We start from the raw sequence: 57671 nt of genomic DNA, 5'->3' as shown, positions 1-57671 counted from the left end.
CTAGTAGTTCAATCTTTTTCATTTCTTGTACCTCCTCTTTTGTTGTACACATATTCCCGTACAATAGAGGAATAGTCAAGCAATATACGGCAGTAAGAAAGATTAAATTTCAAATTTTTTCAATAATATCTTCCTTAAAAATTACATTTAACATCGAACCATTATCCCATTTTACAAGGATTGATCCAATGGCATCCACCCCATAAACTGTGCCTAAGGTTCCAACTGGAGGTGCCCCATCATCTTCCATTTGGATTAATTTTACTCTCGAACCTACTGGGTACGTCTTTTTTAAATTTTCTATAATTTCCCTTGAAATCATCTAATCACCTCACATACATATATCACTCAATTCAAGATTTATATCAAGTTAGATTATTACATCTTTATACTTATACTCTTTCCCATCTCTTAAAAGGCTTACATCTTTATCACTGCCAACCAATTCAATAAATCTGTTTACAATTACATCTACAAATTTTTCATCAAGTTCTATCATCCTACAAATTCTATCAGTCTGTTCACAAGCTATTAGTGTACTTCCACTTCCACCAAATGGATCAAGTACAATAGAGTTTGTCATTGATGAGTTTTTAATCGGATAAGATAAAAGAGGAATTGGTTTCATAGTAGGATGGTCGCCATTTTTTCTTGGTTTATCAAATTCCCAAATGGTAGATTCTTTCCTTCCTGTATACCAATTGTGTTTTCCTTTTTTCTTCCAACCATAAAGGATTGGTTCATGTTGCCATTGATATGGACTTCTTCCAAGTACAAGGGACTGTTTCTTCCATATACAAGTACCAGATAAATAAAATCCAGCATCTTGAAATGCCTTTCTGAAATTAAGTCCTTCTGTATCAGCATGGAAAACATATATCGAACCATCATCTGCGAGGAACTTTTCCATATTTAAAAAAGAGCTTAGTAAAAATTCATAGAATTTACCTTGCTCCATATTATCGTTTTTAATTTTTCCAGCTGATCCTTCATAGTTTACATTGTATGGAGGGTCTGTGATGATAAGATTTGCTTTTGATTCTCCCATCAATTTTCCGTAAGTAAAGTCATCTGTAGAATCTCCACAAACAAGTTTGTGCTTACCTAATGTCCAAATATCTCCAGACTTTGAAAAAGTAGGCTTTTCTAATTCTTTGTCTACATCAAAGTCATCATCTTCTGTATCATTTCCTAAGTCAAAAATATTAGATAGTTCATCTGGTGAAAACCCAGTAAGTTCTACATTAAAACCATAATCTTTTAGGGATTCAATTTCTACCCTTAATAGTTCTTCATCCCATCCAGCATCAAGAGCCATTCTGTTATCAGCTAAGATATAGGCTTTCTTCTGTGCCTCATTTAGATGGTCTGCAAAGACACAAGGTACTTCTTTTATACCTTCTTCCTTTGCTGCCATAATTCTTCCATGGCCTGCAATAACTCCATAGTCTTTATCAATAATTACAGGATTGATGAAACCAAACTCTCGAATTGATGAGCGTAGTTTATTAATCTGGTCTTGTGAGTGAGTTCTTGCATTATTTACATAGGGAACAAGTTTTTCGATATCAACTAATTTCATTTCTTTTGTTGTAATCATATTAGCCCCCACTTAGCAAATTCCTCAAAACCACCAATAGAGTTAATGTAGTTTCTAGCAATTTCTACAATTTCTGAATATGGTCTACCATCAACAGTTTCATCCCCGATTGCACAGGATAATTCAATCTCTCTTTTTTCTTCTTGTGCCTTCAGGTGGGCATAAATATTGACAGATACATCAGCCTTGGATAGGTCTTTACCATGAAGACCTCCACCCGTTACTGCTCGTCCCATATCAGAGCCGAGTTTTCTATTATTCGCTCCAGTATCAACATCAAATCCTCCAGTCCAATATCCTAATGGATTTACAATTGCTCTTGGATAAATCGATTTTAAAATTTTTGTAGATACATTTGACTGGCAGATGATAAGTTTATCTCCATCAAGAATATATTTTCCATCGTAGGGATAATTAGAATAGATTTCACGAGCAATTAAAGATAGTTTCTTTTCTTCATCTGATGTGGGTACTCCCTTAAAAATTCCATTGTCTCCACATCTTATCTTTTCTCTTTGATTATTTGATAGGTGGATATCCTGTTCTACAATTTTAATATCTACTATGACATCTCCTGCTATCCTCTTAATTGCTGATCCAATTTCTTTTTTATTTAACTTGCAGTCTGTCTCAATGATTACATGACAGTCTCCATGCCATAGCAATACTTCAACTGCTATTTTAGGATTATCTTTTTCTTTATATGCTAAATCTACAATTGCACCAGCGATGCAATCTGCTATTTTATCTGGATGCTTTGGATTTACTTTTTCAAACATTTTCTTCCTCTCTTTCTTTAAATAATGAAAATGTACTCGTGCCCAACGATAGAAACAAAGAAATCTATGATTTCGTCTTGTTTCATCGGAAGGGTGCAAATTTATTACCTCCTCTGTCTTAGTAATTTTTCCATCATATCTTCTCCATAATCTTCATAAACTTCAGTACAGTTTTCTTTCACTATGTCATAAATTTCATACCATAAAAGGTTGGCTGTCTTTTGAAACTGACTAGACATCTGTACAAATGGAGATGCAATAACTCCTCCCGTAGTAGGATGCTTTCCTAAAAGTCCAAATTGACTTATTGCCTCTTCACATTGAATGTATCTTGCAAAAGCCTGGGAGTAGGATTCTAATAATCTTGGATTTACTAAGTTTTCACAGTTTCTCTGTTTTAACCAACTCCAAGTCTCTTTATATATTTCATCTGCACCTAATGGTATGCCATTCTTTTGTTTTGCAGATAGATAGTCACTAGGTGTTGGCATATCTGCTCCATCAAGGACTGCTCCGTCTGGTAAGTCAACAGCATCTATTTCTTCTGGCGTGAATGTTGGAATATCATTCATTAGTATTTCTACTTTTTTACCTTTTTCTATTTTTTCAGCAGCAGGCTGTGGTTTCCCTCCTGCTTTTACTCTTCTTCCACCTCTGTATGTTCCGTCTTTAGCGATAGTATCACCTCCTAGTTTATTATCTTCTTTAATAGGGCCTTTGAACCCGTTTTTTTTTTGTGTGAGAGGGCGGCACCGTTGGTAGGGGATTCACTCGTAGAGATTAAGACTCCCCCTACCCACGGAAAACTATCCTCCAAACCTATCTCCACTCTTTGCATGAATCTTTGAGTGGCAAGATTTACAAAGACACATAAGATTGTCTTCGTCATTAGTTCCACCACGAGAAAGAGGAAGTATGTGATGTACTTCCTCTACCTTTGTCATTCTATTTTCTTTTAAACACATCTCACAAAGTGGATGCTCTGCTACATATCTTTTTCTTATAACCCTCCATGCTTTTCCATAACGCTTATGGGTTTTAGGATCTCGTTTATATTTTTCATAGTTTTTGTTGTATTCTTTTTCATGTTTCTTACAGAATCGTCCATCAACTAATTCAGGACAACCTGGATGTGAACATGGTCTCTTAGGTTTTCTTGGCACTTTATCACTCCATAAAGAAAGCCCTGAAGATTAAATCTCCAAGGCTCTTTTAATTATTCTTTTGCTATTTTAATAATACTACAACTCCATAGTGACATTCTATGACATTTCATGACAGGATTTGATTAGCTTTGAAGTTTCTTTTAACCCCAGATTGTGAAGTCTATGAATATGTCTAATATCATAATTCATATCAACTGCTATCTTCTCCCAAGTCTCAAAGCAAAGATATCTTTTTTCAAGGATAACTTGAAGTTCTTTATCTTGAATTTGTTTAATTGTTCCAACCATCTCTGCTTTCAAATCTACAAGTTTATCTATATCCCTATTGATTTCTTCTTGAAGATCTATAATCTTAACAATAGTATCTTCAAGTTTTGATGTTCCTCTACTAGGACTCTTGGGCATATCTGATAAGGTCGATGTAGCTTTTGTAGCTAAGGCATTTAAACTTTCAACTTGCTCTAGCTTACTATTAATTCTCTTGTCTAAATAAAAAGCTTGCTTTAAATATTCTTTTGCGTTCATTTCTTACCTCCATAAGTATTGAGGTAAGTTCTCTATAGAACCTCTACTCATTTTAGATTTGCTTTTACTGCATCAATGAGTGCAGCTTGTGTCTTATTCTTATTTTCTAATGATTTCATTACATCTTCATCAATAGTTCCTTTAGATAAGATATGATGAATTACAACTGTTTCTTTCTGACCCTGCCTATATAGTCTGGCATTGGTTTGTTCATAAAGTTCTAATGACCAAGTAAGAGAAAACCAAATAAGTGTTGAGCCACCTGCTTGTAGGTTTAATCCATGACCAGCAGATGCTGGATGGATAATGGCTACAGGAATCTTACCTTGATTCCATTCTTTAAAGTCCTCACTTGTCTTAAGTTCTCTTACATCAAACCTATCTTTTATTCTTTTCAAATCTGACTTATACCAATAAGCTATTAGAACAGGTTTTCCATTTGCACCTTCTATTAAATCTTCCAAGGCATCAAGCTTTCTATCATGAATATGAATCATATTTTTATCTTCATCATAAACAGAACCCGATGCCATTTGAAGTAACTTATTAGAAAGGGCTGCAGCATTAACAGCATCTATGTCTTTATCCTTAATACTAACGACCAGGTCTTTTTTTAAGGTCTCATAGATATCTCTTTCTTTATCTGATAGATTTACAAAGACTTCATTGTTTATCTTCTTTGGCATTTTTAGGTAATCTTCAGCTTTCATAGAAACTGTTATATCTGATATCTTTTCATAGATTGCATCTTCAGCAAAAGGCAGTGGTTTATAGGAATAAATGATTGGTCCGTTTCTCTTATCTGGTTTGAAGTAGATTTCCCTGTACTGTCCAATAAATCTTCCAAGTCTTTGACCCATATCCAGCAGTTTAAACTCAGCCCATAAATCCATTAGTCCATTAGATGATGGTGTTCCAGTAAGACCAACTATTCTTTTTACCTTTGGTCTAACTTTCATCAAAGCTTTAAACCTCTTTGACCTATGAGATTTAAAAGACGATAGTTCATCAATTACGATCATATCGTAGTTGAATGGCTTTTCGCTCTTATTTATTAGCCAGTCTACATTTTCCCTATTAATTAAATAAATATCTGCTTGTTTATTTAGTGCTTTTATTCTTTCTTTTTCACTTCCTACAACTACTGAATATTTTAAGATATCAAGATGGGACCATTTTTCTATTTCTTCTTTCCAAGTATCTCTGGCAACCCTTAATGGTGCTACAATTAAAACTTTAGAAATTTCAAAAGAATCAAAGAGTAAGTCTTTTATAGCTGTTAGACTTATAACCGTCTTGCCGAGACCCATGTCCAGTAGAAGTGCTGATTCTTTGTTTTCTTTTATAAATTCAGTAGCATAGTTTTGATATTTATGTGGAGTATATTCCAATTAGTCACCTCCAATCCTTTTTATTATTTCATCAATGTTTTCTTTGGAATCAAGAACATAAACTTTAAAACCTAAGTTTTTAAATTGTCTTATTCTTTTTTTCTGAATTGGTCTTGGTTCTCCTCCAGGTCTTTTTGTTTCCACAAATCCTATCTTTCCTTTAGGTAGAAGTATTATCCTGTCTGGTATTCCCGTCATTGATGGAGATGTAAATTTGAGACAAAGACCTTCATGGAGTTTCACTTTATCTACCAATGCTTTTTCTATTTCATTTTCTAACATATAAACCTCTATTTTTAGCCATTGTGCAAGTCGTGAAACTCTATTATATAACCTTTATATATAACTAAAATTTAAATTACCTACTATATAATAGTTATATATATGACATTCACGACCTGCACTTCTTGTATTTTTACACAAAGTCTGACTTTAATTTAAGTCCACTTATCACAATCCCTTGATTAGTTTTTCTCCTCATAAATCCATTGGATGAAAGAGCAGAATAAAAATCTGTTGTTGACCTTACATAATCACCAGTTCTTAAACAATAGGTCCTATATTCTTGATAGACTTCTCCAGATTTTTCTTCAAAGGAAGAATCAATCTCACAACACTCATTTAAGAAATGCTTGAACCAGTTATTTGATTCCTTATATTCATTGATGGCATCAGCCACTTTTTTAGGTAAGCTGAATTTAAAATCTTCATAAATAGCTTTTTTAGCACCCTCAATTAACCACTTGAGAACTGCTCCTCCAGCCTTATCTACTAAATAATCAGTGTAATTTTTAATATCACTACTTCCCTCTATCTTTGCCTCAAAAGGAATGACAATAAGTCTCCTCCAAGTTCCTTCATCTAAGGCGCCCACCTTTGGTAGGTGGTTAGTATATAGGACAAGGGTATGAGAAGGTATGAACTTAAATGGATCTCGATATTTTTTCTCTGCTACAATCTCATCTGTAGAACAAAGCTGTTTTACATTTGAAGTATTAAGTCTTAATCCCTCTTGAAGTTCAGCTGCAATTAAAAGTCTTTTACCTCTTGTTTCTGCAAGTTCTGGTTTGGCATTTCTCTTAGAATTAACAGTAAGAATATCTGCTGAGATTGACCCACTATATAGATTTAGAACTCTAGAGATAGTATTCCAAAAAGTGGACTTCCCATTTCTTCCATCACCATAAGCTATAATTAGAGCCTCAATATAGACCTTTCCGATTAGAGAAATACCAGCCACTTTCTGCACATATTCTATAAGTTCTTTATCTTTTACAAAAAAGGTATCCAGGGCATCAAGCCATATATCCATATTTTCATCACTAGGATCTACAGAGGTTTCTTTGGTTATATAGTCATCTGCCTTATGCTCTCTACACTCTCCAGTTTTCAAATTTACTGTAAATGAGGGAGTGTTTAACAAGAACTCATCCACATCAAGTTTTCTTTGGTCTATTTCGAGCATGGGTTTTGATTCTTTTAATGTTGCATGGATGGCTCTGGTGTCCCCTCGTTTTACAGTATATTTCTTATATGCTTCTAAGAACATGAGCTTATAATATAGAGATTTCTGATTGTCATTAAAAGATGCCAAGGCTTTCTTCTCACTCATAGAAGAGATTGTTTCTCTAACACCAGATTTCTTTATATCTTCTTCCATTTTTAGAAACTCGTTGTCTATTTCTTCTAGTTGCTTCAGAACCAATTCTTGAGAGTATCCTTGTGCTTTTAGTTCAGATTCCTCCCAGTAAGAGTCGTTGTAAACAAGAAAACCTGTAGAAGGAGAAAAACGAATTCTATCTTGGTATTCTCTTACAAAAACTTCTGCTTGACCTATGTCTGAAAATTCAGAAGGCCTTAAATTTATGCCTTCAGTGTATTCTTCAGGTGGAACATAATCTTCACTTGCAGCTACCTTTTTATAAAATTTACAAGCTGACCTCCATATTTGTTCCAGTTCATCATCTGGGAGTGGTGGTGAACAAAGGCTGGCTTTTTTATCAAATAGTTCTCTTGCCTCATCTGTATTTCCATATCGAATGAGAACCCTACCTGCAAAATGGTTCATGGTTGAATTTCTAGAACCTTGATGAATCAAGTCTTGAGAGTTATCAAAGTCTTCAAAGTTATCTTTTAGAATTTCTGTCACATATTTACTTCCCCTAACTATTTCAACGGCAGGATTCTTAACTCCAAAGAAAAATCTCGCTCCATCTAGTGCATTACCATCAAAGAAAGTATAAGTCTCTGCCAACCTTTCTTTGATGCCTACATATTCAGCTAAATTTGTGATCTTAGGAATTGGAAAATATATGTGCATTCTTGGTCTTGCAGCTTTTCCATTTTTTTCTTTTCTATGGTTTCTGCTGTAAACTATGGCAAATTTAACTCCATCAAATATTCTCTTTAAATCATTCATTGAAATCCAATCATCTGGATTTTCTGAATGGTCGTTGTCTATATCCATTGGAATGCATTCTGACTCTATAAAATTATCATTGGACCTGTAGGAATTTTTATACTTAGCCATTACATGGTCAAAACTCGCAGCTTTCTCAAATGACCTAACATCTACTGCATTGACCTCATTAGGATAAACACAGTTTGACTCCACTCCTATTAAATTTGAGGTGTATATTTTCAATTAGGCTACCCCCTTTATATGGCGAATCTTCATTTTTCTCTTCTCAGCAACTCTTATTTCTTCTGCCATTCCAGGACTTATGTTGTCACCAAAGACCCATACTTCTTCACATTTTCCTAAAAGGACATAATTAAAATGCATGGCAAGTCTTCTTTCACTTTTATCACTCATAAACTGAGGAAATAAAAGATGCGATGCTATTGGTATATTTCCTCTATCCAAGGCATAGCGAGAATAAGTTCTTGCCTTGATTACATTATTTTCTACATCTCCAGAAAATGGACTGCAGATATATACCAAGGGATAGTATTTCTTCTCTGCATTTTTAATTGCTTGATAAGGAGTGGGATCCTTGCACCCACTCCCGTTGTATAGTTCCTTATTCATAAGTATCCCTCATTGTTTCACTACAAGTATTACAGCAAACTTGGGTAGAAACTAAATCTCCCTCTTCCAATACTTCAACTAAATCTACTCGAACTTCTTTTCCACACTTTGGACAGGTGCAAAAAACATTCTCATCATTTATTTCAATGCTTACTTCCATAGAATCATTTATCTTTTCTTTAACATAAAACATGAATAAACCTCCATTAGTCTTTCTTATAAAATTCACTTTCAAATCCATCTGCATCTAAGATAAGTCCAGGTGCCCAGCTAGGAACTATGGAAATGATTTCATTTATCTCTTCGATACTAGATGAATCACTTTCTATTACAACTTCGTCATGGATATGCATGACGATATTAAATTCTTTCTTCTCAAGTCTCATCATAGCCTCAGCTAAAATATCTCTTGCGATGGCTTGAACTATGTTTTCTACAAATTTACCGCCGTAGGATTCTATCTTGTCCCACTTATTTCCTACTACGATTCCCTCATAGACTATTGACTCTCCACCAAATCGATTCATCCCTATTTTTGCTTTTGGATAAGCAAGTCTTCTTTTTGAGGGTAGTTGTATAAAAAGAATGCCTTTTTCATAGCTAATAACTAGGCTCTTATATTCTTCTTTAGTTCTAGTCTTTACAACTCTTTTTACGACTGCATCTATGTCCCACCAAAGACTCACTATATTTGGATTAGCCTCTCGCCAGGAATCAACTATTGATTGAAGTTCATCTTCAGACAAACCCATCTCAATACCACCCATTGCTTTAAGAGCACCTAAGGCCCCTTGATAACCACAAGCTAAAGTCGCTATCTTTCCTTTTTGTCTAAGATGACCATTTACTCCATGCTTTTCAACTGGCACTCCAAACATCCTCGATGCTGTTCTGCAATAGATATCTTCTCCATTTTCAAAAGCATCCAATACCCATTGTTCTCCTGCGATCCATGCAAGGACACGGGCCTCTATTGCTGAAAAGTCTGAAATAATAAACCTGGTGCCTTCTTTTGCTATAAAGGCCGTCCTTATTAATTGGGATAAAATATCAGACGGGGATTCATATAGAATTTCCATAGTTTCGTAATCTCTATTTTTTACAAGACTTCTAGCTAGGTCTAAATCTTTTAGATTGTTTCTCCTTAAGTTTTGAACTTGAATAAGCCTTCCTGAATATCTTCCAGTTCTATTTGCACCATAAAATTGGATCAGCCCTCTTGCTCGATTGTCTTTTCCTTTTACATTTTTCATAGCATCATATTTTCTAACTGAAGATTTAGATAATTCCTGTCTAAGTTCCAATACTTCTTTAATATCTCCTTCAGCATTTTTAAGAGCAGACTCTACATCTTTCTTAGCTAAGGAATCTATCTCTAAGCCTTTTTTATTTAGCCATTCTTTTAGCTGTAAGGGAGAATTTGGATTTTCAAGACCAGTTAATTCTATGGCTCTGTCCATATTTTCTTCTCGTAATATTTCATCAAATTTAATAGCTGAATCAACTAAAGATTCATCAATTAAAATTCCTCTATCATTGATGTTTTGGTCTATCCAGTAGTTTTCCCATTCTGATTGAGGCATAGGAAAGGCTGATATTTTTTTCTTTATCTGCATTTCTGTTTCCACATCTCTTTGGTTATATTCCTTAAAGGTAGACCACTTTTCTAAGTCGTGATGTGGTAGATTTCTTGTCCTCATACCATTTGTCTTAGTTGGTTTACAAGGAATAGAAAAATATCTTATAAGAGCCTTGCCTTCATTCATCTTTTGCTTATCTAGTTTTAAAACCTCTCCTACTTTTTCAAGCGATAGAGGTAACCCTAAATAGGCTGACCAAATCATTGTGCAATACCAACCTTGAGGTTTTAGTCTCTTACCTAAAAACCTAGATAGACACACCCTTTCAAAGTTTGCATTAAAGGCCCACTTTTCTACGCTTTCATCACTAAGTGCTAATAGTATTTCTTCAGGAATAATCTCTCCACTTGCTAAATCTACTACCTTAACTTCTCCATCATCAATAGAATAGGCAAAGAGGAGGATTTCAAAATCCTCACTCTCAGCATATTTGTATACACCACTTTTGCCTAAGTCAACTGAAGAATAGGTCTCAAGATCTATGGACAATTTCTTCATAGCTATCACTAAGCTTTGTTAATTCTGCTAAATTATTTTTTCTATCTTCTTTTATTTGTTTTTCTATTTTTCTGATATCTCTATCTAGTTCTTTTAGCTGAGCTTGTAAAAATCCAAGCTTATACCATAAAAAGGACCAAATAGCTAAAACTATCGCTGTAATTAAATAGTCCATTTCTACCTCCTATGCTAAGAAATCTTCGTCATCATCGTCCATAGCATCGAAGTCATCTGCTGCATTAGACCTATTTCCTAGAGGTTGACCATCTCTTAGTTTTTGAATATTTCCGAGGCCAACGGCCACTCCTTTATTCCCATTTACATTGTAGGCGTAGAAGTTAAGGGATACCCTTGCATAAACTCCTGAGTAGACTTCACTTCTATCAAGAATTGGCTCTACGTTTCTATCTACAATTTGAGGTGCTGTCATAGAGTTGGCATTTAAGAAGTATGCATCTGCATATGCCTCATCATCTTTTTCTGTGTCACCATCCCTTAATGGAAGTTTGATAGCTTTTTTATTTGGTTTCTTGCCATTAAATTTAGAAAGCCCTTCATCAATAGCAGCATCTACTGCTTTTTCAATTTTCTCAATTGTCTTTTGGTCGCTCTTTGGGATAATGACAGATACTGAGTATCTTTCTTTACCGCCATTGATTGACTTTGGTTCCCATCCGTTAAAATATGATAATCTAACTTCACCTGTAATTACTTTTGTTTTATTTTGCATTATTAAATCCTCCAAATTCTTCTTTCACATTTTCAATTACAACTTCTTCTCTTTTATCATTAATGTTCACTAAGGTAAGTTTGCCTTTTGGTTTTTCTAATAAGTCGCTGATATTTTCATCAAAGACTTTCTTACCTAGTAACTTAGTCATAGCTGTAATGCCAAGTAACTTCTCTTCAAAGGGATTAAATCCCAGTTCTTTTACTTTTTTTACAACTTCATCTTCATCTCGGTATTTTCTATTAGACCTACCTTCGACAAGTTTTAGATCCTTCCATCTATGACCCTTCATTGCTCTTTCTAAAGCGTAAGCCTTGATATCTTTGACCCATTGTTCCAGTTCGTCTAGTCTTGGTAAAATCTCTTCAATTTCATCGTCAGATAGTTCTGGTGGTAGAGTAAATTCATCTTGTGCTAGTTTCAGATTCTCTTCTGCTCTTTTCCTGCATCTGTTCTTTGCTTTGCAAAAGATGCACCATTCTCCACATGAGAATTCTCCTTCTCCTTTGTAAGCTTTCTCTGCAATCTCTCGTACAGATTCTCCCCACTTATAAAGTTCTATCTTATTGATTTCATAAGTTGATATGTTACATCTTCTTGGTTGATATATGTGAAGAACTACTTTCTCGATATCATAAATTCCATCAAAGAGAGTCAATGCACCAAGTCCGTATAACATGAGTTGTGAATTATCTTTAGCATCTACTAAAACTCCCTGACCATACTTTAGATCTATTACATGAAGTTCTTTTCCTCCAACAACTACACAGTCAGCTGTACCAAATGACTCTTTAACATAGTCTGATAGGTCAAGTCTTTCTTCCACGAATACGGCTGTGCTTTCATACCTACTTATAACTTCCGTTACATATGAGGCATATCCTTCGGTTAGGTCATCCATTTCCTCATCATAAAAATCCAAATCATCAGAAGGATCTTTTACATTAAAGCCTAATATCTTTTTTAGCTTGTATTCTGCTAAGGCATGAGCCGATGTGCCTTCAAGTGCATAGGGACTAACTTCATCTTCATATTTTTGAGAGAGCCTAACGCTTGGTGGACAGTGAATCCAGCGTGAACTACTTGATGCAGATAATATTGCGTGATCGCCCATCAGAGTTTCTCCACATCTGCTACCAAGTCTTTATATTTACTTGGATCAATTTCAGATAACTTTTTAGCCCCATACTTTTCTAAAAGTTCTCTTATTTTTGCTGTATGGCCTAATCTTGATTTGTCAGCTAGTATCTTTCTAACATCTTCAATCTCATAGATCTTTTCTTCTTGCTTCACCTTTTCTTCTTTAGGTAGTTCCTCATCACTTTCTAGTGCTGTTAGAAGGACACCTATACTAGATGCAAGATTCTCTGCATCTTCTTTGATTTCCATTAGTAGCTTTATTCTTGACACTTTTTTCTCCTTTCTCGATTTCTCTAACATCCACTGAATCAACTGTCATCCCAGGGTCTAATAGATAAATTTGTCTGTAGCCTCCAAACAAAAATTTTATTAATCTGTTTGGAATTTTTCCGACTGCACCTTTAAGGACATTTGTCTTTTGTCCTTTCTCATTTGTTACATTGATGATTATTTTGTGCCTCATGTTTGCCTCCTTTCTGAAAGGGTCATCTCCCTTACAAATCACAGGCAAAGAAAAAGGACGAGTTTTTAACCTCGTCCTAAAATATTTAAAAATTATTTTTAATTGTCTCTTTTGCCTTGTCCAAATGTTTCTTAACCGCAGCTGAAGATATGTTCATTAAATCTGCAATTTCTGACTGCTTGTATCCATCCACAAACATCAACTTGATTACTAATCGCTGTTTATCCGTTAATAAAGAAAGTATATTTTCCATATGCTCCGACCATTCAAATTCTTCATTCATGTCTTTGGATTTAATAGTTGCTATTAATCTTTTATCTGGATCAATATCCCCATCGTTATCGAAATCAAGAGATAAGTTATAGTTTCTTGGGAATCTTTCCTCTACTTCTCCTTTTAACAAATCCTCATTAGGTTCATATCCATGACTCTTTTTAAAGTCGCTTATAAATTCTTGTTTCCACGCATCTATTTCAGCTTTCTCTTCTTTAGTTCGTTCAGGTCTTAGATTCTTGTTGTTATAGTAAACTTCACTATCATCTAAAGCATGTAGTTTTTTGATATCCACTTCTGTTATCCCATCTTTTCCTGGTTCTAATTCCACTTTTGTTTCATCTGCAAACCTATAAACATACATGGTTCTTTCGTCAGATCTAGTCTTTCTAATTTTCAAAATATTCCTCGCTTTCTTGCCTGATAGCAAGGAGCGAGAAATACAAATTTTACCTACAGTTTATGGAGCATAGTTGTCTTTCACCTAAAAAGGCCATAAGAAACTAGAGGTACTCCATATACTTCTTTCAAAATTGATTGAAATTAGTTTATATGTGTATCTCACGCCCTTATAGCTAATCAGGCTTGATATAATTTGTAATAAAAAAAGCCTAATTCATCCGTTAAGATAAATTAGGCCGTCTTGCAGCTCTTAAAAATTTATGCTGATTTTTTGTAACTCTTTATGTCGTACTCTGTTTTATCTATTCTTTTAACTAAGGTGATACATCCACCTCTAGCTAGTTGAATACTTTGCCCGACTTCAAGTCTAACTTTAATTTCTTGTTTTTTATAGATATTTTGTAATATCCCAGTTTCTGCTTCAATTTTACAAATAAGTTTATTATTTGCATCTTTTACTTCTTGAATTTCTTTAATAGGCATCTTCCTTTCTTTTATATTTTAGCTTGCGGTAAAATAACTTCTATATTAGTGTTGATTGGATGGAACGTGTGGCTTAAAAAAAATAGAAGTTATCTCGTTCCATCTATTCAACATAAATTATACCACATGTGTTGATTGCATGCAACACTTGTGCTATAATATTATTATAAGGAGGAAGTTTATGAAAGACACTTTGGGAAAGGTTATATCCAATAGACGTGAAGAGCTAGGCATCTCTCAGCGTGAATTGGCAAAAAAAGTAAAAATTAGTAATTCTACTGTTTCGAGAATTGAAAACGACGATAAAATAACTCCAGATAATAACACTCTTAAGGCTATATCTGAAGTTCTACAAATCGACTATAACTATCTGCTTGCCTTAAATAAGCAAATAGATGATGAACCAGAAATTCGTATTATTCAGAGAGCAGCAAGAAGCATGGATCAAGGAAAAAAAGAAGAGATGTTAAAGGTATTAAAGAAGCATTTTGAAGAAGAATTTGGCAGTGCAGATGGAGATATGCAATAGTGAGGTATACTCCAGATTATAAGATTTCCCTAGAGAAATCATATGAATTATTGGAAGATGCCGATATCTCTGAAATTCCTGTTGATTTAAATAAAATTATTGATTGCTTTAGCAATGAAATCAGTGTAAAAACTTACTCTGAATATATGAATGATGCTAACTGTTCTTTACAAGATGTGATTGATTTTTTCGATAGTAATTTAGGCGCCTGTAGTTATAGACCCGATACAAATAAGTATATTATTTATTATAATGACGTGGATAAAACTGAAAACTGGATTAGATTTACCATAGCTCATGAACTAGGACATATTTTTATTGGCCATCACCAAATGTATGGTGTTGATGTTCTGTCCAGAAAAGGTGTTAGTAAGAATAAATACGAAGAACTTGAAAAAGAAGCAAATAATTTTGCTAGAAATCTATTATCACCAGCACCTCTTGCTGAACAAGTTGTTGTGTTTGAAAAAAAGAAAAATCCTAGCACACTATCGGATTTATTTAGCATAACAGTCCGAGCTGCTGAAGTTAGATTACAATATATTTCAAGAGACTTAAGAGATTTTTCTAATTCTATGCTTTCTTTTTTTAAAAACACATTTAATCCTCTCAGTATATATTGCCCTGAATGCGGAATGGAACATGAAAAAGAAGCAGACTATTGTGTTAATTGTGGTTCCAAGTCTTTGGCCTTTGGTTTTAAATATCAACCTTTAACTGATGGTATAGATTCTACTAAATATGATACGTGTATTATTTGTGGTTATAGAAACTCTAATCGCAATGCAAAATTCTGTCCAATTTGTGGAGTTCCCATATCTAACACTTGTTCAAATAATAAGGATCACAATGTTAAATTAACCGATTATTACTGCTCAACGTGTGGAAGCACTACTACAATGAAAGACCATATACAAGAAAATAACCAGGAAAGAGGTGAGATAGATATGATTTATGATGATGGTGTAGAATTTGATGAATCAACAATGAAAGTAAAAATTTGTCCTAAATGCGGAAATGAAGAATTTAGTGATAATGCATTGTTTTGCAAAATATGTGGAACGAACTTATATAATGATTGTGAAGGAATTCATACTCAGAATTTTAATGGTTTTGATGATATTGTTGAAATACATCATAACCCAAGTAATGCCAGATACTGCGAAACTTGTGGGGCTAAAACAATATTTTTTATAGATGGAATCTTATGCGACCACAGTGAATACAATAAAAATTTTACTGATGATTCTAATTCAGGATTTGATTTTCCAAGTGATGACCAGCTTCCTTTCTAACTAAAAGAACTAGCCTATTTATTTTTGGCTAGCTCTTTTTTTATATTTTATATGTCTATTCTGTCCACTCTCCTATAAATATCTATTCTGTCTACACACCCCTAAGATTTTTACTATTAATATATTCCCACAAGGTGTTTTTCTAATAGAGAAATGGCTTTTAGGATTTCTTCTAAAACCCCAAAAGCCATTGATTTCAACAGTCTTATATCCTGTTATCTTATTTTCTTGACATCAATACTACAGTCTCAACATGCTCATCATTGTCCAAACCTATGTTGAGGTTTTCTTCTATAATTGGGAGCTTGAAAGTAATTGATTTTAGCCATTGTCCGTTAGGTTGTTTTTCTTCATAAACTTGAATTTCAGAGATCAAAGCTGTAATTAACTGCCTACGCTCTACATCATTCATGACTTTATAGAGTTTATCAAAATAGATCAGAACCTTATATATGTTATCTCCTGTAAGCTTTTCAGCTTCAATAGTTTGTTTCTTTGCTTTTGCATCAATTAACAATGATTCTAATTCTTCAATCTTATCGTACATGCGATAAAGTCTATCATCTAAATCCTGTTTCCTTCTCTTATAATGCTTGTCATCAACATCTAAATTATCTATTTCCTCAATTAGCTTAAACTTTGTGGAATGACTCTTCCTCAATTCTTTCTGGTAATTATCTATCTCTTTTTCTATTTCAGAGGTATCTACCTTCATGTTGATTTTTTCTTGCATCATAGAAGCAAATTTTGGATTGCTTACTATCTTTATAATTACCTCAGCAACTGCATCATCTAACAATTCTTCTCTGATTTGTTTATTGTAAGTGCATTTATGACCTCGTATCATCTGCCTATGCTTACATCCATAGTAATAAAAATCTTTATACTTTGTGCCATCTTTCTTTTTCTTGATACACTTGTTCCCAAACATTCCCACTCCACATATCGGGCATTTTACAATTCCAGAAAGCATGTGTGTGCGTGTATCTTTTCCTTTATTAACATGCTCATATTTCTTTGCTTGAGATTTTAGCTTAACCTGAGCAGCTTGCCAAACTTCATCGGAAACTATAGCTTCATGTATCCCTTCAGATATTAGATATTCATCTTGTTCAACCTGCTTATATTCATTTCTTGTACCATGAACTTTTTCTAAAGTTCTTCTTCCAAATGCTATTTTCCCATTATATACAGGATTCTTTAATATCTTTCTTATAAGACCTGCATCAAACAAAGGATTCTTACCGTTCTGTCTTGGGATTTTTCTAATTCCATGATTCTCTAAGTATTTAGATATCCCATTGGCTCCTATCGTAGTATTTACATACTGGTCGAAAATCGTTCTTATGGCAACTGCCTCTTCCTCATTTATAAACAGCTTGCCATCTTCAAGTTTATATCCATACGGAGCAAAGCCACCATTCCATTTTCCTTCCCTTGCTTTTTGAATGCGACCTTCCATTGTTTGAATACGGATGTTTTCTCTTTCTATTTCAGCCACAGCTGATAAAACAGAAATCATTAGTTTCCCAGCATCTTTAGATGAATCAATGCCATCTTCAACGCAGATAAGATTAACTCCATAATCCTGCATTATCTGAAGTGTAGAAAGAACATCAGCGGCATTTCTTGCAAATCTTGATAACTTAAACACAAGAACAAAAGACACTCCATCTTTTCCAGATTTTATATCTTCCATCATTCGATTGAACTGTATTCTGCCTTCAATAGATTTGCCAGACTTTCCGGCATCTTCATACTCTCCGACAATTTCGTAATCGTTGTAAATAGCAAAGGCTTTCATTCGTGATTTTTGTGCCTCTAACGAATACCCCTCTATCTGTATTGACGTAGATACTCGTGTATAGAGGTATACTTTTATTTTTTCTTTTGACATAGCATTAACCTCAATATAACTTGTCTATATCATATATAGTTTAGGATTTTTGAATTTGAGTTTGGACCATCATTTCAAGTATATTATAACACTTTTATTAGTCCGTCTCAATTTGTGTTTTTGCCATGTCAAAACTATTTTTCATCTCTTGATTTTTTACTGGCGTTGGATTGGGCAGATTATCTAAATCTAAAACACCAGCATATTTTGTAATCAGATTTGCAATTAAATCAGCCAGTCCATTCCAGTCACTATCCACAGACACCCCTCCTTCCTTTACAAACTTTCTATAATCAAAATATGTTTTCTTCAATATTTTAAGTTTAACGACTTTGGTAGGTGCTTGGCAGCAACATAGGAATCTCACCTCCGCCTCTTATTCCAGACGAGCCGGCTTAAACTATTGAAGTATCATTATCACTACTTGATTCATCGAACAGGTCGCCACATCTGTTTTTATGTATTCTTATTTATCGCTCGCTTTCTTGTTTCCTTGATTTCTCAGTATTCATAAAACCAAAATTTCTTTCAGCAGAAAGGTCATGGCGTAAGTCATAATCCTCCACAAGTAGATAAAGTCCTACCTTTGGTCTATTCAGTTGTCAAGGAACAATTGCCTATTGGCTTTCAGAGAGATTTTCTTTTAAGTTATTCTTGAAAATAATTCTTCAATTAAATTAAGAGGACAGATCTCCCTTCACTTTATAAAAGGAAAATCTGCCCTCATGCACAAGGCGATTACTTCATAAATTCTTCCAATAGCACCCTTAGTTTTTTAAGAATGCTATTTTTTCGCCATTGTATAGCTTGATAGCTCACTTTCTTACTTCTTGCTACACTCGATAATGTTTCGTCATTAAAATACAAACGCTCTATGATGTCCCTTTCTTCATCATTCAGCCCTGACATAGCCTTTCTGACTGTTTCAATTAAGATCTGTGTTTCAATTATCTTTTCTACATCCACACTTTCATCAGCAAGGTTATCTACAAAATTCCCGTCATGATCCAATGATGAAAAAAAGAGCAAGTGGTTTTTCTTGTCCACCTGCTCTAAATACTTTTCGTGTTCTTTTTCTCGCCAGTAGACTTTATATATCTGCTCGCTGACTTTAACCCTTTGTCCGTTGACATAAAGGTAATATTCTTTTGGCATTTAATTTCCTCCATTTCTTTTTTGTCTATTTGTTTTTCAGACAAAAAAGGAGGACTCCTGCATCTCGGCATAAGAAGTCCTCTAAAATGAACGAAATCTGTATTTTCTCTTAGCTTGTTTAATGGGTTAGCAAAGTATTTATAAAAGCATAAAGATATTAGGGTTACGGAGAAAAAGGAGAATTTTTATTATCCTGATTTTTCTTTAATAAATAACATATTTTCATCCTTTATCCTCCATATTATATTTAAAGGTTTTACATAATTGTTCCTTCCTAAAAAGTTTTGTTCTATCACCTAAACGAGCAAAACCAAATTATCAATTACGAAAAATATATAACCTCATCGCATACCTCTTCTAAAAATTCATAGTCATGAGATATTATTAAAATCAAATCTTTCTCTTCTTTGAAATTCTTTATATTTTCAGCAACTACTTTCATGCTTGCATAATCTAATCCGCTTGTAGGCTCATCAAAAAACAACAGACTTTTATTTGAAAGTAAAGCCGATAGAATAAGTACCCTCTGTTTCTGCCCTCCCGATAAAGTGTGAGGGTTCTTTTTCTTTAACTCGGCAATTTGCATATCTGCCATGCAAATATTTATTTTTTCATCGTCTGTATCCGATGTTAAATTTATTTCGTCATAAACTGTATCCGTAAACAGCTGATTATTTACTTCTTGCATAACTAATAAACTGTTTTTGATTCTGTTTTTGGAGCTTAATTGCCTACCACACTTGTAAATCCTTCCCGAAGACTGTTTCTCAAGTCCGCAAACAATTCTTGCAAAAGTAGACTTTCCTATTCCATTTTTTCCAATTATTCCTATAATCTTTCCCCTTTTAAAGTTTAGGATATCTATCTTCAAAATAGTTTTCTTTTTTCTTTTATATAACAAGTCATATATTTCCAACTCAGTTACATTTTTTAAGGTATTCGTTTTTCTTTTAAAGTTTCCATCTTGAAATTCAGTATGTCTAAGCCCTGCTTTTAACCTTTCTTCTTCAGTTAAATTTTGAATTTCTTCCATACTGTATTCTTTGATTATTTCCCCACTCTCCAAATATATTGCTCTATCAACAACATTTTTCAGATACCATAGTCTGTGTTCAGCGATTATAATTGTTTTACCTGCCGCTTTCAGTTTTTCTATTATTTTTGATAGTTCTCTCATAGAGTCAATATCCAAACTGGAAGAAGGTTCATCAAAAACAAATACTTTCGGGTCTAAAGCGAACACACTTGCAATTGCAATTTTTTGCTTTTCTCCACCTGAAAGTTCAAATATATTTCTGTTCATTAACGCTTCAAGGTTGAATATGTTTTTAACTTCCTCAATCTTTTTGTTTATCTCTGCCCTATCCAATCCATAATTTTCTAAACCAAATGCAATTTCGTCAGTTGTATTGGTTGTATAGAATTGTGTTTTGGGATTTTGAAAAACCGAGCCTACATTCTTAGATAATTTATAAATTGGTGTAGTAAATGTATTCATACCATTGACCATAACACTGCCGGAAATGTCCCCATCATAAAACTCAGGTATTATGCCGTTCATAAGCTTTAATAGAGTCGACTTTCCGCAACCGCTCCTGCCACATAGAAGAATGCATTCCCCTTTTTTGATTTTCAAGTTTATATCTTTTAATGAGTAATCAGATCCTCCCTTGTACTTAAAACTTAATTCTCTAATTTCAATCATAAATCCCACCCTGACACTTTCATAAATATTACTATTGATAAAATTAAAATCATAAGAATTAAAACGCCAATGTCATTTTTTCTAATCTTAATTAGGTGTCTACTTGTTTTTTGAACAGGAGCATCAAGCCCCCTTATAATGGCTGATTGGGATAGCTCATCCCCAATTTCTATTACACTTACGAATAAGGGTACAAAAAAGTATTCCATTGTCGCAGCAGTTCTATGAAATAAATTATAAATACTAATGCTAATCCCTCTTGTTTTCATCGCCATATTTATATGACTCCATTCGTCTTTAATAGTAGGCAAACATCTAAATATTACAGAAATCATTATGAGCGAGTCTTTTGAAAGTTTTAATTTTTGTAAAGTTGACACTGCACTGGAAACAGATGTTGAATTTAAAATCCATTTACCCACGATAATACATGGCAGAAATTTTCTTCCAATTGCTAAGATAAATAAAATTAAATTCAAAAGAAAATTCATGCTAAAATAGGCTAAAGATTTTTCCAATACTACACTTATTACAAAAAATAAAATATACCTTATAGCGGATTTTTTATAACCATCGCTAATAATAATGACAAGGAAAAATAATGTAATAAGGCTTTGATAGATCCAATCAAACCCTAAAAAAATTAAAATATTCGCACCTATAAGCAAGATAAGTTTTGTTCTGAGGTCATATTTTGACCCCAGAACAAACTTTGAATTTTCCATTATAAAACTCCTGCGGATTCCAACTTTTTATTTAGTATTTTCTTTGTAAAATATGAACCAATCAAAGAGAATATAAATGTGCCTATAATCATAACTGGTAACATCCATATTGGTGTCCATGCTCTTACTGTGTTACAAAAGCTTTGATCTAAGCCACCTTTTATTACACTTTCAAAAAATGCTTCTCTCATAACCCAAATTGGTAAAAATCCTCCAAATAAGTTTAGAGAAAAAAACATATGACTAATTGTATTTTTCTTAAAGTCTGTATAATTCCCACCTTTTGCTATGAACATAGCAATTATTCCGGCAGGCACTGCCACTAATGGTGCAATTGGAATATGTCCAGTTGCAACTAATAAAATACTTGGTAAGATAGCTGCGATTACAATAGCAGTGGCTGACTTTGTTTTTGCAAGAAGCATATGATAGGTTGGTGCAGCAAGTAGTGCTACAAGCATAGGCATTAGTAAAAACAAAACAGGGACAGGCATAGATATTGCCCCAATAACTGCATATGTTACAAAGTAAAGTGCAATTAAAACACCAGCTGTAACTGCATTTTTTGATGATTTCTTTTGTGTTTTCATAAGTTCCCTCCTTTAAAATTGATTGTTACTGTACAATCTTCCATTCTTTAGACTTTTCTTGATAATTCCATAAGTCTTTATATAGTCCTTCATTTTTAATAAGTTCTTCATGCTTCCCAAATTCCTCTACCTTTCCTTTGTTTAAAACAACAATTTTATCAGCTCCCATTACGCTTCTTAATTTATGGGCTACAACCACAACTGTTTTATTTTTAATTAAATTTGATATGGCTTCTTGTATAATAAGTTCATTTTCAGGATCAAGCGAAGATGTTGCTTCATCAAGTAGTATTATTGGGGCATTTTTTAATATTGCTCTCGCTATTGATATTCTTTGTTTCTCACCTCCAGACAGAGTCGCTCCTCCTTGTCCAATCATAGTTTCAAATCCATCATCTTTTTTGACTATAAAGTCATAAGCTCCTGCCATTTTTGCAGCATTCATGATTTCATCTTTACTTGCATTTTCATTACCAAATTTTATGTTGTTATAAATTGTGTCTTTAAAAAGATACACATCTTGAAAAACAACAGAAAATTTATCCATTAATTTATCAGGGTCGGCTGTTAGCAAATCTACCCCACCAATTTTAATTGTCCCTTCATTAGGATCAAAAAATCTGGAAATTAATTTAATTAGTGTAGATTTTCCAGAGCCAGAGTAACCAACAAAAGCAGTTAATTCATTTTCATTAATGTCTAATGAAACATTATCGATAACCTTAGATTCCTTGTAAGAAAATGAAACATCGTGGATTTCAATTTTGTTACTTTCGTTTACATCGGAATTTCCTGACATAGGTTTAGCGTTAAGTAAGTTAATGATTCTCTCTCCTGAAACTGATGCCATTTGTAGACCTGTATAATTTACAAGTGCAAGCTCCAAGGGATCAAAAATCCTTGTGCCTACAAATAAGAACATTAAAAATGTATCAATTTCCAAAGATCCATTTATAAATAAATAGGAACCAACTAAACTCATCAAAGGAAGTCCTATTCTTAAAATCATACTTGCTATAGTAGTTAATGAACCAACCCCTTTCTCACTCTTAATATTTGCATTTCTTGAGTTATCTATATCTTCTTCAAGTTTTGTTAATGTATCATTTAAGCTGTTATAAGCTTTTAGAGTCTTAATGGCATCCAAATATTCATTTATATCTTCTTCCTCTTTTATCCTCATTTTCTTTGTTTTTAAATAAATTTGTTTCTGAAAGTTTTGCATGAGCATAAGAAGTAGAACAGAAATAGGTAGTCCTATAAGAGTTGCTATTCCCATTTTTACATTAATTATCAAAAATAATATCGAGCAAAGAATCGCTACACATATACCACTGAAAAATTGAGGCAATTGATGCGTTACTGCCGTTTCAACTTTGAAAAAATCATTCATTAATGTATCTAAGATCTCTGCCGAGCTTTTCCCTGAAATATAACCTATTGGCAGCTTTCTTATGTGGTCTGCAAGCTCTATTCTTCCATCTGCACTTGTCTTGTATCCAAGTTCATAGGTATATTTTGTGGCTAAATTTTCCAATAAGAATGTTATTAAGAAAAATACTGCCATTATCCCAAAATACTTCCATAAAAGGCTCGTATCTATACTATCTGCACCTCTATTTAAAAATAGTGTTTCTACAATTTTCGCCAAAGCAATAAATGGTATAAGGTTGGAAATAGATGCCAAAACATTTAAAATAATTGATTTTCTTATATTATTCATCTTTCCTAATGTAATATTTCTTATCATTCATTCTCACTCCCTTCTATATCCATTTGCCAAATATTTGTCTTCTTATAAATATCAAAGAGTCGCTTATATATTCCATCTGCAAGGATTAAATCTTCATGCTTACCTCTTTCTGCAATTTTTCCATCAGATATTACTAAAATTTGATTTGCATTCTCTATGGTATTTAACCTATGAGCAATCATGACAACTGTCTTATCTTTAACCAATTCAGACAAAGCTTCCTGCATAAGATATTCATTTTCAGAATCAGCAAAACTTGTTGCCTCGTCTAATACTAATATTGGTGCGTCCTTTAAAATCGCTCTTGCTACAGCAATACGTTGTTTCTCTCCTCCAGATAAATAAGTCCCTTTACCCAAAACAGTGTCATACCCATCAGGAAGTTTTACAATAAAATCATGACATCTTGCTTTTTTACATGCTTTTATGACATCCTCTTTTGTAGAACCTGTCTTTGCCATAGCAACATTATTGAAGACTGTATCTGTGATAAGATCACTGTCTTGAAAAACGAATGCTATCCTCTCCATTAAGGCGTTCATCGGAATATTTTTTATATTAACTCCACCAATTTTAATAGAGCCTTCTGAAGGATCGTAAAATCTGGGTATTAGCGTTCCAATGGTAGATTTGCCTGCTCCCGAATAGCCAACTAATGCTGTAACTTCTCCTTGTTTAGCACAGAAGCTTATATTCTTTAAAACCTCTTCATCTCCATAAGAAAAGCTTACATTCTCGAATTCAAGATCATGACCTTTTATCTCTTCCTCGATATTTTCAATTGCCAATTCTTTTTGATCTATAATTTCGTAGATTCTCAAAACAACTTCATTTAGTAAATTCATTCCTTCTGCAAAATCTCTAAGTTTTAATGCAGGTACGCTAATGGCAGGTGCAAGAATCAAATAGAAAATAAAAACTGTAGCAAAATCCAAGTTATTATTTCGTGACATTAAAAGTATTCCTACTGGAACTATGAATGTAGCAACAGATAAAATAAACATTCTAAATGAAACAAATCCCGGTCTTATCATTGATGTCATCGAACTTGTAAAGTCTCTATATTCTCCTACTGACTTTGAAAAAGTTTTAAATGATTTTGCTCCTGTTCCAAATATTTTCACTTCCGGCATACCTTTAACGTATTCAGTAGTTGCTGAATTAATTTGATCCAAAATCGCAAAGTTCTTCTCAAGTCCACCCGACTTTATAATCTTTGCCATGATTGCAATCTGAATTCCTAAACCAACAAATATAATTAACAAAGTCGTAAGACCTAATATTAAATTTATCTTCAACATAACAATTATCATTGCTAAAATTAGTGCTAAAGTTGAAATTAAATTTGGTAATTGATGAGAAAAATATCCCTCAATTTGATTCATGTCCGATCCTAATACTTGCCTTATTTTTGACTTGTTGTCTCCGGTAAAAAAACCTAAAGGAAGATTCCCAATATGAAATAATATCTTCTTTTTTAAGTTAGCTATTAAAACATATGAAAACTTATGGCATAAAATACCGCCAATGTAAGTTAAGCAATATGCCAATACCACTGTTGCAAGTCCATAGGTGCAGAACTGTATTGTACTTTGTTCTAATTTTCCATATAAAAATAGAGATTTTATGACTTTGTATATCACCAAAATTGGACAAATACTTAATAGCATACCAAGACTAACAAATAATATCCCTCCTACAAGTTGTCCTTTTTTTATTTCACTGTAGGAAATAATATCTTTGATTGATTTCTTCTTTTTCATCTAAAACATACCTCCTTACCGAACGAGTTCGTTCATTTGCCTTAAAACTAATACAAGGAAAACACCATTGATGTTTCCCTTGTAAAATACTTATATTTTATTTTTCTCTAATGAGGTCTTTGAAATAGTTCGCTTATTATTCCAAAGGCTTCACTTGAATTTGTTTTGTTTTCTCCCTTAATAATATAGTCATTATATATTGTTCCAACAGCTCCGTATAAAATAAAAGCTGCAAAACTTCTCACATTTTCCCTGTTTATTCCCATATTATTTTCTATTTTTTTATTTTCAATTCCTTCAATTATAAACTCTGAATAGACATCTATAAATTTTCCAATGTAATGAATCAATTCCCATAGCCTGTACGAGTTATCTGTAATTGAATTCTCTTTTGAAAAATTATATCTTGTTGTAAATTGACTGATATCTTTTACTATGAGATCTCTTAGAATTTTTATTCTTTCTTCGTAATCTATTTCCTTGTTTTGAAGGATACCTAACTTATTTTTTAATTTTTCATCAAAGTATGTTTCCATACACGCCAAGAAAATATCTTCTTTTGATTTGAAATAATAATAAAACATTCCCGGCGCTCCATTAACTTCTGCGAGAATATCTCTAACAGAAACTTTCTCATACCCATACTTTTCAAAAAGTCTGGATGCTATGTTTATAAGCTCCTGTTTTCTTTCTTCTGGATCTTTTACATTTCTCTTTACCATAACCTCACCACCTATTGACCGACACTCGTTCTGTATAGTTATATGTTAGTCTAATCTAACCGTTTTGTCAAGAGTATAGTAGAAAATCATACTTAAGTATGATATAATTACCAATGATTTTAATATATGCTTAATGCTTGAATTCTTTTGTAGCAAGCACAGTAAGTGTACGGACACTTACGAAAAATTGACGAAGCAGCCCTTGGGGATCTGCTTCTTTTTTTATCAATTTTTAGCTTGTTAGGGAGAACCCTAAGACCCCGAAATACACTCAAAGGAGGAATTAACTATGGCAAATAGAATAAGAAACGAAAGACTTGAAATTAAACTAACTGAAGAAGAAAAGGCTATTTTTGAAGAGAAAAGAAAAATTTCAAAGTGTAGAAACATGAGCCATTTCATCCGCAAATGCGTTTTAGAAAAGGAAATTTATCAAGTGGATTTAGAGCCTTTCAGAGATTTACAGGGCTTACTTTCTAATGCAACAAACAACATCAATCAGATTGCAAAGCGAGTAAATTCAACAGGTGTAATCTACAAAGAGGACGTCAGTGATATAAAAAAAGAGATTGAACATTTCTCAAAAGAGCTGTGGCTAATTCATTCACTACTTCTGAAAAGAACATCTGAAACGGAAGGTGAATAATGGCTATTACAAAAATACACCCAATAAAATCGACTCTTAATCTTGCTATCGACTACATTGTAAATGGAGATAAAACAGATAAACAGCTTTTAGTCAGCACTCATAAATGCCACGAATCAACTGCTCACACTCAGTTTTTAAGGACACGAAATGACGCAGGAACAAAAGGAACCGTTCTTGCAAGACATCTCATTCAATCATTTTTACCGGGAGAAACAAGTCCTGAAATGGCTCATCAAATCGGTATGGAGCTGTGTAAAAAGATACTCAAAGATGAGTACGAATTTGTCTTATCTACTCACGTAGATAAGGGGCATATCCACAATCACATCATCTTCAATAATGTAAATATGGTAACAGGTAGGTGCTACCAGTCTAACAAGAAAAGCTACCACCAAATCCGTTATCATAGCGATAAGTTATGCAAAGAAAATAACCTATCTGTCATTGACGAGTTTTACGAAAGCTATAAGAAAAAATATAAGATTAGCGGTAAATCTTGGTATGAAAATGAACAGGCAAAACATGGCACTTCTTGGAAAAGTAAGCTTCAATTTGACATTGATAGGATGATAAAACAATCCAAAAACTGGGATGAATTCTTAAAGAAGATGGATGATCTTGGCTATGAAATCAAATACGGTAAGCACATTGCTTTTAAGCCAAAAGGTAAGGCGAGATTTACAAGGGCTAAAACAATCGGAGAAGATTATACCGAAGAAAGATTAAAAGAACGAATTGCAGAAAGAGAGTATATCAAGACTCCTGCTGTCAAAAAACGTATCGGCAATGTTATTGACATGAACACCAATGCAAAGGTAAAGGAAAGCAAAGGCTACGAATATTGGGCAACCAAACATAACCTTAACACAATGGCTGAGTCTGTTATTTATATCAGAGAACATGGCATTAAATCCGTTAAACAGCTTGACGAGTATATTCAAAAAGCAGCCGATGAAAGGCAAAATATACAAGAGAAAATCAAGGCTATTGATAAGGAAATGCAGAAGTTTTCTACCACTATGGAACAAGTTCATACCGTTAAAAAATACAGAGCGTGCTACAAGGAATATACTGCTAATCCATCTGACAAGGCATTTTTTGAAGAGTACAAAGCTCAGATTACCCTATATGAAAATACCCTTTCAGAACTCAAAAAATCCTATTCCAAGCTCCCAAATTCAAAGGATATTTTAGCTGAGCTTGATAAATTACAAGAAAAAAAGAATACCCTTATGCAAGAGTATTCTTCCTCAAAATCCACTATGGACGAGCTTTATAAGATACGAAAAAATTACGGAATTTATATGGGTAAGGAGATGGAGAGATAATCTTTATCTCCTTTTTTCGCAAATAAAAAAAGAGTCGGTGCAGTCCCAAGGCCACACCGACCATAAGTTTATCTCTCAGCTTCTTTTGATGTTTCTTTCTTCTCTTTATGCTTTTCCTTATCTTCAGCCTGATATTTTTTGATAGCTCCAAGCACAGACTCTTTCTTTTCATCTCGGCCTTTCATCTGTTCCTTTGCCTTTAAGAGCTTTGAAGAAAGTATCCTGATGTTAGTATGTTCCTTGCCGTTATCGTCAACGGAAGTTCTAATCTGTCCAAAGAGTTTTACAAAATCTCCCTGCTTAAAATCTTTTGGAATATCACCCTTTTCTCCGTATGCGGAGCAATTATGATATACCTTATTGCCCTCATCATCTTTAGATACAACAGAGAAATTTGCCACCTTAAAGGCTTCTCCATTTTTATTTTCTCTTTCAACTGCATCGATCTTTCCTACAATATTTCCAACGATATTGACAAGATTATCTTTCTCCTCTTGAACATAAGGAAGATCTTTAATCTGCCCCTGTTCTCTTAAATCTTCAATCATGTAATCAAATTCCTCATGCAGTAAATTAAGGCTGTCATTGTCCATATAAGCCTCATAGAGCTTATCCAAAGCACTTTCATCGTTGATACCTTTTTCCATGCTGATAACCGCCTTAACAAAGTCCTTGTGGTTATCACTTACAATATCTTCTATCTGATTTCTCATTGTTTTGTAATCCATGTTTTTATCTCCTTTCATGGTAAAAGGGAGGTTTCCCTCCCTTATCGTACATATTCCTGTTCTTTTGCAGTTTGTTTTTCTTCTGTTTTACTTTCTTCCTGATAGGCTCTTATCTGTCCTAAGATAGATGGTTTATCACCCGTTTTCTGTGTGGCTTCCTCTTTGGTATGCAAATTATCTTCAACATCATAGGTTGACTCAAAATAATCGCTGTCCTTAAAGTCATTGTCATATCTGTCAGCAATTCCATCATTATCAAGGTCTTTAGAAAGTGGATCATAGAAGTTACATTCATCATCAATTTCAAGTCCCATTGCTTGCTTTAATTCTTCTTCATCTACCGAAACAAAGGTATTAAACTCTCCATTTTCCATTTCAAATTTTATGACATCAAGAGCCTTTTCAACACTTCCATTTTCCTTTACATAATCATAATGACTTACTACAACATCATTTACATATTGAGTTGCTGTATAATTCTCAAGGTCTAACTCAAACTGTATGCCATGTCTTTCATCCGGTGTATCAGTATAAGCAATTCCTATGTGCTTTAAATCAGGATATAGAGCGTCAAACTCATCATAACTATGATTTTCTTCATACTCTCTGTTGCAGAAGTCAATGATGGCTCGTTTTACATCCTCTACAAGGGGATTATTATTTCTCTTTTCTTCCACTTCTCCCATATCAAGGAGCTTATTCAGTTCAGCCAAGCGAAGCACCTTATTCTTTAGTTCATCAGCTTTTTCAAAAGGCTTTTGTAATTCTTCTTTGGCATTTTCAAGCTGTTCTTTTGTCCCGATGAGCTTTTCTTCAAGCCTCTTTAATTTCTCAGGCATTTTCTCAAGAGCATTATCCAGTCTTGTAATATTACCGTCCGCACTCGTTCCAAGCTCTCCTGAATGCTTTGCAGCACCGTTTAAGCTAAAGTTATGGGAATTGGTAAAGAAGTTATAGCTTACCTCCAAATCCATGTTTCTGTACTTTCCTATGACCTTGCTTTCATTGATTTTTACTTTAGAAATAGCTTCAAGCAGCTTTTCTCCGGCTAATTTCTTATCAGTAATTTCCTCACCTAAAATGGTAATGGAAGTAAACTTTTCCTCTCCTTCAGCTTTTGCTTCTACATCTTTAATATCTTTCTTTACAGCCTCAATGAGTTTTTCCGTTCTTGCTATTTCTTCCGGGTAGTTTTTAGCAACCTTATCCTCTAATCTGTAACGATTGGACTTATAGTTCGCTTCAAGCATTTTAAGTTTTGTAACCTCATTATCCAGATCCATTTTTTCCTTGATTTTCGGGTCACCTGTAGCAAGGGCTTTTATCTCTGCATAGTTTAAGCTGCTTTCGTCCACATCTTCTGCAACTCTTACAGGTGTCTTACTTGTCATAATCTGAGAAATGAACTTCTGTTTATTCTCTATGGTCTGCCACAAATACGCATCAAAGGTATTCTCTGTAACATAACGATAGATATTCACTTCTTTGTTTTCATTGCCTTGTCTGACAATTCTGCCCGCTCTTTGCTCTAAGTCGGCAGGACGCCATGGAACATCTAAATCATGAAGTGCAATCAGCTTGTTTTGCACATTCGTTCCGGCTCCCATTTTCTGTGTAGAACCCATTAAAATACGAATCTCGCCTTTTCTTACCTTTGCAAAGAGTTCATCCTTTTGCTTATCTGAATTTGCTTCATGGATAAAGGCGATTTCTTCTTTCGGTATTCCCATTGCCACCAGTTTTTCTCTAATATCATCGTAAATATTAAACTCTCCATCTCCTTTTGGAGTTGACATATCAGAGAAAAGAAGTTGTGTGGACTTATTTTCTTTTGTTTTATCCCAAATGGCAAAGACATTTTTCACACAAACATTGACCTTGCTGTCAGGATTGTCAGGAAGCAGTGGATTGATTAAACGCTGATCTAAGGCGAGTTTCTTACCGTCATTGGTAATTTTAAGCATATTATCTTCGTCAGGCTCTACTGCCCTGTTTCTCACATCATCAGCTCTTTTCGATAAGCTCTTTAGGATTTCCTTTTGCTCCTCACTTGGCAAAGTTTTAATAACTTCATAGTGTGCTTCAGGTGTCGGAAGATTTAGCATATCTGCTGTCTGAATATCCGCAACTTCTTTAAACATCGACATTAGCTCAGGCAAGTTATAGAACTTGGAAAATCTTGTCTTTACTCTATACCCTGTACCTTCAGGAGATAATTCAAAAGCTGACTGCGTTTCACCAAAGGTAGAAGCCCAGCTATCAAAATGCTCCAAATTATTCTTTTTAAGGCTTTCATACTGAAGATAACGCTGCATAGTATAAAGCTCTGTCATCGAGTTACTGACAGGCGTTCCTGTGGCAAAGACAATACCTTTTCCACCTGTCATTTCATCCATGTATCTGCACTTCATAAACATATCGGAGGACTTAAAAGCTTCAGACTGCCCAATACCTGCTACATTTCTCATTTTTGTATAAAGGTAGAGATTTTTGTAATTATGTGCCTCGTCAATAAAGAGCTTATCTACACCTAATTCCTCAAAGGTTATGACATCATCTTTTTTAAAATCATCGTTTAACTTTTCAAGCCTTGTTTCCAGCTTCTTTTTTGTTTTTTCAAGCTGCTTTACCGTAAAGTTCTGATTTCTGTCATGCTTATATTCCTCCACATAGTTTATTATTTCATCAATCTGATCCTGAATATGCTTTTCCTGATATTCCTTACTCATCGGGATTTTTTCAAACTGCGTATGCCCGATTACAACGGCATCATACTCTCCTGTGGCAATTCTTCCGATAAATCTTTTTCTGTTTTTCGGCTCAAAGTCTTTCTTATCTGCAACCATAATGTTAGCTGACGGATATAGCTGCATAAACTCACGACCGATTTGCCCTGTTAAATGATTGGGGACAACAAACAAGGACTTACTGCACATTCCAAGCCTTTTACTTTCCATCGCAGACGCCACCATTTCAAAGGTCTTACCACTTCCTACTACATGAGCAAGAAGGGTATTTCCTCCATAAAGGCTTCTTGCTATGGCATTTCTTTGATGAGATCTTAAATCAATTTCTGTGGTCATTCCCTCAAAGGAGAGCTTGCTACCGTCATATTCTCTGTTACGGATAGAGTTAAAACGCTCGTTATATAACTTTACAAGCCTGTTTCTACGTTCTTGGTCGCTAAATATCCAGTTCTTAAATTCTTCTTTTAGAAGCTCCTGCTTTTGTCCTGCAAGAAGCGTTTCCTTTTTATTTAGTACAGAAGTTTTTGAACCGTCCGGATTTACAATCTGGTCAAATACCTTTGTTTCTTTTAAATTTAGAGCATCTTCAATCAGCTTATAGGCATTTACCCTTGAGGTGCCGTAGGTCATCTCTGCAAGGTCATTTCCTCTGTCCCTGCTCTTTCCTTCAACATTCCATTCACTTGTCAGATTTGAAAATTTAACCTTAATATCCCATTTGGCATATCCCGGAGTTTTCAGCGTTTCAAAGATGAATTTTTCAATATCCTTATTCGGTATCCAAGTAGCTCCGAGTCTTACATTGATTTCACTTGCTTCAAGCTCCTTTGGAAGAACTTTTGTAAGCTCTGCCTTTTGATATTCCAAACGGTTCATCTCATAGCTTATCAGCTCTTTTTCTTTGCCATCTTCCGCATAGCCAAGATGAGGTAACTCTCTTTCGGTTTGTCTTAACTTTGCAAGGTAACTGTCTACTATGGCAATTTTGTCCCTGATATTTCCGCTTAGATACTCATCCTTTGTTACATAGCCGTACTTATATGAATTACTGCCGTTTGCACAAGCAAAAGGTAGATCTCCATCTTCAAGGTTAAAAGATAATGGTCTATAAAAGTTTTGTTCTTCTCTGATGTTTAGATAGATTTCTCCTCTAAGTTCTTCTATCAAAATCGGTCTGTCTTTATCTGTAAGGCTTCCCATATACTCAAAATCCACATATCCTTTTTCAGATACCGATAAAACAAGAGCTTCAAGGGAAGTGTCTACATGGTCGATAACCTTCGCCTTTGTGATTGTTCGCTTGGAGAAAATATCTCCCTTTGCTTTGAAGTTTTCTTCTTCGTCAAGGATTTCAATGGAAGAAACAAGCGGGAAGTTGCTATCCTCTTTTAAGGCTCTGGTATTAGAAAGGTTATTGACATATCCATGCTTCTTAGAAAAGCTGTCATAAATTTCATTTAGTTTTTCCTGAGCTTTCTTTACTTCATCATCTGAAAAATCTTCTTTCTGTTTGGAAATAACATCCTTTAAGGCTGCATTTAACTCAAGATAGTCCTTAATCTTTTCCTTGTTTTTATCCGTTACTTCTTTCTTTATAAACAGGGAATTTTCTCTGTAATAAACTTCATCATCAATAATGGTATATGAAAAGTTTTTAACATCATCTGTGGCAGGAATTGAGGTAATTTCATCATCAAGTAGCTCTATTTTTTCATAATTAGCATTTTTGGAGATTTCTTCGCTTGCTTTTGTCAGTAGCTCCTTTAAGTCTGTATTTTCTTTTGGCAGGCAAGCTATTGTATTCCCAAATCTTCCGGATATTTCTTCCATAGAACCAAGCACCTGTTCAGGATGATCAACAAAGTATTTGTTATATAAAAGCCCGTTTTCATCTTCAGCAAGGTGAATCCAGCCCTCATCCCTTTCTCTGATACTGTCCCTTTTCTTTAGGAAGATAATATCTGAGGTTACTTCTGTTCCGGCTACGCCCTTAAAGGTATCGTTTGGAAGTCTTATCGCTCCTAAAAACTCTGCTCTTGCTGCAAGGTAGCGTCTTACACTTTCGTCCTTTTTATCCATCGTTCCACTTGATGTAATAAAGGCGATAATACCGCCGTTTCTTACTTTATCAATGGACTTGGCAAAGAAATAATCATGGATAAAGAAGTTATTTTTGTTATACTCCCTGTCATTTACCTTATATTCTCCAAAGGGTACATTGCCGATAATCGCATCAAAGAAGTTATTTGAGAAGGAAGTTTCTTCAAGCCCCTTAATCTGTATATCACTTTCAGGGTATAAGAGTTTTCCAATTCGACCGCTTACTGAGTCAAGCTCTACACCATAAAACTTAGACTTGTTCATTTCATCAGGGATATTGCCTATAAAGTTTCCTATTCCCATACTTGGCTCTAAAATGTTTCCCTGTTTAAATCCCATATCCGAAAGCGTCTTATACACTCCGTCAATCACTGTTTTCGGTGTGTAAAAGCTCGTTAAAGTAGATTCTCTTGCAGCTTCATACTCTGCCTGCGATAAGTTCTCTTTTAGAAAGCTTCTCGCTTCTTTCCACTGTCCGCCTTTTTCTTCATCGAATACATCAGCAAGTCCTCCCCAGCCTACATACCTTGCTAAAACTTCCTGAGCTGTACTGTCAAGCTCTCTTTGTCCGCTTTCAATGCGACTCAGCATAGAGATTGCTTCAAGGTTATTATTTAACCTTTCACTTGGAGATAACTTGTCCGGGAGTGTTTCTTCCGTAATTTTGAAGTTATGAGCTTCTGCTTTCTTTATTCCTACTTCTTCAGTAGTCTGCTCTGGATGTTTATATGTTTGATTTTGAAATACCCTCTCAAGGTCGCCTTCCAGACGATAAGGAATGACATCGGAACCTGTTATCATGCCGCCAAGATATTCTGTATTATCTTTAACTGTTACCGTCTTTAGGTTATTTCCCATATCATCAAAGCGTGTGACGGTATAGTCTTTATCCTTGTATTTAACTTCATCTCCAACAATAAAGTTCGGCCTTTCAAGGCTTATCTGCTTCAGAAGATCCTCATTATCTGTAAAGGCTACAATCGGAATTTGATGATTGCCTTGTCTTACAGGATCAAGCCACAAGTCATTTCTTCCTGTGATTTCATTTTTAGAAATTTCTCTGACTTTGTATTCTTCATGATGAAAATAGACTGTATCACCTGCTTTAACTGCCAAATCATCTAAAGGGCTTTCCTCTTTTTCATTGAGCTCTACTTCTTCTCTATCCTTTAGGTAATCAAATAGTGTAGCCTGAACTGTGTCAACCCGTTTAACTTCTTCTGTTTCTTCAGGTGCTTCAAGCTCTGCTTTATTTTCAAAGCTAAGCTCTCCATTAAAGACAGACTGAAGCTCCTGCTCATCCATCTGCTTTTTAAGTTCACTGTCTTTAAGCTCTCTAAAAGTCTTTGGGAAATCCTCTAAAATAAACCTTTGTGCGTTTAGTTCTTTCAGCTCCTCAAGATTAAAATATCCCCATTCAGGCTCAATCCCAAGAACAAGTCCAAAGGCATCACCGCTTTCCCTGTCATATTCCGTCATATACCAAGTCCAATTTGAACGGAAAGGAATGATATATGCAGCATGAACCTCTTTATCCGCTAATGCTACATCCTCCTGTGCGTAAAGCTCCGGCACTCTTTCAAGCATTTCATCTGTCATTAAGTTTTCAGGATCATCTTTGGAATAATATTGTGGTTCTTCAATCTCTGACTTGTTTTCTGTTTCCTTTTCTTCAAGATAAAGATTTTTAGAAAACAGCTCGTCGATATGCTTTGCAACACTTGTCCAAGTAAGAAACACATCATTACAATCATTTTTCTGTAATCTAAGTCCTTTAGCATCGTGCCATTCATCACTTCCCATTGCTCCGGAAACAGCATGGGAGTGTCCTCCAATTCCATATTCGTCTTTTAAGAAATTCGCTTTTTCCTGAAGCGTATGATTTTCTTTAAAAAACTTGGTGATTCGTTCTTTTCCTCTATCAACGCCACTTCCTCTTGAAAGACTTTCAAGGACTTCATCTTCTGTAATAAAAGATTTAACTTTCGGAAGTTCTGTCAAATTGGTGCTATATTCCTTTCGTGGCAGCTCAAGTTCCTGTAATTTCTGATAAAGGCTATCTACCTTGTGATAGTGAAACCTTAGTACATTTCTATTTTCTTTGTATCCTTCTAAAAATCTGTCATATTCTCTGATTGTTTCTTTCAGATACTCAGGATTTTTTAATACTTCGGATAATCTTTTTGTTTCTTCCGGAAAGCCACCGCCTCTTTCAAAAAGTTCAAAATATCCTTGCTCTTTTCCTTCTTCACTTAAATCATGAGATAGATACCATAGAGATTCTGAAATCCGATCTCTTTCATAATCAAGAGCTTCTAAAAGCTCTACATTTGTAGCAAATTCCCCACTATTAAGAAGTTCATTTATCCTCTTTGCAGCATCATTCCAGTTTAAGACCTGCGTATCATCTTCTCTTGCAGAAGTTCCATAGGCTAAATGAATGCCTTTATCCGAATACCATGAAGATACTTCTCTTTCATCAATGTAAAACCCGTTTCCGCCTTTAAAGATATCTTTGAGGTATTCTCCCAATTCTTCTACTGTTTTTTCTTTGGAAAACTCAGCAATAACAGGAAGTCTACCGCCATCGTGATTTCCTCCGTTAACAAGGACAGTATCTATATCCTTCTCATTTAGTGGGATAGTAAGGCTTATCTGTCCATAAGAATTTTCAGGTAAAGAAAAAGAAGCTTTATCAGCTTCTCTTTCTTCTATCTCAGTATTTTCTTTTAAATTTCCACTACTTCCTTGATTGTCATTTCTTTCAGTGCTGAAATCATTGCCCCATACTGAGGATTGTTCTCGTCCTCTATCTTCCAAGCTGCCATCAGTTTCGGTTTCTCTGTTCTCATAAACTCTATCGCCTGTTTCTGAATGTCCATCAGGTGTCCTGTCAACTTCTTCTCCTTGTATAGATCTACTAACATCTCGAAGTGGCTCTGCTCCTCGCTCTGTGAAAGAAACTCCAGCCTCATCACTGCGTAGGTCGGATTTGGATACTTCCTTATGAAGTCCGTCTCTTCCTCCAAGCTGTTTAGCGTATTCTCCCTGATTTTCTCTATTATCTCGTCTGTACTCTCCATTTCGGAGAACTCGCTCGTTTTCATTTCTTCCCTGATCATCTCGTCGAAGTACATATTCTTCTACCTCCTCTAATTCTTCTTTAATCTTATTATATCCCGCTTCTTTTCCTCTTAAAACTTCTTTTTGAAGCTCAAGTTCTTTGCTTTTTTGAATGGTCGCATCAATAATCTTTCCGCTAATATCCGATACGGTTTCACCAAGACTCATTAGAGATATGCTGTCAAGTCTTTGAAAATTCTCTCTTAAAAGCTCGTAATCTATCGAATAATCTAATTTAAATCTTGACGCTACCGCATAGCTTACCGAGTCCCTTACAAACTTGGTAAAGGATATTCTATCCTCATCCGCTACTCTAAGTTCATTCATTAAGGTATCTATTTTTTCATCACCATAGAGTCTGCTTAAAGAAAAGATGTTTTCAAGTGTGCTTTCACTTTCCTCATAGCCCTCGCTTTTTATCATTTTCTTTAACACATCTTGATGATTTTCTTTGTCAAACTTCCAAAGATTTACTTCGTTGACATCTCTGTTTCTTGAAACTGTCTGACCTATATCAAAGATATAGTCCACTTTTTTGAATGTGCCATAGTTCTCTAAAATGGGGATACCTTTCTGTCCTCGCATTACTGTTCGATTAAAACGTTCCCTCCAGTAGTCAAACTTGGCGCAAGCTATTGCTTCAGGATTTTTATCATAGATACTTAATTGACTTCTAAAGTCATATCTTTGATTGTTTCCGACAACCTTTAAGAGCTTCAGATACTCTGCTTCACTATGAAGCACATCTTGTTTTATAAGCTCCAAAATGTTATGAAAATCATTGATTCGCATTTTTACCTCCTTCGTTTTTCCAAACAAAAAAGGCGGTTAGATTTTACTCTAATCACCTTTTAATTCTGTGTATTGCAACTTACCACTACTTCATAATTACCCACTGACCTAATTTCGTTGAGCCTTCATATCGAATAAGTCCTGCTTTCCTCATTTTATTTAAATGATAACGTACACCATCAACAGTCAGGTTTAGTTTTTCTGCCATTTCTTTCGCACTTATGTGAGGATTTTCAGCTATTATCTTAATAATCTCTTCCTGTTTCATAGTAGTTTTAGTAGTAGTTTTCATGGTAGTTTTTTCATCATTACTACCATTAAACTCTTTCAAAAATTCTTTATTCACACCCATAACTGCGTTGGTATAGTTATCTTCTGCATTATCCGGATAAAACTTAAGCTCAGGAGAACCATTTTCTAATAGTGCATCCTTTGCACGCCTTATACCCGAACCGTAAGACTCTATCAAATTAAGTGAAAAGAACATATCTTTAAGTTCTTTGTTAATATACTGCCTTCGATCAAAAGTTCTATCCCTGTTAAGAGCCTCAATGGTTACAGGAGGGAGCGGTCTATTATGATTCACAAAAGAAATTCTGTCCTTGTAAATGTATATCCCAACATATTCAGGCGTATCGTATTCCTTATGCAAAATGGCATTTGTAGCAAGTTCCTCAAATGCTGTAAGAGGATAGTTATAGACAATCTTATGCTCAATTTTATCAGCTTCCCTTATGGTATATGAAGCCATAATATTATCTTCAAAATATTTGCTGACTTGCTTTGCCTGTATCCAAACCGGACCATCAAATTTCTTTGATTCCATTTTATCAGTTCCATCAATTTCTCTTATGATTTCAACATGGGCATTTGGAATAAATTTATTTGGTGTATCTGCAAACATCAGCACAGCAAAATTTTTAGCTCTATAACCGCCATACTCACTTTCACTGACAAGCCCCATACTCTTTGCCATATCCAGCTTAGACATTTCTCTAATATCTTTTTTTGCTCCTGTTTGAAGCAAATATTCTTTCATATATTCATAGCTTAAATCATCTATGGTAGCTGTATCGTTCAAGTTTGAGCTAAAAGAAAAGTTTGCAAACTTCTTCAAAAGTTCAAATTCTTCGGTTGGATTTGGAAGCCTTGAATCTCTACCGACTCTAATATATCTTCCTGCCTTTAATCTAATATCTTTATCTTTTTCTGCCCTTTCACTTGTTTGAAACGGACCGTTACTACCACTTTCTACCGCAACTACGATATAGTATTCATCATCAATTTGATCCGTAATAATGTGATAGTTGATTTTAGGATGAATATTGGCAAGGAGCGATTTAAGTTCATTTTCTATTCCCTCTAATTTTGCTTCCTTTATCCCTTCAATCGGTCTTTTAGGAATTGCTTTTTCTCCCGTTTCTTTATCATCGACTTCTTCAATACCAACAAACAACAAGCCTATCTCATTGTTCATATAGTTATTGGCAAAGGCACAAGCAGTTTTTAGAATTTTATCTTTAAAATTTGCCGACTTTTTATATTCGATAAAACTGCTTTCTATGTTTTGATTTTCAAGAATGTTATGAGCCATTCTTTTTATATCTAAAAGCTGCATAATACCTCCTCTTTTCAAAATTTTTATTTGTATATTATACCATTTCCAGAGGATTTTCTCCACTCTGAAATCAGCAGGCACTTACTTGCGATATTTTAAAACCGCCTCCTGTATCTCGCTTTCAATATCTTTCAAGAATTTTTCTTTGGAAGATTTCCCTTTGGCAATATCCGCTAATTCCATTTCCCACTTTGCAGTTGTTTCCGCTGACTTAAAGGTATCGGATACTATTGTTACAAGGCTGATCCCCTTATGCGTAGCAATCAAATTCTTCTTATCTCTTGCGACAAAACCCTTATAGATTAAGTTTTCAATAATTCCTGCCCTTGTTGCAGGTGTTCCAAGTCCCTTTCTTTCCACTTCTACACCTTTTTCTAAGGCTTCATTTCCTGCAATCTCCATAGACTTTAGAAGCGTATCTTCAGTAAAGTGTTTCGGTGGTTGAGTAAATTTTTCTTTAATCTCTTTATTTTCAATATTTAAAACATCACCAATACTTACATCAGGAAGCTCTATGAACTCATTCTTCTTGGACTTGTATTCTTTAAGGTATTTGCTAAAGCCCTCGTCTCTAATTACCCTTCCTGAACTTGTAAATTCAAATCCGTCAAATTCAGCTACAATCTTCGTTGTGTTTTCCACTAATGGATAACCTACACTTGCGTGAAGCTTATTAGAAATAAGCCTATATACCCTCGCTTCACTATCAGGGATACTCGATAAATCTTCACTTAACGAGCTTACTGTCGGAATAATAGCGTGATGATCCGTAACTTTTTTTGAGTTAAATACTGTCTTGATACGCTCTGTATCAAAATCATTTTTTCCTAAAATGTTATTGACCGTACTTACAATCATATCTTCCGTTAAGCATCTGCTGTCTGTTCTTGGATAGGTAATAAGTTTCTTTTCATATAGGCTTTGAGCATAATCAAGCGTCTGCTTTGCTGAATATCCAAAATATTTATTACACTCTCTTTGAAGTGTTGTTAGATCAAAGGGTAAATCCGGCTTTGTAATCTTTTCTTTTTGAATGACATCAGTTATTTCAATATTATCGCCTATTAAATTAATAAGCTGCTCTGCGGTTATTTCATCACCAATTTTGTCTGTCGATAATGTAAAGCCGTTCATAGAAAGCTCTACGGTGTAGTATTTTTCTTTCTTAAAATTACTTATTTCTTCATCTCTTTTTACAATCATGTAAAGTGTTGGGGTTTGCACTCTCCCGACACTGTAATTTTGCTTATACAGGCAAGAATAGAGCCTACTGATATTCATTCCGACAAGCCAGTCTGCAATAGCTCTTGCCTGTGCCGATTCAAAGAGCTTATCGTAATCTTCACCATTCTTTAGATTGAAAAATCCCTCTTTGATAGCACTATCTTCCATTGACGAAATCCAAAGACGCTGCATTTTCTTTTTGCATTTAGCTTCGTTATATACCAGTCTAAAAATACTTTCTCCTTCTCTTCCCGCATCGCACGCATTGATAACTGTATCAATCTCCTTATCATTCATCAGCTTTTTAAGGATATTGAACTGCTTTTTTGTAGCCTTTGCCACTTCAAATTTGTACTGCTTCGGAATAATCGGTAAATCCGATATATTCCACTTAGCGTATTTTTCATCATAAGCGTCCGGATTTGCCATCTGAATTAGATGACCTACGCACCAAGATACCTTATATCCATTTCCCTCATAGTATCCATCTTTCTTTTTTGTTGCTCCAATAACCTTTGCGATAGAGATAGCTACACTCGGTTTTTCTGCAATGACTAACTTCATATATATTTTCCTCCTGTTTTTAATATAAGAGGGCGAAAGATTTTACTCTTCCGCCCTGCGTTTGCACCAAATATTATATAGTTTTAGGTGCAAATTTACTCTAACTCATCATCCTCTTTATCTTCTGCTTCGTCTGTTTCTTCCTCACTTTCTGCTTCAGAAAAGAAATCATCATCTTCTTCCTCTAATGCTTCAAGCTCTTTATCCTCTTTCTTTTTTACGACCTTAAAGTAATAACCTGCTCCTAATGCTCCGCCTATAACAAGAAGCAGAATAATGTATGTTCCTAAATTACTCTTTTCTTCTTTTTTCTCAGGCTTTGCTTCTTCCTTAGTTGGCTCCTCTTTGCTAATCTCCTGCTTCGGAGCCTCTTTCTTTTCAACCATATTTAGAAGATCATCTTCAGATACTTCCGTTAAAAGCATTACATTTTCTTGTGTCTCATCGTGGTTGATGATGAGATGGAAGGTCTTACCGTTTTTCGTTTGAAAGGTAATAAACTGCCTTGCATCAGCAGAATACAGTTCTGTTTCTTTGTTATCACCGCTATCCCCATGATGAATTGGATAGTCCTTATTCGCATTGTCCTTATTTTCCGTAACGGTTCCTCTTGCCTTTGACGGAGCGGAAGCTACTCCCTTATTCGTATTTACGCTCTTACTTGCAGTGTCCATAGATGAATCCTGATTGCTGTTATTAGCAGGAGCCTTCGGTGTCAGCTTATTAGGATAGCGAATATCTTTCTCTTTCGTTTCAGAATTACTTGTATCTTTTACAGTATTTTCTGAACTCGCCTGTGTAGTTGTTCTTTTTCCTGTGTTGTTTACAGGTGTTTGATTTGAAATGCCTGAGTTTGTCTTAATTCCGGAAATAGGGCTGTTCGGTGCAGACGGATTAGATATTACGGGAGCCTTGTTTGCTTCATTTGCCTTTTCCTCAAGCTCTTTAATCTTTTTATTCAGCTTATCCATTTCCTTCTTCATGTCTTCTGATAAGCCCTTATTTTCCTTATCTTTTTTCATTTTTTCTTTCAAGCTTTCAATCTGGGCTTCAAGTTCTTTAATTTTTTCTTTCTGCTTATCGCTTAATTTGTCTTTATCCTTCATTTCGCTATTTAACTTATCAAGTTTTTCCTGAAGCCCCTTAGTATCTTTTTCCATTTTGGAAATGTCATTCTTAGAAAGCTCTGTCTGCGTTGATTTATCTTCCGTCTTTGGAGTTTTCGTCTGCGAGCTTTCATCCTGTTTCGGCTTTTCGTCTTCTGTCTGAGTTTCTTTATCTTTAGCCTCAATCTTTGCTACCTTTCGGATAATTTCATCATTTCCATCGCCTTTTACTTCATAAAATAGAAACTCATCAATAAATTTCATATTATCAGGGAGCATCGGCAGATCACCGCTGTCAAGAAGCTGTCCTTTCTCAGCCTTTATCTTTTCTTCCCTATAAATTTTTTCATCTTCAAAGATATACTTTACATTTACTTCCACTTGTGTTTGGACAGCTTTATCGCTTGTAGGTGCTTCCGTTAAGCTTTGCTCATGAGCATAAACAACTGTCCAAAGACCCAAAAGGCAGCTTATACTTACAACGACTGCAAGTGCTGCTGTCCAAAACTTCTTATTCTTTTTCCAACTGGTTTTCATTTGACTTCTCCTTTTTCATTCCTACTCTTTGTCTGTTTACCTTTGCCATCAAATCACTGATTGTAATGTTGTTCTTTTTGCAAATGGCAATGATTTCTTCGTTTTCAAGTTCTTCTTCACGAATAAATAAAGGCTCCAATTCTTCATCAATCAGAGCCTTTTTATCCTTCAACTTCTTTATTTTGTTTTTCACTACCGTCAATTCTCGTTTCACATTGTTACCTCCTATTTCTTTACGTTTGGTGGGAATCCAAATCCTACGGGATGATGCTTGCAGAAAGACGCAATCCAATTGTCTAAAGTGGTTACTCTTATTCGTCCAATATTATCCATAACTTTACCATCTCCAATATAAATTCCTACATGACCATAGGTAAGTCCTGCTGTGCTTCCACTACTACTGCTTTCCACCGCTACAAGCATTCCCACTTTGAGTTTTGACCTGTCCGATGTAAAAGTATAGTTTCTGTACATATCGCAGGCATTTCCGCCAATATATCCAAGCCCTGCATTTTGATAGACCTGTGATACCCACATGGCACACCAGCCTGCACCTGGAGATGGCGTGATGTATGCAGCATTAACAATCTTCTTTTGAACTTCACTTGATGCTTCATACTCAACTCCACCACCTACGCCACCATTTGCACTGATAAGGTCAGAATTTCCAAAGGCTTCTCCCATATTTCCTTGTGCAAGGAATAAGGCTTCATAGTGCTTTAAGTTATCGGGATAATCAGCAAATACCTTTCGGATAATGCTGTCCATCTCTTTTTTATGAAGCGTTACAATGAGCTTTTTATACTCATAAGGTTCTTCATGACTTTCGGTATATTCGTTGCCATCTTCATCGGTATAGGTTTCTGTAACTGTCCTGTATCTGATTTCAACCTCTTCCCTATATTCAAGGTCATACATGGACTCAAACAATTCCTTTAATATGGATTCTACTTCCGATACACTCTTTACCTCTCCACATCTTGATGTAATGTAGGATAAAAGCTCATGGACATTATGACCAATATACTCTGTATTATTTAAGATGTACTCGTCATAGCCGGGATAGTTGTTTTTGACATGATTAACCTCATTTTGAAGCTCACTTTCCATAGCGGAAAAGTTCTGATTGATTTCATTTAGGACATTTGGCTTTGACAAATAGCTTGTTGTAAGAATAGAACTTGTGGAGTTCATAAAGCCTGTCATTCCCGTTCCTGCAAAGTTGATAAAGAAAGTTCCCAAAATAATAAGACCTATGAAAATAATCATAAGTCCCTTTGCTTTTCTTACTATAAATTTCTTTGAGCCTTTCAACGAGCCGATGAGGTTTTCTTTAATCCGATCTCTGAGTCTTGACTTATTCTCACGACGAATGGCTGCCTTTACCTGATTTTTCTTTTGAAATCTTTTATAGGCATTTGCTCTTTTATATTCATTCGTCTTTTTCAGGTTCTCTTTGGCATCACGAAGTTCAAGCTTCGATTTTCGTTTCCTGATTTTATAGTCCTTATTTGTAAGATCGTATCCTTTCTTCGCCTTTTTCTTATCAGAATATTTCTTTATGCCATGAATGAGTTTCGAGCTTGCGTCCGCTGTCTTTTCTCCTGCTTCCACCCCTTTGTTTTCATCGCTTCCATGGGATAAATAATCTCTTACGGTTTCACTTCCTTTTGCAAGTCCTGAAAGGGCAGATACTTTTACCATATCTTTCTTTAGCTTTTTCTTCTGCTCTTTAGAAAGGCTGCCATGAACTTTTTCGCTGACAGGATCTGTTCCCGCCTTTTTACCTTCAGATTTATTTTCCTTTAGTGCATCGTCCTTTTTCCTTGTATAAAGGCTTTCGGTGTAGTTTTTCCTCTTATACTTTCTCTTTTTAGCCTCATAACTTTTAGAGGAACTTCCAATAAACTCATCTTTTTTATGGAGATTATCATCCACATCATAAGTTGACTCAAAATAGTCGCTGTCCCTAAAGTCATTATCGTATCTGTCTATAATCCCGTCATTATCAAGGTCTTTTCCTAAAGGATCATAGATTTTTCCATCCTTTACCTCCGTAATATAATCCGATCTTCCTGTTTCACTTACAGCAGCTACACTATCCTTATCAGAAGATCTATATCTTGCGTTTCTCTTGGATGTTCCATAAGCCTTTTCATTATCAAAACTTACCTTGTTTATTTTCTTATGAACCTTATCCTGAAATCTGTTTTTGTCATGGACGATTTTTCCTCTGTAATCATCGTTATGCTTTAGCTTACTTTCTTCAGATGTAGTGAATGTTTCACTATGGATCATTTCTCTTTCAAGACTTGCCTTATGCCTTTCCCTAAAATCCTTTTTCAGCTTTTTCCCCATAGGCTACCTCACTTCTTCAGGCTTGGTAGTCATCTTCTGATAGAGAATTGTATCTTTCGGGAACTTATCAAGGAAAGGAACAATGGTATTTCCAAAGAACAGTAGTCCCTCTCCCTCGTTGGAATTGGTAACATATCTGAGCTGAGGAAGTGAGATTTTAAGTTTTCTTGCAAGTATCTCTCTATCTCCTGAGGCCTGATTAAGCATTAAGACAAAGTCCGTATTGTCAAAGATGTTTTCTATCTCCTTACTCATAAGTAGGTCTTTGACATTTTGCGTAATACCTGTTGGAATACCTCCCCATTTTCTAAAACGCTTCCATATTTCCACAGAATACGATGCTGTCTGTTCATCTTTTAGCAGCAAGTGGAACTCGTCGATATAATATCTTGTCGCTTTGTTTCCTCTGTTTTGCGATACCTTGTTCCACACCTGATCCTGAATGACAAGCATACCGATTTTCTTTAGCTGACTTCCAAGCTCTTTAATATCAAAACAAAGGAGTTTCTTATTTAAGTCCACATTTGACCTGTGATTAAAGACATTAAGAGAGCCTGATACATAGATTTCCATCTCCGTTGCCAGCTTTTTACCGACCTTTTCTTCCTGTCCTTTTAACATATCGTATAGGTCTTGAAGTATAGGCATATTACAAGGTTCTGGATTTTCAAAATACCTTTCGTAAATCTTAGGTAAGCACCTGTCTATAACGGACTTTTCTTCTGCTGTAAGTCCACTGCCACCAACTACAAGCTCAAGCATACTCATAATGAAGTTCGCCTTATCCTTTAAAGGTGCATCTCCATCACCATAGTTCATGTTTATATCAAGGGGATTCAGGTAATCCTTGGACTTACTGCTGACCTTAATGACTTCTCCGTTAAACTGTCTCACAAGGTTTCCATACTCTCCTTCTGGATCGCAGATAATCACATCATCATCTGTTACCAAAATTGCATTTGCCATTTCTCTTTTGGCACTAAAGGATTTACCACTTCCGGGAGTTCCGAGGATTAGACCGTTTGGAGTTTTGAGTTTTTTCCTATCTGCCATAATCAGGTTATGGCTTAAGGCATTTAGTCCGTAATAAAGACTGTTACTTGAATTGATAAAAAGCTCCTCTGTGGTAAAGGGCATAAAAACTGCCGTAGATGATGAGGTTAGTCCTCTATCTATCTCAATCTTGTTTACGCCAAGAGGTAGCACGCTGATAAGTCCTTGTTCTTGCGTATGGTCAAGTCTTTTCAGCTTGCAGTTATGCTTATTTGCAATGGAACTTATCTGAGAGATTGTGTTATCAAGCTTTTGCACCGTTTTTGCAAAGTTCATAAAGACGATACTTACCACAAACATTCGTTCATCTCTTGTCTGCAAGTCCTTTAAGAGACTCTTTACATCTTCTCCATAGGTGATTAAGTCCGATGGAAGAATGTCCATATCATAACCGCTTCTTACCGCTTTCTTATTTTCCTCAATTTTCATCTTGTCAATATCGGTATTTTTTCTCTTTACCATTTTAATAGCTTCCGATTGGTCGATTGCCTTAATATGAAAGGAAATATTGATGTTATCATCAATATCCAAAAACTCGGCAAGCATACGGTCTGAAAGCTCGCTTGCAAGAATTTGAAAATGACTTACTGCCCCGATAAATTTTCCAAACTTAAAGTACCTTGAAGGCGTGAAGTTAAATTCATCAGGTACAATGTATGTTTTAGTGCTTTCCCTTTTCCTCAGATTTTTGTATGAAAACTCAAAGGTCTTATTGGGATTTAATATATCGTGAAGTATCTTTAATCTTTCTTCTCCTGTAAGACTTTCAGCACGAACCCCCATACTTTTGAGATTAGATAATATATCTATCTCCAGTCTTTCAAGTTTTGATGTTGCCTGCTCTAAATTATCCGCTTCTACTGTAAAGGTTACATACTTTGATTTTTTCAGTCCATTATTTCCCTTTACAATCTGACTTTTAAGCATCTCTCTAAACTCAAGACGTATATCGTCAAAACCGTCCTTTTTATCCGGTATCTGAATTGCCGACTTCATTTCTTCGTTTCGTCCAAGTTGATTGATATATGAAAACTCAATACTAATACTTGGATCAAAGGAGTTTAGAAAATTTGCAAACTGATTAAAAATCAAGTCTCGATCTTCATCTAAGGCAAGTTGGTAGTTAATATCCTGAAAGGCTATGCTTTTACTAAAGTGCTTTTCGTCAAGCTGACATATACCGCTTTTTAAGAGTCTAAGATAGGGAATGGTATCTTCGACAGTATATCTTTTTGGTTCTTTTCTAAAAATAAGGTCAAGTAGCCCGCCTTTATCTTTTTTAGATTTTCCCTTATTTTGCTTTAAGTCCTGTCTTTGACTTCTTAACATTTTTTTGTTTTGTTCTAACTTTACCTGCTGAATCTTTCTTTTGTCTTTCAAGGTAAACCTCCTTTCTCACTCTTTTTTGTGGCTGATAAAACTTATGAAGGTAAATATATTTAAAATATTTCTCAAATGTCAGTCCGTCCTTTTCAAAAAGAGTGATGAAAAAGATAGGGAGCGTGGACACAATGAGAAATATGACGGCTATATCATTTGGAACGACCTTTCGCATAAATAAATAGACTGGTAGTCCTACCAGTCCTGTGAGTGTGAACCCTATCATCTGCCTTTTGGTTAAGTTAAAAGCTACCTTTGTTTTTACCTTCTTTAGGTCTTTTGGGATTGGTACATACGCCATAACTTACCTCCCATCTTCTTTTTCCTTTGAAAGCTCTGCCATGTGTTCATAAACAGAGCCGATTTCTTCCTGAATGCTTTCTATCTGTTTATCTATATTTTTGTTATATCTTTCCTGCAAAATACAAAAGTCATTATGGCAGCGACCGATGTCTTTTGTTCTTTCTTCCAAGTCATTAATCTTGCTAAAAAGTTTGATTCTATCAATCACCGCTATAACACCTGCTCCGATTACTACTGCTGTAAATACTGTTTTTCTTTTGATCATCCTATCCTTCCTTTCTGTTAGTGTGCATTTAATACGCTTTTGGCCAGAGTTCCGCTCTTTAGCATCATTAGTCCCAGCAAAACCGCATATCCAAGTATCGTCATGGTACTTGTGTGTATATCTGTTATCTGTATTGTCTTAACTAATACTGCGTATATTCCAAGACAAACCATTAAAAAGAGTCCTTGTAGCCCAAGTGCAAATAGTCCTTTGATATAGTTTGTGCCAATTTGTCCCCACTCTTTGTTTCCCATTGTGGCAAATGGAATGGCTGAAACCGATGAGTAAACATAAATCTCAAACATTCTTCCGTAAACCACAAGCATGATTACAATGGAAATTACCTCTATGGCAACCTTTATGAGTGAGGTTTCAAAAAGAATCATGACAAGCTCTCCAAGCCCCTTTTCTTTTAAGGTATCCATCATTGCCACTATCTGATCTCCGGAAACGGTGGCAGAGGTATTTATCACCCCTGCCGCCTTATTTACCATATGTTGTGCCACATCAAAGACCGCCATTGAAAACTCAAAAGCATGAGATACTAACCATACAGCAATCCACATCTTAATGATGTACTTAAAAAATTCAAAGGTGTCCGTATCATGCATATTGTTCTTTTGCATTACCATATTGATAAGCTCAATACAAAGGACTGCTGTGATGATTAGTCCCGCTATGGGAATAATGACGGAATCGTTAATGCTTTTGATAAAGGCAAATACATCTCCGTTCCACCCCATGGGAGTTTTTCCTACATCTGTTGCAACTGCACCAACTTTATCGTTGATGTCAAGAAACATGGACTCTAAGTTTGCTTGGATACCGCCCAGTAGAAGTTCCTTAAAAAATTCTTCTATCTTGTCGAATATTCCAAACATCTAAGCTCTCCTTTTCTTCTTACTTGAGTACATTGGCAAGAAGTGGAATAAGCTTAAGTCCGATAAGGACAATACCGCCTCCTGCCATCAGCTGCTTAATACCTTGAGATTTTGCACCCGGATTGTCATTGCCATATCCTTCCATCAGGTTGATAACACCCCATGCTCCAAGTCCTGCACCTACTGCCATTACCAAAATCTTTAATACATTAACTGCCTGTGTAAAAAATTCCATAATTTATTTCTCCTCGCTTTCTTCTTTCTTTTCAATCTTGTTATATGACTTCACTACAAAGTTTTTGTAAGTCTTTCCCTCTTTTTCACGCTTCTTAAAGTAACCAAAGATATGAATCAAATCGCCTTTTTCAAAGTCCTTTGCTTTCTCCGATTTTTCTCCATAGGCTGCGCAGTTGATATACTCCTTGCCTTTCCCGTACTTTTTTACAAGCGTGAAGTTTGCAACCTCAACAGTTTCTCCCTCTTTGTCAAAACTTGAAAAAGTGGGCTCTGCCAATAAATTAGCATTGATGTTAATCATTTCTTGCTTCATTAAAAATTTCTCCTTTTCTTTCAATAAAAAAGCGATTGGTGTTTTTTCTTTTCCAATCGCTAATGGTCATACTATTTACTTTTTTCTTAGTGGGACTTCGTATTCTTATCATCTTACCTCCTGACTTTGAGTAATAAAAAAGCAGCAAATCTATGTTTTTTAGACTTACTGCACTCTTGTAATAACTGTTTCTCTATTTAATTTTGCTTTCCCTTTTCGCTTCATATAGCTTTCTATATCAAACAAATTTTTCTTGTCATAGTCCTCAAGCAGCTTATAGTTCTTATGCTTTGTAATATCGAATTTATCCGATAGAAAAGGTCTGACACCACGAAGCTGAAAAATACATTTACCGCCATCCATGACTGTAATTTCATCTTGGCTCATAAGTTCCTTACCTGTCTTTTGATAATTAAGTCCAAAACTCTTTTGATTGCTCCTTGTTTCCGATGTGTTATATAAATCTATCGTTTCTTTTCCCAGTGTTTCGGAAAGTTCCTTTAATGTGGTCTTTTCCTTACCACCAAGAAACAAGGTACTATCACAGTTGCCCACAATTGTGTCAGCATTATCTTTATAGATTGCCTTTAGCTGAGATTGTGCTTGAAGAATTATACTTGCTGATATTTCTCTGGAACGGATTGTCGCTATTAGCTTTTCAAACTTTGGAATTAAGCCGATGTTTGCAAACTCATCAAGTAGGCATCTTACATGAACAGGTAATCTTCCTCCGTACACATCATCTGCCTTATCACATAGCAAGTTAAATAGCTGAGAATACATAATAGATACCACAAAGTTAAAAGTATCATCTGTATCAGAGATAATGACAAAGAGTGCCGTCTTTCTATCTCCCAGTGTATCAAGCTCCAGTTCATCCTCGCACATCAAGTCCCTAAGCTCCTGTATATCAAATGGAGCAAGTCTTGCACCACAAGATATTAGAATAGATTTTGCTGTTTTCCCCGCAGCCAATTTGTACTTTTTATATTGCTTCACCGCAAAGTGTGTCGGTTCTTTCTTTTCCAATGCTTCAAAGAGTCTATCAATCGGATTCATGTAGGTTTCATCATCTTCTCTTACCTCTGAAGCGTCTATCATATCAAGCAGTGTTGCAAAGTTCTTTTCTTCTCTTGGAGCTTCATACCAGATATATCCGATAAGTGCCGTATAGTAGAGTTTCTCAGCTTTCACCCAAAAGTCCTCACCTGCTTTTTCTCCCTCGCCCTTCGTGTTTGCGATAATTGTCTGAACAAGCTTTAGAATATCTTTTTCAGAACGAATATATGCAAAAGGATTGTATTTCATGGATTTTTTGAAGTTTATGGTATTTAGAATTTTAATCTCATAGCCATTATCTTCAAGCATCTTGCCACACTCAAGGACTATTGTTCCTTTAGGATCAGTCACGCAATATGACGAGTGCATTTGCATTAAGTTCGGTTTTACATAAAATCTTGTCTTTCCGGAGCCTGAACCACCTATAACCAAAACATTTTTATTTCTCGCGTACTTTGGATTAGCTGGTCTGCCGTTCATAGTTAATCGTTCAGTTTGTGTAAGCAAGATATTGTTCTGGAACTTTTCATCCATATACGGTTCTATATCTTTTCTCGTTCCCCATCTTGCTGAACCATACTCCTTTCCCTGTCTGAACTTTTTTGCATTTTTGCCTTTGCTGTAGACAATGAATTTAATTAAAGCTGCTACTCCTATGCCTATTAGAATGTCAGTTAGATGAATGCTTGGAATAAAGCTCATGGTGTTAAGCTCTAATATCCCTTGAAAGATTTTGTCTATTACATCGCCACCAGTATAGGCTCGTATATGGTGAGAGAAGATATTGCCAACATAGAAAAATGCAAGATAGGGAATGTTCTGCTTTAGAAACTTTGCCTTATCCTGCACCTTAAACAAGCCTTTGATGTCCTTTAGTATTTTCTCTATCATAGGCTCTGCTCCTTTTGCTTGTTCTTGATTTTGTCTTTAGAAACAGAATTTTTAGCCATCTCCTTAAACTTCTCAATGTTTTTATGAATAGATTCTTTCCTTTCCGTTCTCTTTTCTGATTCTGAAAGGGCGTGCTTAAATGCTTTGTCCATCACTTTCATATCTTTTGCTTGAAAGAACACTGAGTATTTACCTGATTCTTTATCTTTCATTACCGAAAACTTAACTCCATATCTGTTCAGTTCTTTTTTCAGTTCCTTCAATTCTGTTTCTTCTACTGGTATCTCTTCAAGCTGTCCCTTTTTAACCATATCTTTTAGTTTTACTTCATTCCCTTTACTCCCAACGAGCTTTTCAAGTCCACCGATTTTTTCTGATTCTTTCAGTAACTTCCTTATCAAATCCAAAAGTATCTTGCCTGTTACTTTGCCGGCTCTCACTTCCATGTTGAGCGTTTTTCTTGCAATTTCTTCATTGATCAAGTCCTTTCACCTCCGTTCAGTAATCTATCTTTATTGCGAGTTAGCTTATCTCTTTGAATAAACTTTCTGAAATCCTCACCTACAACCATAACGGGAATACACATTTCAATAATTCTTGAATAGATTCTTTGATATTCAACACTGTCCTTGCAGTTTTGAATTGTGTCGTAGGAAAGATTTGTTGTGAAAATTGTTGGTTTCTGTTTTAGGTACCTGCTATTGACAATGTTATATACCTGCTCTTTAGCATAGCTTGTATCCCTTTCAATTCCCAAGTCATCTAAGATAAGAACGGAAGTATTTACAAGGGATTCAATATATGCGTTTTTATCAAAGTCAAAGCTGCTCTTTTGAAGTTCATTGATAATCTGTGCAAAATTTCTAATCTTAACACTTATTTGATACTGTTCAATAAGGCTATTTGCAATGGAGCAGGCAAGATAGGTCTTTCCGCTTCCTACAGAGCCATAAAAAAGAAGTCCGATATTTTCTTTTTTCATTTTCTCATAATCTTCTACAAAATTCTTTGCAATCATGAGGCTTTGATTTTCTTCTCCCTGATAATTTTCAAAGGTATATGACCACTCCCTCATGGAATTGAAGCAGGTTCTTTTTAACCTTTCAATTTCCATCTGTTTTTCTCTTCGTTTCTTTTGTTTCTCTATTTCTCTATCGCATTTACAAGCTATCCTTAATATCATTTTGTTTCCGAAAAATTCCATTACATCACCGTCTTTTCTTTCGTGGCAGACTTTACAATAGGCGTGTCCGTCTTTGATATACTCTTTTTCAGAATCATAGGCAAATTCTACATCCTCTATCATTATTTTTTCCAATTCTCTTTTCATAAATGTTCTCCTTTGTTATATTCTTCCCATGTCGGTACATTTGATATTTTCGCCTGCTTGCTTTTGCCCTGATCTTTATAAAACCAAGAAAGTATCGTCGCTTTATGGTCTTTATAGATCTTTCCGGTACTCTTGATATATGCAGATAAGCGTTCAATGTAATTATCAAGCTGTGCATTTAGTTTGATTTGTAAATCAGAAATATCTTCATCAGTTAAAAATACATTTTGAAATGTTCCAAGTCCGTTTTCGCAAAAACTATATTCTCTCTTACTATACTTACTCTTATTATTCTCTATATAGTTAGAGTCAACATTTTTAACTTCCTGAAGTTCATTTTCTTTACTTCTGAGGTCAACATCTTTTACTTCTGAAGTAAAGTTTTTTGACTTCTGAAAGTCATTCCCTTTTGCTTGAAATACACTCATAAAGTCTTTCACATAAATGATATTAGGTTTTCCAAGTCCAAGCCTTACTCTTTCAATCAGTCCGATTCCTTTTTTACTATCTAACTCATCCAATGTTTTTATGGCTGTCGGCTTTGAGATATTTCTTCTTCTCATAATTTCTTCAACGGTAAAATAGATAAATACTCTATTTTCTTTGTCTATCCAGTTATTCTTAAAAGATATTCCCGTTCGTTTTAGAAGCATGGAATAAAGGATAATTGCTTCCGCTGACAACCCCTTAAATTCTTCTCCATCAACTAATATCTCCGGTACTTTAAGAAAATTAAATCGCTCTGCTTCTCTGTTATAGAAATAGTCAAAGTCCATCGCTTCACCTCCTCTCCAAAAAATTTGCAAAGAAAAAGACGATAGTTTTTTTCTCTATCGCCTTTGGTTACCATTTGTATTAAATTTTTTAGATTGATTTTATCTCTTCATTGATTCCCTGAAAGAATGCTATAACGGTTGCTCCAATCATCGGTACGCCGTATGGACTAACTAAAAATCCAATAATCAATGCTTCGATTCCGATGGTAACTTCTTTTTGTAAGAAAGATGCTATTGCTCCAAATATGCAAAACATCATCAGCAAATATAGCAGTGCCGTTCCTATTCCGAGTAAGAATGTCAGAAAGGCAGTGAGAATACTAAGCAGGAAGCTGATTGGGAAAAAGATTATTTTTATTATCCATCTCATAAAATATCTTCCCTTTCTATTCAATCATTTTGAAGTGTCTCAAGGCATCCATGATAGCTTTTTCTTTTTCAGGTGTACACTGTGGAATAATTTGTTTCTTCTTTTTAGACTTGTTGTAATGTTCTCGTAATTCTATTCCACATTTCCTTTTTATCTGTGCAATATATAATGTCGGAACTTTTAATTCAAATTTATTCCAAACATATTCTTTGATTTGAGCATATGTTGCCTTACTTTCAGCACTTGTCAAATCAAGCTCATCCAGCTCAATTTCAATATTTATATGCTTATCGACATCAAGTTTGGACAAAAGTGCTACCGTCTCCACGTGCGTTGTCTTTTGCTTGGGAACATAATTTTTTATCCTCGTCATTCTTGTAGGAGTACAATTTATTAATATCATTATCTTTAGCATTTTTTCTTTTATCTTTAAAGTTATTAGAATCTTGATTATCTTTAATTCCTGTTTTGAAATAGAATGTCAGGTCATAAGGATGGACTGTTCCGTCTTTATCAATTCTACCCACTACGACTTTATCAACTATGCTTTCAAATACTGTTCTGTTAAATTCTTCTATAATTTCTTTGTTTTCTAAGACCTTTTTAAATTGCTTTAATCTTTCTTTAATAGAGTTTTCATCTTTGATAGTTAGCTCTAATGTTTTCTTTTCATCAAGTAATTCTTCTTTTTGTTTTGTAAGTTTTTTATACTTTTTAGCATAAACTTCTTCGTCTATACTATCTTCTAAATGAAGATCAACTAACTTTCTTTCTTGACTAATGATTCTGTTTAATTGGTTTTCTAACTTTTTCAAATCTTTGACTAAAGATTCATCATTTATTTCTTCTTCAACAATTTTTAAAAAGTCATCTATTACAGTTGAATCTGCATGGCATAATTGCCTATAGCTTTCAACAAAAGCTTTTTCTATTGCTGCTTCTTGTATTCCTTTTGAATGAGGGCAATATTTTTTACCTTTTTTAGTTGATCTTACACATTGCCAGTTAATTTTTTTGTAAATTGAACTTGTATGCCAAGTTCTTCTTGAAAGTATCTCTCCACAAAATCCACATTCCAGCATACTTGAAAAAGCATATTGTCTTGATAGTTTTTCTCTCTTCCTATCCTTGTTAGCAATTGTGTTTCTGTTTTGTGCTCTTCTAAGTCTAATCTCCTGTGCCTTTTCAAAATCTTCTTTTGATATAATTGGCTCGTGATGATTTTCTATGTGGTATTTATCAGATTCTCCAAAGTTTGCTAGTCTTCTTTTTGTTATAGGATCAACTGTGAAAGTTTTTCCCATTAGTATATCGCCAATATACTTTTCATTTTTAATTATTCCTAACACTGTAGTATCAGACCATTTTGTTTTACCTCTCGGGGTGAGATATCCTTGTTCTTCTAGTTCCCTACCAATGACCGAACCACCATTGCCTTCTAAATATCTTTTAAAGATATATCTAACAATTTTGGCTTCTTCTTCATTTATAGAGATGCTTTTTGTTGTAGGGTCATAATCGTAGCCAAGGCAACCTTGAAAACCAATAAGCTCCCCCTTTTCCATTTTCATTTTCAGTCCTTTTTTTACATGGGCTGAGGTATTTTCTACTTCTTGTTGAGCTACTGAACTTAATATTGTTAATAATAGCTCTCCATCCATTGTCAAAGTATCTATATTTTCTTCTTCAAATACTACACCAACGTTATTTTCCTTTAAAAGCCTTACATATTTCAAAGTATCTAATGTGTTTCTAGCAAATCTCGATATAGATTTTGTTATTATCATGTCTATATCTCCATTTTGACAATCACTTATTAGTCTCATGAAATCTGCTCTTTTAGTAGCAGTTGTTCCTGTTGTTGCTTCATCTGCATATATACCAGTCAAAGTCCAGTTCTTATTATTTTTTATTAGATTCGTATAATAATCAACTTGCGATTTATATGATTCAAGTTGGTCTTTACTATCTGTACTTACTCGACAATATGCCGCAACTCGTTTTAAATCTAAATGTAGTGCATTTCTATTTCTTGCTCCTTTATTTGAAGCTTTTATTACTTTTACTTTAGTATTCATTTTACCTCCTTCCCATTTTGTATCTTTCTACAGTGTTATTATATCACAAGATTAATTACTTTCTATCCATCTTCTTATAATCATTATCTAATCTGTTCTTAATTTTTGTATATTCCTTATCATTAATTAATTTAAGATCATAAAGTCTACATAACATAGCAACTCTCATACTATAAATCTTTATTGCTTGCATTTTACCTCCTATGTAAATTATTTTTTTACCTTGATAAGTGGATTAAATTTGAAATATGCTAATCTCACATAATCAATTTCAAGAATATTCACACTTCAAAGTATTTTGATTTTTATAGAAAGATGATAAAACACCCCTCACTTTATAAAGTGAAATTTGCCCTCTTTGGTAACCAAAATTTTTATTTTTTTATAGTATTTTTGAGTTTCAATGATTAATTTGAACATAAAAAAAGGACTTATGCTATTAGGCATAAATCCTCTTTTCTAAATTTTACTGTTTAAAGACTTTAATATTTCTTCCTATAAATTATTTAATTTCCATGATTCCGCCTTAGCTTTTGCATTTATAAGGTCAGAATAAAGTCCATTATTTTTAATCAGTTCTTCATGATTTCCACGTTCAACTATTTCCCCATCTTTTAAAACTAAAATTTGATCTGCATTTCTAATTGTCTTTAGTCTGTGGGCAATCATAATTACTGTTTTGTTTTTTGTTAATGATTCTATCGCTTCTTTAAGCTTATCTTCATTTTCTGGGTCTATATTTGCTGTGGCTTCATCAAAGATTATGATGTCCGCATCTTTTAGCATGGCTCTGGCTATGGAGATTCTTTGTTTTTCTCCACCAGATAGGCTTGCTCCACCTTCCCCAATGATAGTGTTATATCCTTCTGGTAAAGCTTCTATAAATTCATGACATCTTGCCTTCTTTGCAGCTTCTACAACTTCTTCATGGCTTGCATTTTGTTTTCCAAATTTTATATTGTTTTCAATTGTATCTTCAAAGAGATAGACGTCTTGAAATACCATGGAAATAGAATTCATTAAGTTTTCTATCTTATAGTCCTTAATATTCTTTCCACCTATGAAAATTTCTCCAGAGTTTATATCCCAAAATCTTGCAATAAGATTACAAAATGTTGTTTTACCAGATCCAGATGGACCAACTATGGCAGTCATGGTATTTTCTTTTATCTCTGCTGATACATTTTTTAAAATGGGTCTGTCATCATAAGAGAAGCTGACATTTTTAAAGACTATATCATGATTTTTTATAGGCTCTGTAATACTTCCTTCTTTCATATCAGGCATAGAGTCGATAAAACCTACAGAATCTATGGCATTTTCGCAAGCTCTTAGGATTGCCATGTTTGATCCTGCCCCGATTAATCCTTCAAAGATAATAAAGGATGCCATAATCATAAGAATTGTTTCAGCAAGTGGAAGTTCACCAGATAAATTTAATTTTAATGATACATAGACCATAGCTACTGTTGTTATTCCCATTACAATTCTTTGGATAACTGTGTAAGGTGCTACAGATATTTCTAAATCTAAAAGTATATTTGATGTATCTTTTATAGACTTTCTTAAGGCTCTGTTATTTTCTCCACCAAGATTATAGGATTTA

54 protein-coding genes and 3 pseudogenes (1 of these 57 running past the window's edge) are annotated in these 57671 nt (G+C 34.7%); 4 read left to right on the top strand and 53 right to left on the bottom strand.

Features of this window, described 5'->3' with window-relative positions:
• The 20 genes from ABDJ34_RS05400 to ABDJ34_RS05305 form a co-directional block, all read right to left on the bottom strand.
• A protein-coding gene (locus ABDJ34_RS05400) for a DUF7698 family protein (RefSeq protein ID WP_412701636.1) crosses the window boundary here: on the bottom strand, positions 1-22 show its beginning. It extends 347 nt beyond the left edge of the window; only the first 22 of its 369 coding nucleotides appear in the window; it begins with the start codon at positions 20-22; the stop codon falls past the left edge of the window.
• A gap of 87 nt (positions 23-109) precedes the next feature.
• Entirely contained in the window at positions 110-322 is a 213-nt protein-coding gene (locus ABDJ34_RS05395; protein WP_412701635.1) for a DUF4314 domain-containing protein, read from the bottom strand.
• 48 nt (positions 323-370) lie between these two features.
• Positions 371-1600: a site-specific DNA-methyltransferase gene (locus tag ABDJ34_RS05390; protein ID WP_412701634.1), complete on the bottom strand. Its 1230-nt coding sequence runs from the start codon at positions 1598-1600 to the stop codon at positions 371-373.
• Complete coding sequence (locus ABDJ34_RS05385; RefSeq protein WP_412701633.1) at positions 1597-2379, bottom strand: S-adenosylmethionine synthetase N-terminal domain-containing protein; 783 nt, start codon at positions 2377-2379, stop codon at positions 1597-1599. Before ABDJ34_RS05385 ends, ABDJ34_RS05390 begins: the two co-directional genes overlap by 4 nt.
• A gap of 104 nt (positions 2380-2483) precedes the next feature.
• A complete protein-coding gene (locus ABDJ34_RS05380) occupies positions 2484-2951 on the bottom strand; it encodes a P27 family phage terminase small subunit (protein WP_229062781.1) in 468 nt (155 codons plus the stop codon).
• Positions 2952-3185: 234 nt separating this feature from the next.
• Positions 3186-3542 carry an HNH endonuclease gene (locus ABDJ34_RS05375; RefSeq protein WP_412701632.1) on the bottom strand — a complete coding sequence of 119 codons (357 nt, stop codon included), beginning with the start codon at positions 3540-3542 and terminating at the stop codon, positions 3186-3188.
• A 99-nt stretch (positions 3543-3641) separates the two neighbouring features.
• Positions 3642-4070: a hypothetical protein gene (locus tag ABDJ34_RS05370; RefSeq protein ID WP_412701631.1), complete on the bottom strand. Its 429-nt coding sequence runs from the start codon at positions 4068-4070 to the stop codon at positions 3642-3644.
• A gap of 47 nt (positions 4071-4117) precedes the next feature.
• The gene (locus ABDJ34_RS05365; RefSeq protein ID WP_412701630.1) at positions 4118-5461 is read right to left on the bottom strand and encodes a DEAD/DEAH box helicase; all 1344 of its coding nucleotides are present in this window, start codon (positions 5459-5461) and stop codon (positions 4118-4120) included.
• Entirely contained in the window at positions 5462-5743 is a 282-nt protein-coding gene (locus ABDJ34_RS05360; RefSeq protein ID WP_412701629.1) for a VRR-NUC domain-containing protein, read from the bottom strand.
• A 133-nt stretch (positions 5744-5876) separates the two neighbouring features.
• The gene (locus ABDJ34_RS05355) at positions 5877-8105 is read right to left on the bottom strand and encodes a phage/plasmid primase, P4 family (RefSeq protein WP_412701628.1); all 2229 of its coding nucleotides are present in this window, start codon (positions 8103-8105) and stop codon (positions 5877-5879) included.
• Positions 8106-8492, bottom strand: coding sequence for a DUF7768 domain-containing protein (locus ABDJ34_RS05350; RefSeq protein WP_412701627.1), 387 nt, complete (start codon positions 8490-8492; stop codon positions 8106-8108).
• The gene (locus ABDJ34_RS05345) at positions 8485-8685 is read right to left on the bottom strand and encodes a hypothetical protein (protein WP_316277288.1); all 201 of its coding nucleotides are present in this window, start codon (positions 8683-8685) and stop codon (positions 8485-8487) included. Before ABDJ34_RS05345 ends, ABDJ34_RS05350 begins: the two co-directional genes overlap by 8 nt.
• A gap of 13 nt (positions 8686-8698) precedes the next feature.
• On the bottom strand, positions 8699-10630 hold the full coding sequence (locus tag ABDJ34_RS05340) for a DNA polymerase (RefSeq protein WP_412701626.1): 1932 nt from the start codon (positions 10628-10630) through the stop codon (positions 8699-8701).
• Entirely contained in the window at positions 10605-10805 is a 201-nt protein-coding gene (locus ABDJ34_RS05335; RefSeq protein WP_002834902.1) for a hypothetical protein, read from the bottom strand. Before ABDJ34_RS05335 ends, ABDJ34_RS05340 begins: the two co-directional genes overlap by 26 nt.
• Before the next feature lie 9 nt (positions 10806-10814).
• Positions 10815-11360 (bottom strand): DUF2815 family protein, encoded by a 546-nt coding sequence (locus ABDJ34_RS05330; RefSeq protein ID WP_044565544.1) that lies wholly within the window; start codon positions 11358-11360, stop codon positions 10815-10817.
• On the bottom strand, positions 11350-12474 hold the full coding sequence (locus ABDJ34_RS05325; RefSeq protein ID WP_412701625.1) for a DUF2800 domain-containing protein: 1125 nt from the start codon (positions 12472-12474) through the stop codon (positions 11350-11352). Before ABDJ34_RS05325 ends, ABDJ34_RS05330 begins: the two co-directional genes overlap by 11 nt.
• Positions 12474-12770 (bottom strand): hypothetical protein, encoded by a 297-nt coding sequence (locus ABDJ34_RS05320; protein WP_019192416.1) that lies wholly within the window; start codon positions 12768-12770, stop codon positions 12474-12476. Before ABDJ34_RS05320 ends, ABDJ34_RS05325 begins: the two co-directional genes overlap by 1 nt.
• Positions 12712-12963 carry a hypothetical protein gene (locus tag ABDJ34_RS05315; RefSeq protein ID WP_068370048.1) on the bottom strand — a complete coding sequence of 84 codons (252 nt, stop codon included), beginning with the start codon at positions 12961-12963 and terminating at the stop codon, positions 12712-12714. The genes ABDJ34_RS05320 and ABDJ34_RS05315 overlap by 59 nt, the downstream gene beginning before the upstream one ends.
• 85 nt (positions 12964-13048) lie before the next feature.
• On the bottom strand, positions 13049-13636 hold the full coding sequence (locus tag ABDJ34_RS05310; RefSeq protein ID WP_316263969.1) for an RNA polymerase sigma factor: 588 nt from the start codon (positions 13634-13636) through the stop codon (positions 13049-13051).
• Positions 13637-13896: 260 nt separating this feature from the next.
• Complete coding sequence (locus ABDJ34_RS05305; RefSeq protein WP_049690752.1) at positions 13897-14121, bottom strand: hypothetical protein; 225 nt, start codon at positions 14119-14121, stop codon at positions 13897-13899.
• Positions 14122-14302: 181 nt separating this feature from the next.
• On the opposite strand from ABDJ34_RS05305, the gene ABDJ34_RS05300 reads away from it, so the two are divergent.
• Together ABDJ34_RS05300 and ABDJ34_RS05295 are read left to right on the top strand one after the other, a co-directional pair.
• Positions 14303-14650: a helix-turn-helix domain-containing protein gene (locus ABDJ34_RS05300; protein WP_412701624.1), complete on the top strand. Its 348-nt coding sequence runs from the start codon at positions 14303-14305 to the stop codon at positions 14648-14650.
• Between the two features lie 50 nt (positions 14651-14700).
• The gene (locus ABDJ34_RS05295) at positions 14701-15945 is read left to right on the top strand and encodes a double zinc ribbon domain-containing protein (protein WP_412701623.1); all 1245 of its coding nucleotides are present in this window, start codon (positions 14701-14703) and stop codon (positions 15943-15945) included.
• Positions 15946-16165: 220 nt separating this feature from the next.
• Here the strand turns inward: ABDJ34_RS05295 and ABDJ34_RS05290 are convergent, their stop codons facing one another.
• From ABDJ34_RS05290 to ABDJ34_RS05250, 9 genes are all read right to left on the bottom strand, one after another.
• Entirely contained in the window at positions 16166-17842 is a 1677-nt protein-coding gene (locus tag ABDJ34_RS05290; RefSeq protein ID WP_412701622.1) for a recombinase family protein, read from the bottom strand.
• A gap of 97 nt (positions 17843-17939) precedes the next feature.
• A complete protein-coding gene (locus tag ABDJ34_RS05285; protein WP_412701621.1) occupies positions 17940-18101 on the bottom strand; it encodes a hypothetical protein in 162 nt (53 codons plus the stop codon).
• 479 nt (positions 18102-18580) lie between these two features.
• Positions 18581-18997 (bottom strand): sigma factor-like helix-turn-helix DNA-binding protein, encoded by a 417-nt coding sequence (locus tag ABDJ34_RS05280; protein WP_412701620.1) that lies wholly within the window; start codon positions 18995-18997, stop codon positions 18581-18583.
• Between the two features lie 322 nt (positions 18998-19319).
• Positions 19320-20702, bottom strand: a complete 1383-nt coding sequence (locus ABDJ34_RS05275) for an energy-coupling factor ABC transporter ATP-binding protein (protein WP_412701619.1) — start codon at positions 20700-20702, stop codon at positions 19320-19322.
• Positions 20699-21427, bottom strand: a complete 729-nt coding sequence (locus tag ABDJ34_RS05270; RefSeq protein ID WP_412701618.1) for an energy-coupling factor transporter transmembrane component T — start codon at positions 21425-21427, stop codon at positions 20699-20701. The genes ABDJ34_RS05275 and ABDJ34_RS05270 overlap by 4 nt, the downstream gene beginning before the upstream one ends.
• Positions 21427-22017 carry an MptD family putative ECF transporter S component gene (locus ABDJ34_RS05265; protein WP_002836898.1) on the bottom strand — a complete coding sequence of 197 codons (591 nt, stop codon included), beginning with the start codon at positions 22015-22017 and terminating at the stop codon, positions 21427-21429. The genes ABDJ34_RS05270 and ABDJ34_RS05265 overlap by 1 nt, the downstream gene beginning before the upstream one ends.
• A 25-nt stretch (positions 22018-22042) precedes the next feature.
• Entirely contained in the window at positions 22043-23767 is a 1725-nt protein-coding gene (locus ABDJ34_RS05260) for an ABC transporter ATP-binding protein (protein ID WP_412701617.1), read from the bottom strand.
• Positions 23764-25533 carry an ABC transporter ATP-binding protein gene (locus ABDJ34_RS05255; protein ID WP_412701616.1) on the bottom strand — a complete coding sequence of 590 codons (1770 nt, stop codon included), beginning with the start codon at positions 25531-25533 and terminating at the stop codon, positions 23764-23766. Before ABDJ34_RS05255 ends, ABDJ34_RS05260 begins: the two co-directional genes overlap by 4 nt.
• A 107-nt stretch (positions 25534-25640) precedes the next feature.
• Positions 25641-26255, bottom strand: a complete 615-nt coding sequence (locus ABDJ34_RS05250) for a TetR/AcrR family transcriptional regulator (RefSeq protein ID WP_412701615.1) — start codon at positions 26253-26255, stop codon at positions 25641-25643.
• A 289-nt stretch (positions 26256-26544) separates the two neighbouring features.
• Here ABDJ34_RS05250 and ABDJ34_RS05245 point away from each other — a divergent pair, with 289 nt between their 5' ends.
• Positions 26545-26901 carry a plasmid mobilization protein gene (locus ABDJ34_RS05245; protein ID WP_412701614.1) on the top strand — a complete coding sequence of 119 codons (357 nt, stop codon included), beginning with the start codon at positions 26545-26547 and terminating at the stop codon, positions 26899-26901.
• Positions 26901-28232, top strand: coding sequence for a relaxase/mobilization nuclease domain-containing protein (locus ABDJ34_RS05240; RefSeq protein ID WP_412701613.1), 1332 nt, complete (start codon positions 26901-26903; stop codon positions 28230-28232). Before ABDJ34_RS05245 ends, ABDJ34_RS05240 begins: the two co-directional genes overlap by 1 nt.
• Before the next feature lie 68 nt (positions 28233-28300).
• Here the strand turns inward: ABDJ34_RS05240 and ABDJ34_RS05235 are convergent, their stop codons facing one another.
• The 24 genes and pseudogenes from ABDJ34_RS05235 to ABDJ34_RS05125 all read right to left on the bottom strand — a co-directional run.
• Entirely contained in the window at positions 28301-28960 is a 660-nt protein-coding gene (locus ABDJ34_RS05235) for a DNA-binding protein (protein WP_412701612.1), read from the bottom strand.
• 41 nt (positions 28961-29001) lie between these two features.
• Positions 29002-29313: pseudogene (locus tag ABDJ34_RS10000) on the bottom strand (helicase); the annotation flags it as partial.
• Positions 29314-29405: 92 nt separating this feature from the next.
• Positions 29406-34719 (bottom strand): annotated as a pseudogene (locus ABDJ34_RS09995) (helicase-related protein); the annotation flags it as partial.
• Positions 34720-37807: 3088 nt separating this feature from the next.
• The gene (locus ABDJ34_RS05225) at positions 37808-39316 is read right to left on the bottom strand and encodes an RNA-binding domain-containing protein (protein WP_412701610.1); all 1509 of its coding nucleotides are present in this window, start codon (positions 39314-39316) and stop codon (positions 37808-37810) included.
• A 105-nt stretch (positions 39317-39421) separates the two neighbouring features.
• Entirely contained in the window at positions 39422-41128 is a 1707-nt protein-coding gene (locus tag ABDJ34_RS05220; protein ID WP_412701609.1) for a DNA topoisomerase 3, read from the bottom strand.
• Positions 41129-41223: 95 nt separating this feature from the next.
• A complete protein-coding gene (locus ABDJ34_RS05215) occupies positions 41224-42771 on the bottom strand; it encodes a CD1107 family mobile element protein (protein ID WP_412701608.1) in 1548 nt (515 codons plus the stop codon).
• On the bottom strand, positions 42746-42985 hold the full coding sequence (locus ABDJ34_RS05210; RefSeq protein WP_412701607.1) for a conjugal transfer protein: 240 nt from the start codon (positions 42983-42985) through the stop codon (positions 42746-42748). Before ABDJ34_RS05210 ends, ABDJ34_RS05215 begins: the two co-directional genes overlap by 26 nt.
• Positions 42986-42996: 11 nt before the next feature.
• On the bottom strand, positions 42997-45129 hold the full coding sequence (locus ABDJ34_RS05205; protein WP_412701606.1) for a CHAP domain-containing protein: 2133 nt from the start codon (positions 45127-45129) through the stop codon (positions 42997-42999).
• A gap of 3 nt (positions 45130-45132) precedes the next feature.
• Positions 45133-47562 carry a VirB4-like conjugal transfer ATPase, CD1110 family gene (locus tag ABDJ34_RS05200; protein WP_412701605.1) on the bottom strand — a complete coding sequence of 810 codons (2430 nt, stop codon included), beginning with the start codon at positions 47560-47562 and terminating at the stop codon, positions 45133-45135.
• Positions 47474-47863: a PrgI family protein gene (locus tag ABDJ34_RS05195; RefSeq protein WP_412701604.1), complete on the bottom strand. Its 390-nt coding sequence runs from the start codon at positions 47861-47863 to the stop codon at positions 47474-47476. The genes ABDJ34_RS05200 and ABDJ34_RS05195 overlap by 89 nt, the downstream gene beginning before the upstream one ends.
• Before the next feature lie 3 nt (positions 47864-47866).
• Positions 47867-48130, bottom strand: coding sequence for a hypothetical protein (locus ABDJ34_RS05190; protein WP_047212297.1), 264 nt, complete (start codon positions 48128-48130; stop codon positions 47867-47869).
• Positions 48131-48147: 17 nt separating this feature from the next.
• The gene (locus ABDJ34_RS05185) at positions 48148-49011 is read right to left on the bottom strand and encodes a VirB6/TrbL-like conjugal transfer protein, CD1112 family (RefSeq protein ID WP_000466907.1); all 864 of its coding nucleotides are present in this window, start codon (positions 49009-49011) and stop codon (positions 48148-48150) included.
• Positions 49012-49030: 19 nt separating this feature from the next.
• The gene (locus tag ABDJ34_RS05180; protein ID WP_000394208.1) at positions 49031-49246 is read right to left on the bottom strand and encodes a Maff2 family mobile element protein; all 216 of its coding nucleotides are present in this window, start codon (positions 49244-49246) and stop codon (positions 49031-49033) included.
• A 3-nt stretch (positions 49247-49249) separates the two neighbouring features.
• Positions 49250-49561, bottom strand: coding sequence for a single-stranded DNA-binding protein (locus ABDJ34_RS05175; protein WP_412701603.1), 312 nt, complete (start codon positions 49559-49561; stop codon positions 49250-49252).
• The gene (locus tag ABDJ34_RS05170; RefSeq protein ID WP_412701602.1) at positions 49542-49673 is read right to left on the bottom strand and encodes a hypothetical protein; all 132 of its coding nucleotides are present in this window, start codon (positions 49671-49673) and stop codon (positions 49542-49544) included. The genes ABDJ34_RS05175 and ABDJ34_RS05170 overlap by 20 nt, the downstream gene beginning before the upstream one ends.
• Positions 49674-49726: 53 nt before the next feature.
• Entirely contained in the window at positions 49727-51511 is a 1785-nt protein-coding gene (locus ABDJ34_RS05165; protein WP_412701601.1) for a VirD4-like conjugal transfer protein, CD1115 family, read from the bottom strand.
• Complete coding sequence (locus ABDJ34_RS05160) at positions 51508-51993, bottom strand: PcfB family protein (protein WP_148465174.1); 486 nt, start codon at positions 51991-51993, stop codon at positions 51508-51510. The genes ABDJ34_RS05165 and ABDJ34_RS05160 overlap by 4 nt, the downstream gene beginning before the upstream one ends.
• The gene (locus tag ABDJ34_RS05155; protein ID WP_412701600.1) at positions 51990-52841 is read right to left on the bottom strand and encodes an ATP-binding protein; all 852 of its coding nucleotides are present in this window, start codon (positions 52839-52841) and stop codon (positions 51990-51992) included. Before ABDJ34_RS05155 ends, ABDJ34_RS05160 begins: the two co-directional genes overlap by 4 nt.
• Positions 52838-53617 carry a replication initiator protein A gene (locus ABDJ34_RS05150; protein WP_412701599.1) on the bottom strand — a complete coding sequence of 260 codons (780 nt, stop codon included), beginning with the start codon at positions 53615-53617 and terminating at the stop codon, positions 52838-52840. The genes ABDJ34_RS05155 and ABDJ34_RS05150 overlap by 4 nt, the downstream gene beginning before the upstream one ends.
• Before the next feature lie 88 nt (positions 53618-53705).
• Positions 53706-53987 carry a CD1845 family protein gene (locus ABDJ34_RS05145; protein ID WP_055318231.1) on the bottom strand — a complete coding sequence of 94 codons (282 nt, stop codon included), beginning with the start codon at positions 53985-53987 and terminating at the stop codon, positions 53706-53708.
• A gap of 16 nt (positions 53988-54003) precedes the next feature.
• Positions 54004-54324, bottom strand: a pseudogene (locus ABDJ34_RS05140) (23S rRNA (uracil(1939)-C(5))-methyltransferase RlmD); the annotation flags it as partial.
• Positions 54284-56065, bottom strand: coding sequence for a recombinase family protein (locus tag ABDJ34_RS05135; RefSeq protein WP_412701598.1), 1782 nt, complete (start codon positions 56063-56065; stop codon positions 54284-54286). The pseudogene ABDJ34_RS05140 and the gene ABDJ34_RS05135, both read right to left, overlap by 41 nt.
• Positions 56066-56120: 55 nt before the next feature.
• Positions 56121-56258, bottom strand: coding sequence for a hypothetical protein (locus tag ABDJ34_RS05130; RefSeq protein ID WP_412701597.1), 138 nt, complete (start codon positions 56256-56258; stop codon positions 56121-56123).
• A gap of 302 nt (positions 56259-56560) precedes the next feature.
• Positions 56561-57671 (bottom strand): ABC transporter ATP-binding protein (locus ABDJ34_RS05125; RefSeq protein ID WP_412701596.1); only part of this gene is annotated, 1111 nt, incomplete at its 5' end.

This window comes from Finegoldia dalianensis, from assembly GCF_046255015.1.
Taxonomy (GTDB): domain Bacteria; phylum Bacillota; class Clostridia; order Tissierellales; family Peptoniphilaceae; genus Finegoldia; species Finegoldia magna.
The sequence above is the reverse complement of the archived record's forward strand: the minus strand, read 5'-3'. Positions and strand labels throughout refer to the sequence as shown.

What these genes read in the sequence shown, in the direction of transcription:
- ABDJ34_RS05165 (WP_412701601.1), bottom strand. Translation starts at nt 51,511, where the DNA reads ATGATAGAGAAAATACTAAAGGACATCAAAGGCTTGTTTAAGGTGCAG.
- ABDJ34_RS05220 (WP_412701609.1), bottom strand. Translation starts at nt 41,128, where the DNA reads ATGAAGTTAGTCATTGCAGAAAAACCGAGTGTAGCTATCTCTATCGCA.
- ABDJ34_RS05255 (WP_412701616.1), bottom strand. Translation starts at nt 25,533, where the DNA reads ATGAAAAAGAAGAAATCAATCAAAGATATTATTTCCTACAGTGAAATA.
- ABDJ34_RS05380 (WP_229062781.1), bottom strand. Translation starts at nt 2,951, where the DNA reads ATGAATGATATTCCAACATTCACGCCAGAAGAAATAGATGCTGTTGAC.
- ABDJ34_RS05190 (WP_047212297.1), bottom strand. Translation starts at nt 48,130, where the DNA reads ATGATCAAAAGAAAAACAGTATTTACAGCAGTAGTAATCGGAGCAGGT.
- ABDJ34_RS05270 (WP_412701618.1), bottom strand. Translation starts at nt 21,427, where the DNA reads ATGGAAAATTCAAAGTTTGTTCTGGGGTCAAAATATGACCTCAGAACA.
- ABDJ34_RS05280 (WP_412701620.1), bottom strand. Translation starts at nt 18,997, where the DNA reads ATGCCAAAAGAATATTACCTTTATGTCAACGGACAAAGGGTTAAAGTC.
- ABDJ34_RS05225 (WP_412701610.1), bottom strand. Translation starts at nt 39,316, where the DNA reads ATGGCTCATAACATTCTTGAAAATCAAAACATAGAAAGCAGTTTTATC.
- ABDJ34_RS05145 (WP_055318231.1), bottom strand. Translation starts at nt 53,987, where the DNA reads ATGAGATGGATAATAAAAATAATCTTTTTCCCAATCAGCTTCCTGCTT.
- ABDJ34_RS05325 (WP_412701625.1), bottom strand. Translation starts at nt 12,474, where the DNA reads ATGGGCGATCACGCAATATTATCTGCATCAAGTAGTTCACGCTGGATT.
- ABDJ34_RS05335 (WP_002834902.1), bottom strand. Translation starts at nt 10,805, where the DNA reads ATGGACTATTTAATTACAGCGATAGTTTTAGCTATTTGGTCCTTTTTA.
- ABDJ34_RS05205 (WP_412701606.1), bottom strand. Translation starts at nt 45,129, where the DNA reads ATGGGGAAAAAGCTGAAAAAGGATTTTAGGGAAAGGCATAAGGCAAGT.
- ABDJ34_RS05305 (WP_049690752.1), bottom strand. Translation starts at nt 14,121, where the DNA reads ATGCCTATTAAAGAAATTCAAGAAGTAAAAGATGCAAATAATAAACTT.
- ABDJ34_RS05240 (WP_412701613.1), top strand. Translation starts at nt 26,901, where the DNA reads ATGGCTATTACAAAAATACACCCAATAAAATCGACTCTTAATCTTGCT.
- ABDJ34_RS05290 (WP_412701622.1), bottom strand. Translation starts at nt 17,842, where the DNA reads ATGTCAAAAGAAAAAATAAAAGTATACCTCTATACACGAGTATCTACG.
- ABDJ34_RS05370 (WP_412701631.1), bottom strand. Translation starts at nt 4,070, where the DNA reads ATGAACGCAAAAGAATATTTAAAGCAAGCTTTTTATTTAGACAAGAGA.
- ABDJ34_RS05330 (WP_044565544.1), bottom strand. Translation starts at nt 11,360, where the DNA reads ATGCAAAATAAAACAAAAGTAATTACAGGTGAAGTTAGATTATCATAT.
- ABDJ34_RS05315 (WP_068370048.1), bottom strand. Translation starts at nt 12,963, where the DNA reads ATGAGGCACAAAATAATCATCAATGTAACAAATGAGAAAGGACAAAAG.
- ABDJ34_RS05235 (WP_412701612.1), bottom strand. Translation starts at nt 28,960, where the DNA reads ATGGATTACAAAACAATGAGAAATCAGATAGAAGATATTGTAAGTGAT.
- ABDJ34_RS05275 (WP_412701619.1), bottom strand. Translation starts at nt 20,702, where the DNA reads ATGATTGAAATTAGAGAATTAAGTTTTAAGTACAAGGGAGGATCTGAT.
- ABDJ34_RS05130 (WP_412701597.1), bottom strand. Translation starts at nt 56,258, where the DNA reads ATGCAAGCAATAAAGATTTATAGTATGAGAGTTGCTATGTTATGTAGA.
- ABDJ34_RS05170 (WP_412701602.1), bottom strand. Translation starts at nt 49,673, where the DNA reads ATGATAAGAATACGAAGTCCCACTAAGAAAAAAGTAAATAGTATGACC.
- ABDJ34_RS05215 (WP_412701608.1), bottom strand. Translation starts at nt 42,771, where the DNA reads ATGAAAACCAGTTGGAAAAAGAATAAGAAGTTTTGGACAGCAGCACTT.
- ABDJ34_RS05195 (WP_412701604.1), bottom strand. Translation starts at nt 47,863, where the DNA reads ATGGCGTATGTACCAATCCCAAAAGACCTAAAGAAGGTAAAAACAAAG.
- ABDJ34_RS05155 (WP_412701600.1), bottom strand. Translation starts at nt 52,841, where the DNA reads ATGAAAAGAGAATTGGAAAAAATAATGATAGAGGATGTAGAATTTGCC.
- ABDJ34_RS05340 (WP_412701626.1), bottom strand. Translation starts at nt 10,630, where the DNA reads ATGAAGAAATTGTCCATAGATCTTGAGACCTATTCTTCAGTTGACTTA.
- ABDJ34_RS05250 (WP_412701615.1), bottom strand. Translation starts at nt 26,255, where the DNA reads ATGGTAAAGAGAAATGTAAAAGATCCAGAAGAAAGAAAACAGGAGCTT.
- ABDJ34_RS05265 (WP_002836898.1), bottom strand. Translation starts at nt 22,017, where the DNA reads ATGAAAACACAAAAGAAATCATCAAAAAATGCAGTTACAGCTGGTGTT.
- ABDJ34_RS05175 (WP_412701603.1), bottom strand. Translation starts at nt 49,561, where the DNA reads ATGAAGCAAGAAATGATTAACATCAATGCTAATTTATTGGCAGAGCCC.
- ABDJ34_RS05150 (WP_412701599.1), bottom strand. Translation starts at nt 53,617, where the DNA reads ATGGACTTTGACTATTTCTATAACAGAGAAGCAGAGCGATTTAATTTT.
- ABDJ34_RS05260 (WP_412701617.1), bottom strand. Translation starts at nt 23,767, where the DNA reads ATGATAAGAAATATTACATTAGGAAAGATGAATAATATAAGAAAATCA.
- ABDJ34_RS05385 (WP_412701633.1), bottom strand. Translation starts at nt 2,379, where the DNA reads ATGTTTGAAAAAGTAAATCCAAAGCATCCAGATAAAATAGCAGATTGC.
- ABDJ34_RS05395 (WP_412701635.1), bottom strand. Translation starts at nt 322, where the DNA reads ATGATTTCAAGGGAAATTATAGAAAATTTAAAAAAGACGTACCCAGTA.
- ABDJ34_RS05360 (WP_412701629.1), bottom strand. Translation starts at nt 5,743, where the DNA reads ATGTTAGAAAATGAAATAGAAAAAGCATTGGTAGATAAAGTGAAACTC.
- ABDJ34_RS05185 (WP_000466907.1), bottom strand. Translation starts at nt 49,011, where the DNA reads ATGTTTGGAATATTCGACAAGATAGAAGAATTTTTTAAGGAACTTCTA.
- ABDJ34_RS05300 (WP_412701624.1), top strand. Translation starts at nt 14,303, where the DNA reads ATGAAAGACACTTTGGGAAAGGTTATATCCAATAGACGTGAAGAGCTA.
- ABDJ34_RS05135 (WP_412701598.1), bottom strand. Translation starts at nt 56,065, where the DNA reads ATGAATACTAAAGTAAAAGTAATAAAAGCTTCAAATAAAGGAGCAAGA.
- ABDJ34_RS05245 (WP_412701614.1), top strand. Translation starts at nt 26,545, where the DNA reads ATGGCAAATAGAATAAGAAACGAAAGACTTGAAATTAAACTAACTGAA.
- ABDJ34_RS05350 (WP_412701627.1), bottom strand. Translation starts at nt 8,492, where the DNA reads ATGAATAAGGAACTATACAACGGGAGTGGGTGCAAGGATCCCACTCCT.
- ABDJ34_RS05180 (WP_000394208.1), bottom strand. Translation starts at nt 49,246, where the DNA reads ATGGAATTTTTTACACAGGCAGTTAATGTATTAAAGATTTTGGTAATG.
- ABDJ34_RS05390 (WP_412701634.1), bottom strand. Translation starts at nt 1,600, where the DNA reads ATGATTACAACAAAAGAAATGAAATTAGTTGATATCGAAAAACTTGTT.
- ABDJ34_RS05345 (WP_316277288.1), bottom strand. Translation starts at nt 8,685, where the DNA reads ATGTTTTATGTTAAAGAAAAGATAAATGATTCTATGGAAGTAAGCATT.